The 56,035-nt window shown below is 69.0% G+C and carries 53 protein-coding genes (1 of these 53 running past the window's edge); 18 read left to right on the plus strand and 35 right to left on the minus strand.

The genetic code is table 11. The annotated features are described in order from the left end of the window. The 3 genes in view from nadE to V8246_RS13080 are tightly spaced (at most 21 nt apart) and all read right to left on the minus strand, a layout consistent with a single transcriptional unit that may run on beyond the window. A protein-coding gene (gene nadE / locus V8246_RS13070) for an NAD(+) synthase (RefSeq protein ID WP_336189583.1) crosses the window boundary here: on the minus strand, positions 1 to 230 show its start. Its footprint begins 751 nt before the window's first position; only the first 230 of its 981 coding nucleotides appear in the window; its start codon is at positions 228 to 230; its stop codon lies off the left edge, out of view. Continuing rightward, positions 227 to 1,738 carry a class I adenylate-forming enzyme family protein gene (locus tag V8246_RS13075; RefSeq protein WP_336189585.1) on the minus strand — a complete coding sequence of 504 codons (1,512 nt, stop codon included), beginning with the start codon at positions 1,736 to 1,738 and terminating at the stop codon, positions 227 to 229. Before V8246_RS13075 ends, nadE begins: the two co-directional genes overlap by 4 nt. A 21-nt stretch (positions 1,739 to 1,759) precedes the next feature. After that, positions 1,760 to 2,008 (minus strand): acyl carrier protein, encoded by a 249-nt coding sequence (locus V8246_RS13080; RefSeq protein ID WP_162110280.1) that lies wholly within the window; start codon positions 2,006 to 2,008, stop codon positions 1,760 to 1,762. A 143-nt stretch (positions 2,009 to 2,151) separates the two neighbouring features. Between V8246_RS13080 and V8246_RS13085 the strand changes: the two genes are divergently transcribed. Then, the gene (locus tag V8246_RS13085; protein WP_336189586.1) at positions 2,152 to 3,381 is read left to right on the plus strand and encodes a PQQ-dependent sugar dehydrogenase; all 1,230 of its coding nucleotides are present in this window, start codon (positions 2,152 to 2,154) and stop codon (positions 3,379 to 3,381) included. A gap of 10 nt (positions 3,382 to 3,391) precedes the next feature. Here V8246_RS13085 and V8246_RS13090 read toward each other — a convergent pair whose 3' ends face one another. From V8246_RS13090 to V8246_RS13100, 3 genes are read right to left on the minus strand one after another with little or no spacing between them, the layout of a single operon-like run. After that, a complete protein-coding gene (locus V8246_RS13090) occupies positions 3,392 to 4,336 on the minus strand; it encodes a class I SAM-dependent methyltransferase (protein WP_336189587.1) in 945 nt (314 codons plus the stop codon). Between the two features lie 33 nt (positions 4,337 to 4,369). After that, entirely contained in the window at positions 4,370 to 6,346 is a 1,977-nt protein-coding gene (gene asnB, locus V8246_RS13095; RefSeq protein ID WP_336189588.1) for an asparagine synthase (glutamine-hydrolyzing), read from the minus strand. Between the two features lie 31 nt (positions 6,347 to 6,377). Next, the gene (locus V8246_RS13100) at positions 6,378 to 7,568 is read right to left on the minus strand and encodes a glycosyltransferase (RefSeq protein ID WP_336189589.1); all 1,191 of its coding nucleotides are present in this window, start codon (positions 7,566 to 7,568) and stop codon (positions 6,378 to 6,380) included. Positions 7,569 to 7,663: 95 nt separating this feature from the next. Here V8246_RS13100 and V8246_RS13105 point away from each other — a divergent pair, with 95 nt between their 5' ends. From V8246_RS13105 to V8246_RS13115, 3 genes are all read left to right on the plus strand, one after another. Beyond that, complete coding sequence (locus V8246_RS13105; RefSeq protein WP_336189590.1) at positions 7,664 to 8,698, plus strand: acyltransferase; 1,035 nt, start codon at positions 7,664 to 7,666, stop codon at positions 8,696 to 8,698. Positions 8,699 to 8,846: 148 nt separating this feature from the next. Continuing rightward, a complete protein-coding gene (locus V8246_RS13110; protein WP_336189591.1) occupies positions 8,847 to 10,346 on the plus strand; it encodes an oligosaccharide flippase family protein in 1,500 nt (499 codons plus the stop codon). A gap of 1 nt (position 10,347) precedes the next feature. After that, positions 10,348 to 10,977 carry a hypothetical protein gene (locus tag V8246_RS13115; RefSeq protein WP_336189593.1) on the plus strand — a complete coding sequence of 210 codons (630 nt, stop codon included), beginning with the start codon at positions 10,348 to 10,350 and terminating at the stop codon, positions 10,975 to 10,977. Between the two features lie 10 nt (positions 10,978 to 10,987). Here the strand turns inward: V8246_RS13115 and V8246_RS13120 are convergent, their stop codons facing one another. From V8246_RS13120 to V8246_RS13145, 6 genes are read right to left on the minus strand one after another with little or no spacing between them, the layout of a single operon-like run. After that, positions 10,988 to 12,085: a GNAT family N-acetyltransferase gene (locus V8246_RS13120; RefSeq protein WP_336189594.1), complete on the minus strand. Its 1,098-nt coding sequence runs from the start codon at positions 12,083 to 12,085 to the stop codon at positions 10,988 to 10,990. After that, positions 12,082 to 13,224 carry a GNAT family N-acetyltransferase gene (locus V8246_RS13125; protein ID WP_336189595.1) on the minus strand — a complete coding sequence of 381 codons (1,143 nt, stop codon included), beginning with the start codon at positions 13,222 to 13,224 and terminating at the stop codon, positions 12,082 to 12,084. Before V8246_RS13125 ends, V8246_RS13120 begins: the two co-directional genes overlap by 4 nt. Continuing rightward, positions 13,208 to 15,268: an NAD-dependent epimerase/dehydratase family protein gene (locus V8246_RS13130; protein ID WP_336189597.1), complete on the minus strand. Its 2,061-nt coding sequence runs from the start codon at positions 15,266 to 15,268 to the stop codon at positions 13,208 to 13,210. Before V8246_RS13130 ends, V8246_RS13125 begins: the two co-directional genes overlap by 17 nt. A 27-nt stretch (positions 15,269 to 15,295) precedes the next feature. After that, a complete protein-coding gene (locus tag V8246_RS13135; protein WP_336189598.1) occupies positions 15,296 to 16,471 on the minus strand; it encodes a glycosyltransferase in 1,176 nt (391 codons plus the stop codon). Then, a complete protein-coding gene (locus V8246_RS13140) occupies positions 16,464 to 17,075 on the minus strand; it encodes a class I SAM-dependent methyltransferase (protein ID WP_336189599.1) in 612 nt (203 codons plus the stop codon). Before V8246_RS13140 ends, V8246_RS13135 begins: the two co-directional genes overlap by 8 nt. A 27-nt stretch (positions 17,076 to 17,102) precedes the next feature. Continuing rightward, complete coding sequence (locus V8246_RS13145) at positions 17,103 to 17,777, minus strand: J domain-containing protein (protein WP_336189600.1); 675 nt, start codon at positions 17,775 to 17,777, stop codon at positions 17,103 to 17,105. 186 nt (positions 17,778 to 17,963) lie between these two features. Here V8246_RS13145 and V8246_RS13150 point away from each other — a divergent pair, with 186 nt between their 5' ends. The 9 genes from V8246_RS13150 (at position 17,964) to V8246_RS13190 (ending at position 28,074) form a co-directional block, all read left to right on the plus strand. Next, a complete protein-coding gene (locus V8246_RS13150; protein WP_336189601.1) occupies positions 17,964 to 19,031 on the plus strand; it encodes a polysaccharide deacetylase family protein in 1,068 nt (355 codons plus the stop codon). 21 nt (positions 19,032 to 19,052) lie between these two features. Next, complete coding sequence (locus tag V8246_RS13155) at positions 19,053 to 20,348, plus strand: O-antigen ligase family protein (RefSeq protein WP_336189602.1); 1,296 nt, start codon at positions 19,053 to 19,055, stop codon at positions 20,346 to 20,348. Next, positions 20,345 to 21,895, plus strand: coding sequence for an oligosaccharide flippase family protein (locus tag V8246_RS13160; protein WP_336189604.1), 1,551 nt, complete (start codon positions 20,345 to 20,347; stop codon positions 21,893 to 21,895). The genes V8246_RS13155 and V8246_RS13160 overlap by 4 nt, the downstream gene beginning before the upstream one ends. After that, positions 21,892 to 23,241 carry a phenylacetate--CoA ligase family protein gene (locus V8246_RS13165; RefSeq protein ID WP_336189605.1) on the plus strand — a complete coding sequence of 450 codons (1,350 nt, stop codon included), beginning with the start codon at positions 21,892 to 21,894 and terminating at the stop codon, positions 23,239 to 23,241. Before V8246_RS13160 ends, V8246_RS13165 begins: the two co-directional genes overlap by 4 nt. A gap of 7 nt (positions 23,242 to 23,248) precedes the next feature. After that, positions 23,249 to 24,397 (plus strand): glycosyltransferase, encoded by a 1,149-nt coding sequence (locus V8246_RS13170; protein WP_336189606.1) that lies wholly within the window; start codon positions 23,249 to 23,251, stop codon positions 24,395 to 24,397. A gap of 31 nt (positions 24,398 to 24,428) precedes the next feature. After that, positions 24,429 to 25,070 carry a polysaccharide deacetylase family protein gene (locus tag V8246_RS13175; RefSeq protein WP_336189607.1) on the plus strand — a complete coding sequence of 214 codons (642 nt, stop codon included), beginning with the start codon at positions 24,429 to 24,431 and terminating at the stop codon, positions 25,068 to 25,070. A gap of 91 nt (positions 25,071 to 25,161) precedes the next feature. After that, entirely contained in the window at positions 25,162 to 26,361 is a 1,200-nt protein-coding gene (locus V8246_RS13180; RefSeq protein WP_336189608.1) for a hypothetical protein, read from the plus strand. Then, positions 26,358 to 27,149, plus strand: a complete 792-nt coding sequence (locus tag V8246_RS13185; protein WP_336189609.1) for a glycosyltransferase family 2 protein — start codon at positions 26,358 to 26,360, stop codon at positions 27,147 to 27,149. The genes V8246_RS13180 and V8246_RS13185 overlap by 4 nt, the downstream gene beginning before the upstream one ends. 19 nt (positions 27,150 to 27,168) lie before the next feature. Then, positions 27,169 to 28,074: a glycosyltransferase family A protein gene (locus tag V8246_RS13190; RefSeq protein WP_336189610.1), complete on the plus strand. Its 906-nt coding sequence runs from the start codon at positions 27,169 to 27,171 to the stop codon at positions 28,072 to 28,074. A gap of 9 nt (positions 28,075 to 28,083) precedes the next feature. Here V8246_RS13190 and V8246_RS13195 read toward each other — a convergent pair whose 3' ends face one another. The 8 genes from V8246_RS13195 to V8246_RS13230 form a co-directional block, all read right to left on the minus strand. Next, positions 28,084 to 30,108: a heparinase II/III family protein gene (locus V8246_RS13195; protein ID WP_336189612.1), complete on the minus strand. Its 2,025-nt coding sequence runs from the start codon at positions 30,106 to 30,108 to the stop codon at positions 28,084 to 28,086. A 259-nt stretch (positions 30,109 to 30,367) separates the two neighbouring features. Then, positions 30,368 to 32,221: a hypothetical protein gene (locus V8246_RS13200; protein WP_336189613.1), complete on the minus strand. Its 1,854-nt coding sequence runs from the start codon at positions 32,219 to 32,221 to the stop codon at positions 30,368 to 30,370. Between the two features lie 10 nt (positions 32,222 to 32,231). After that, positions 32,232 to 33,533 carry an outer membrane beta-barrel protein gene (locus V8246_RS13205; protein WP_336189614.1) on the minus strand — a complete coding sequence of 434 codons (1,302 nt, stop codon included), beginning with the start codon at positions 33,531 to 33,533 and terminating at the stop codon, positions 32,232 to 32,234. A 20-nt stretch (positions 33,534 to 33,553) separates the two neighbouring features. Further along, positions 33,554 to 34,321 carry a polysaccharide biosynthesis protein gene (locus V8246_RS13210; protein WP_162110902.1) on the minus strand — a complete coding sequence of 256 codons (768 nt, stop codon included), beginning with the start codon at positions 34,319 to 34,321 and terminating at the stop codon, positions 33,554 to 33,556. Positions 34,322 to 34,331: 10 nt separating this feature from the next. After that, a complete protein-coding gene (locus V8246_RS13215) occupies positions 34,332 to 35,921 on the minus strand; it encodes an XrtA system polysaccharide chain length determinant (RefSeq protein WP_336189615.1) in 1,590 nt (529 codons plus the stop codon). Then, positions 35,921 to 36,541, minus strand: a complete 621-nt coding sequence (locus tag V8246_RS13220) for an XrtA/PEP-CTERM system exopolysaccharide export protein (RefSeq protein WP_313222137.1) — start codon at positions 36,539 to 36,541, stop codon at positions 35,921 to 35,923. Before V8246_RS13220 ends, V8246_RS13215 begins: the two co-directional genes overlap by 1 nt. A 96-nt stretch (positions 36,542 to 36,637) precedes the next feature. Then, positions 36,638 to 37,645 carry an NAD-dependent epimerase gene (locus V8246_RS13225; RefSeq protein WP_336189616.1) on the minus strand — a complete coding sequence of 336 codons (1,008 nt, stop codon included), beginning with the start codon at positions 37,643 to 37,645 and terminating at the stop codon, positions 36,638 to 36,640. A 25-nt stretch (positions 37,646 to 37,670) separates the two neighbouring features. Further along, positions 37,671 to 38,960 carry a nucleotide sugar dehydrogenase gene (locus V8246_RS13230; RefSeq protein ID WP_336189617.1) on the minus strand — a complete coding sequence of 430 codons (1,290 nt, stop codon included), beginning with the start codon at positions 38,958 to 38,960 and terminating at the stop codon, positions 37,671 to 37,673. A 215-nt stretch (positions 38,961 to 39,175) separates the two neighbouring features. Between V8246_RS13230 and galE the strand changes: the two genes are divergently transcribed. Then, positions 39,176 to 40,192 (plus strand): UDP-glucose 4-epimerase GalE, encoded by a 1,017-nt coding sequence (gene galE, locus V8246_RS13235; RefSeq protein ID WP_336189618.1) that lies wholly within the window; start codon positions 39,176 to 39,178, stop codon positions 40,190 to 40,192. A 114-nt stretch (positions 40,193 to 40,306) separates the two neighbouring features. Beyond that, entirely contained in the window at positions 40,307 to 41,362 is a 1,056-nt protein-coding gene (locus tag V8246_RS13240) for a diguanylate cyclase (RefSeq protein WP_336189619.1), read from the plus strand. 6 nt (positions 41,363 to 41,368) lie between these two features. Here the strand turns inward: V8246_RS13240 and V8246_RS13245 are convergent, their stop codons facing one another. The 6 genes from V8246_RS13245 to V8246_RS13270 form a co-directional block, all read right to left on the minus strand. Beyond that, entirely contained in the window at positions 41,369 to 42,220 is an 852-nt protein-coding gene (locus V8246_RS13245) for an alpha/beta fold hydrolase (protein WP_336189620.1), read from the minus strand. Beyond that, positions 42,217 to 43,026, minus strand: coding sequence for a bifunctional hydroxymethylpyrimidine kinase/phosphomethylpyrimidine kinase (thiD, locus tag V8246_RS13250; protein ID WP_336189621.1), 810 nt, complete (start codon positions 43,024 to 43,026; stop codon positions 42,217 to 42,219). The genes V8246_RS13245 and thiD overlap by 4 nt, the downstream gene beginning before the upstream one ends. A gap of 35 nt (positions 43,027 to 43,061) precedes the next feature. Beyond that, the gene (locus V8246_RS13255; RefSeq protein WP_336189622.1) at positions 43,062 to 43,739 is read right to left on the minus strand and encodes a YoaK family protein; all 678 of its coding nucleotides are present in this window, start codon (positions 43,737 to 43,739) and stop codon (positions 43,062 to 43,064) included. 21 nt (positions 43,740 to 43,760) lie between these two features. Continuing rightward, on the minus strand, positions 43,761 to 45,158 hold the full coding sequence (locus tag V8246_RS13260; protein WP_162110893.1) for a PhoH family protein: 1,398 nt from the start codon (positions 45,156 to 45,158) through the stop codon (positions 43,761 to 43,763). A 115-nt stretch (positions 45,159 to 45,273) separates the two neighbouring features. Then, positions 45,274 to 45,753 carry a peroxiredoxin gene (locus V8246_RS13265; RefSeq protein WP_336189623.1) on the minus strand — a complete coding sequence of 160 codons (480 nt, stop codon included), beginning with the start codon at positions 45,751 to 45,753 and terminating at the stop codon, positions 45,274 to 45,276. Between the two features lie 133 nt (positions 45,754 to 45,886). Next, positions 45,887 to 46,447, minus strand: coding sequence for a glycine cleavage system protein R (locus V8246_RS13270; protein ID WP_056881142.1), 561 nt, complete (start codon positions 46,445 to 46,447; stop codon positions 45,887 to 45,889). A 180-nt stretch (positions 46,448 to 46,627) separates the two neighbouring features. Here V8246_RS13270 and dapA point away from each other — a divergent pair, with 180 nt between their 5' ends. Together dapA and V8246_RS13280 are read left to right on the plus strand one after the other, a co-directional pair. Then, complete coding sequence (gene dapA / locus V8246_RS13275; RefSeq protein ID WP_336189624.1) at positions 46,628 to 47,536, plus strand: 4-hydroxy-tetrahydrodipicolinate synthase; 909 nt, start codon at positions 46,628 to 46,630, stop codon at positions 47,534 to 47,536. Positions 47,537 to 47,551: 15 nt separating this feature from the next. After that, positions 47,552 to 48,049, plus strand: coding sequence for a hypothetical protein (locus tag V8246_RS13280; RefSeq protein WP_336189625.1), 498 nt, complete (start codon positions 47,552 to 47,554; stop codon positions 48,047 to 48,049). Between the two features lie 70 nt (positions 48,050 to 48,119). On the opposite strand, the gene fdxA is transcribed toward V8246_RS13280, so the two are convergent. After that, positions 48,120 to 48,443 carry a ferredoxin FdxA gene (gene fdxA, locus V8246_RS13285; RefSeq protein WP_162110889.1) on the minus strand — a complete coding sequence of 108 codons (324 nt, stop codon included), beginning with the start codon at positions 48,441 to 48,443 and terminating at the stop codon, positions 48,120 to 48,122. 300 nt (positions 48,444 to 48,743) lie between these two features. On the opposite strand from fdxA, the gene V8246_RS13290 reads away from it, so the two are divergent. After that, on the plus strand, positions 48,744 to 49,451 hold the full coding sequence (locus V8246_RS13290; protein WP_336189626.1) for a pirin family protein: 708 nt from the start codon (positions 48,744 to 48,746) through the stop codon (positions 49,449 to 49,451). Between the two features lie 61 nt (positions 49,452 to 49,512). Here the strand turns inward: V8246_RS13290 and V8246_RS13295 are convergent, their stop codons facing one another. From V8246_RS13295 to V8246_RS13330, 8 genes are all read right to left on the minus strand, one after another. Continuing rightward, positions 49,513 to 49,671, minus strand: a complete 159-nt coding sequence (locus V8246_RS13295) for a DUF1427 family protein (RefSeq protein ID WP_336189628.1) — start codon at positions 49,669 to 49,671, stop codon at positions 49,513 to 49,515. Further along, the gene (locus V8246_RS13300) at positions 49,668 to 49,898 is read right to left on the minus strand and encodes a XapX domain-containing protein (protein WP_336189629.1); all 231 of its coding nucleotides are present in this window, start codon (positions 49,896 to 49,898) and stop codon (positions 49,668 to 49,670) included. Before V8246_RS13300 ends, V8246_RS13295 begins: the two co-directional genes overlap by 4 nt. Next, positions 49,895 to 51,529, minus strand: coding sequence for an MFS transporter (locus V8246_RS13305; protein ID WP_336189630.1), 1,635 nt, complete (start codon positions 51,527 to 51,529; stop codon positions 49,895 to 49,897). Before V8246_RS13305 ends, V8246_RS13300 begins: the two co-directional genes overlap by 4 nt. Positions 51,530 to 51,531: 2 nt before the next feature. Beyond that, a complete protein-coding gene (locus V8246_RS13310; protein ID WP_336189865.1) occupies positions 51,532 to 53,388 on the minus strand; it encodes an amidohydrolase in 1,857 nt (618 codons plus the stop codon). Between the two features lie 88 nt (positions 53,389 to 53,476). Continuing rightward, positions 53,477 to 53,902: a DoxX family protein gene (locus tag V8246_RS13315; RefSeq protein ID WP_336189631.1), complete on the minus strand. Its 426-nt coding sequence runs from the start codon at positions 53,900 to 53,902 to the stop codon at positions 53,477 to 53,479. Between the two features lie 35 nt (positions 53,903 to 53,937). Beyond that, the gene (locus tag V8246_RS13320) at positions 53,938 to 54,594 is read right to left on the minus strand and encodes a hydrolase (RefSeq protein ID WP_336189632.1); all 657 of its coding nucleotides are present in this window, start codon (positions 54,592 to 54,594) and stop codon (positions 53,938 to 53,940) included. Between the two features lie 89 nt (positions 54,595 to 54,683). After that, entirely contained in the window at positions 54,684 to 55,283 is a 600-nt protein-coding gene (gene wrbA, locus V8246_RS13325) for an NAD(P)H:quinone oxidoreductase (RefSeq protein ID WP_336189633.1), read from the minus strand. Between the two features lie 52 nt (positions 55,284 to 55,335). Next, positions 55,336 to 55,800 carry an AraC family transcriptional regulator gene (locus tag V8246_RS13330; RefSeq protein ID WP_336189634.1) on the minus strand — a complete coding sequence of 155 codons (465 nt, stop codon included), beginning with the start codon at positions 55,798 to 55,800 and terminating at the stop codon, positions 55,336 to 55,338. Positions 55,801 to 56,035 lie beyond the last annotated feature (235 nt).

A 56,035-nucleotide genomic window follows, 5' to 3' on the forward strand; every position in this document is an offset into this window, starting at 1 on the left:
CTGTCGTCGGAGGAGTCCTGTTCGGGCAGGATCAGCGTGAAGACGCGCTCGGGGCCCAGGGCGCGGACAGCCAGCGCGCAGCTGACGGAACTGTCGATGCCGCCGGAGATCGCGACCACCAGGCCGCGGCGGTGCAGCTGGCGCGCGGTGATCTCGCGCAGGCGCGCACAGATGCGGTCGGCTTCGCTCTGGTAATCGATGTCGAGGACGTGGTGATCGAGCTGGCTCATGGGCTTGCGGTCTGCTCCGTCAGTTGGATGCGTCGGACCTTGCCGGACGCGGTGCGCGGCAGAGTGTCGACGAAGGTGATGTGCCGGGGGATCTTGTAGGCGGCCAGGCGTGCGCGGCAGTGCGCCTTGATGCGGTCTTCGGCACGCGGGACCGGTGCGTCGACCACCACGAATGCCTTGATGACCTGTCCGAGCGTGGCGTCGTCGATGCCGACCACCGCGACTTCGCGGATGCCGGGCAGCTCGGCGATGACTTCCTCGACATCGGTCGGGTGCACGCGGTGCGCACCGGTCTTGATCATGTCGCTGCGGCGACCCTGCAGGAACAGGAAGCCCTCCGCATCGAGCTGGCCCATGTCGCCGGTACGCAGCCAGCCGTCGCGCAGCGCGCTGGCCGTAGCCTCCGCATTGCGCCAGTAGCCCAGCATGATGCCGGGGCCGCGCACGCAGACTTCGCCGCTCTGGCCCGGATCGGCCGGACTGCCGTCGTCCCGGAAGATGCACCATTGCGTGTCCTGCACCGGAATGCCGACCGAACCGCGCTTCTCGTCCAGGCGTTCGGGCGGCAGCCAGCTGATGCGCGAGGTCGCCTCGGTCTGTCCGTACATCAGGAACAGGCGCGCGTCTGGCAGCGCCTGGCGGACGCGGTCGGCCACGGCCGGCGGCATCGCGCCACCGGCCTGGGTCAGATAGCGCAGCGAGGACAGGTCGTGGCCGCCACGCTCCAGCAGGTCCAGCAGCAGGATGTAGGTCGACGGCACGCCGGAGAAGCCGGTGGCGCGGTGGCGTTGCAGCGCTTCCAGCACCTGCAGCGGGAACACCAGGCCGGGGCCGAGCACGACACGGGCGCCGGTCGCCAGGTGCGTGTGCAGGACGGAGGCCCCGTATGCGTAGTAGAACGGCAGCACGCTGACGATCAGGTCGTCCTGCGCCAGGCTCAGGTAGGCCACGATGGCGCGCGTGTTGGCGGCCAGGTTCGCGTGGCTGAGCATCACGCCTTTGGGGTCGCCTGTCGTGCCCGAGGTGTACAGCAGCTGCGCCAGGGTGTCGTCGGCATCGGGTTCGGGCCACGCATCCACGCCGTCCGCCACCGGAAGCGCCTCAGCAGGCTCCAGTGCGATCGCGCATGGCATGGGCACGCCCGTTCCGTCCCACTGCGCCAACACCTGCTCGACATCGCGGTGTCCGCTCTCGTGCAGGACGAAGCGCGCCTCGCAGTGGCGCAGCCAGGGCAGGAAATCGCGCGTGCGCGCCTGCGCATTCAGCGGCACCGCCACGCCGCCCGCCAGCCAGATGCCGTACACCGCGACCGCAGCCTCGATCCGGTTGGGCAGCACCAGCGCCACGCGGTCGCCGGCGTGCAGGCCGGCCTGGCGCAGATGGTGGGCGAAGCCGGAAGCCATCTGCCGGAAGCTGCCGTAGTCGATGCTGCGCTCGCCATCGACCATCGCGATGCGGCGGGGCGCATCGCGGGCGATCCGGGCGAGCTGGGCGGTCAGGCGCTCCATGGCGTGCGCGGAGGCGTCGGCTCAGCCGGCCAGCTTGCGCGAGACGAAGGCGTCGACGGTCTCGATGGTGTCGAAGTTGGCGGGCGTCATTTCCTCGGCGGCGATCTGCAGCTTGAACGCATCCTCGAGGAAGAAGACGAGTTCGTGGATGCCCGTGGAATCGATGATGCCACCCTGGATCAACGAGTCCTGGTCGCCTACGGCGGCCGGGTCGTCCGAGAACAGGAAGTTCTGCAGGATGAACGTCTTGATCTGTTGCTTCTGCGGCATGGTGGTCCCCTGAGATTCGCCGTGTGTTGCTGACTACATGAACGCGGGACCGGCCCTTCACCGGCCACCTGACATGCCGCGGATACGTGCCTGCCCGGTGCTACCATCGCCGCCGGTCATCCGCACACCGACAGGAGTCCGCCATGCGTTATTCGCTGTGCCTGCTGGTCATCGCACTGGCTGCGTGCCGCCCGTCCGAACCCGTCGCCGCACCCGCCGAGCCGCCGCGTTCGGTGCAGGATCCCGCGCCGGAGGCGTACGCATCGGAAAAGCAGGCGTTCGTGGTGGCCGAGCAGGTGGTCGGGCTGGACCATCCCTGGTCGTTCGCCTTCCTGCCCGATGGGGGCGTGCTGATCACCGAGCGTGCCGGACGATTGCGCCGGGTCGCGCCCGATGGGGCCGTGTCGGCGCCGATCACGGGCCTGCCCGACATCTTCGTGGACGGGCAGGCCGGCCTGCTGGACGTGGCGCTGTCGCCCTCATACGCGCAGGACGGATGGCTCTACCTGGCCTTCGCAGAACCCAATTTCCGCGGCAACAAGGCGGGCACGGCGGTGGTACGCGGCAAGCTGCGCGGTGACGCGCTGGTCGAGTCGAGCGTGGTGTACACGCAGGAGCCCAAGCTCTCGCACGGCACGCATGTCGGGGCGCGTCTGGTGTTCGACGACCAGGGCCATCTGTTCATCACTCAGGGCGACAACCGCGTGGGCGCGGCCACCGCGCAGGAGCTGGACAAGCTGTCGGGCAAGATCGTGCGCATCCACGCCGACGGCAAGGTGCCGGCGGACAATCCGTTCGTGTCCCGGGCGGGTGCGCGGGGCGAGATCTGGTCGTACGGCCACCGCAACGTGCAGGGTGCGGCCCTGCATCCGGTGACGCGCCAGCTGTGGGCGACCGAGCACGGGCCCATGGGCGGCGACGAGCTGAACATCCCCAAGGCCGGCCTGAATTACGGCTGGCCGGTCATCACGCACGGCATCGACTACAGCGGTCGCCCGGTGCCGGGGTCGCAGGGCACGGCGGCACCCGGCATGGAGCAGCCGCACCATGTGTGGGCGAAATCGCCGGGACTCAGCGGCATGGCCTTCTACACCGGCGATGCGCTGCCGGGCTGGAAGGGCAACCTGTTCCTGGGCGCACTGGCGGCGAAGGCGTTGATAAGGCTGGAACTGGACGGCGACCGCGTCGTGCATGAAGAGCGCCTGCTGACGGACCGCAATCAGCGCATCCGCGATGTGCGTCAGGGGCCGGACGGCGCGCTCTATGTACTGGTCGATGCGCCTGCGCCAGACGGCAAGTTGCTGCGCATCGCACCCGCACCGGTGCCCGAAGCGGCGTCGGCGCCGACCGCACCGGCGGCCGGCGCGCCGTAGCGCACGGTCCTCAGCCGACGGTCGTCGAGGCCGGCTTGCGCGCGATGAAGTCCACGCTGGTGATGCAGAGCTGTTCGGCAGGAATGTCCGCGAACTGGGGATGCACCGGCATGGCGGCCAGTTGCTTCATCCGCTCTTCGCGGGTGGTACGGGTGTCGAGATCGATGTCGAAGCCGTGCCGCCGCGCGCCATCGACGAACCAGTGCGCACGCAGGCGGTTCTGGTAGAGGAAGGCGTTGTTCCAGCGCTCCCATTCGCGGTCCGAATAGCGCAGGTAGTGCAACTGGTGGATGCTCCGGTCCACGTAGGCGTAGTGGTCGCCGCAGTTCACCGAATGGAACATGATGCCGTGCGGCGCAAGGATGCGCATCGCCTCGGCATACATCGCATCGATGACGTCCGGTGGCACGTGTTCCAGCACGCTGTTGGAGAACACCACGTCCACTTCGCCATCCGCCAGCGCCGTGCGGGTGGCGTCGGCCGGGGCGCGATAGTCGATCACGCCGCCGCTGGCCATGCCCAGGTCGGCGCCGGTGCGCAGGCGTTCGACCAGAACGCGGTGGCGCTGCTCGACCTCCGCCAGCGGCACGCCTGCCGCGGTGGCGATGCGCGGCAGGAAACGGCCAAGGACGTCCGCGCACTGCAGGGTCAGGTCCGTCCGTAGATGGGGGTTCAGGTCGTAGGTCGTCACGCGGCCCGCACCTGCCAGGTAGCAGGCGAACGGAAAGGTGGGATACCAGCCGGTGCCGATCTCGAAGGCGCGTACACCGGGCAGCGCGATGCCGGCATCACGCAAGTGGCCGACCATGATTTCCCAGTCGTCCACCTTGCTGGCCAGTTCGCCGTCGAAATCGCGCAGGCCGCCGAAGCGCCGCTGCAGGTGGAAATGCAGCGCATGCCCGCCGGGCAACGCGCCGAGAACCTTCTGGATGATGCCCTTGACCCGCCAATCCATGCCTTGATCCCTCGAAGTGCGACGCGGGCGCGCTTACGCGACCACGTCGGCCGGTTGCGCCGCCGGTGCCAGGCGCGCTTCCACCGTCTGCCGATGCACCAGCATCGTCGACAGCACGCCCATGAAGGCCTGGTTGTCGCCGAAGCCGGTCGCGCGCCCCTGCCGGCATTTCTCCACCAGGCGCCCCACCGCCGCGGCGTCGAAGTAGCCGGCCTCGCGGATTGCATCCGGCGACAGCAGATCGGCCACGTAGTCCAGCGGCTTGCCGTCGAAGAAGAAGCTCTGGCTGTCCGGCGCGCGATAGGGCTGCTTGGTCCGCTGCACGATGTCCGCAGGCAGCAGGCCCGCCAGCGCGCGCCGCAGCAAGTACTTCTCCGTCATGCCGCGGATCTTGAAGCTGGGCGGCAGGCGGTTGGCGAATTCGATGACGCGATGGTCCAGGTATGGGAAGCGACCCTCGATCGAGTTGGCCATCGCCACGCGGTCGCCCTGCGCGGAAAGCAGGTAGCCGGCCAGCAGCGACTTCGCTTCCACGTACTGGTCGCGGGCCAGGTCGCTCCAGCGCGCCATGTCCGCCGGCAGCGTCTGTTCGTAGGCATCCAGTGCATCCCAGCGCGTAGCGGTCGCACGCAGCTCCGGCGACAGGAAGGCGAGCGCGCGCTGCGACGTGGTCCAGCGCGGCACGTGCGCGAAGATCGGCCGGTGCAGGTGTTCCATGCCCTGGCCGAAGAAGGACTGCGCAAACGCCGGGTTGCTGACGGGCGAGTTCTGCAGGTAGCCGTACAGCTTCTGCAGCAGGCGCGGACGCATGCGAGAGTCGGGTTGGCGTGCCCAGAAGCGGCGGATCTTCGCTTCCTTGAACAGGTCGTAGCCGCCGAACACCTCGTCGGCGCCTTCGCCGGTCAGCACCACCTTGTAGCCGTGCCGGCGCACGCTGCCGGCCAGCAGCATCAGCGGGATCGGGCCGGTGCGCAGGACCGGCGTCTCGGTATGGCGGATCAGGCGCGGGAGCGCTTCGCCGATGTCGCGGCGCGTGCAGGTCAGGGTGGTGTGCTCGGTACCGAGGTGCCGCACCATCGCCTGCTGATGCACGCTCTCGTCGAACTCGCCGTCCTCGAACGCCACCGAGAACGTGCGTACCGGCGTATCGGTGAAGCCGCGGATCAGCGCGACGATGCCGGAGGAATCCAGGCCGCCGCTGAGGTACGCGCCCACCGGTACGTCCGCGCGCAGTTGCAGGCGCACGGCATCGACCAGCAGCTCGCGCAGCGTGTCCGTGGCCTGTTCCAGCGTCTGCGGATAGCGCGCGGGCGAGGTATCGCGCGCATCCGGGAACGTCCAGTCCCAGTAGCGGCGCAGGTGCTGACGCCCGTCGCGTTCCACCGACAGCACATGCCCCGGTGGCAGGCTCTGCACGCCCTGGTACAGCGTGTCCGGGTCGACCGGTGCCCAGTACGTCAGCGTCTGCATCAGCGCCTGCGGTTCCAGGTGGGCGCACTCGGGCAGCACGGCCAGCAGCGATTTCACCTCCGAGGCGAACCACAGGCGGCCACGCTGGCGCGTGTAGTACAGCGGACGAATGCCGGCACGGTCGCGCGCCAGTACGAGGCGCTGGCGCTCGCTGTCCCACAGGGCAATGGCGAACTGGCCGTTGAGGTGCTGGACGAAATCCTCGCCGTAGCGGTCGTACAGATGCACGATCACTTCGGTATCGGACTGGGTGTAGAACTGATGGCCCTTGGCTTCCAGCATCTGCCGCAGTTCGACGAAGTTGAAGATCTCGCCGTTGAAGACGGTCCACACCGTGCGGCGCGGGTTGTGGATGGGCTGGTCGCCGGTGGACAGGTCGATGATCGACAGTCGCGCATGCGCCAGGCCGATGCTGGGTGCGGCGTGGAAGCCGAAGCCGTCCGGCCCGCGATGCGCCAGTGGATGGATCATCCGCTCCAGCCAGGGCCGCGCCTCGGGGGAGACCACATTCGGACCCATGAAACCCGCGATTCCACACATGTATCGCTTCCCCTGTCCTTAGTAAGAATCGTCAGGCCGAGTCGGCCGCATACGCGGCGCGCGCCGGACCCGGGCTTTCGGCGAGCGCTTCTTCGCAGGCCCGCAGCGTGTCGCGTGCCACCTGCTCCCAGTCGCGCGAGAAGCGGCGCGCGAGTGCGGCCTCGTCCCAGTCCTGCGCCAGGGCTTTCGCCAGCGCGTCCGCCAGTGCGTCCGCGTCGCGCGCCGGGACCAGCAGGCCGCTGGCCGCGTCGACCACCTCGGGGATGCCGCCGACCGGCGTGGCCACCACGGGCCGGCCGCAGGCCAGCGCTTCCACCAGCACATTGGGATGGCCTTCGGAATAGCTGGGCAGCGTGACCAGGTCCGAGGCGACCATCCAGCGCGCGACCTCGGCCGGCGCCTGGCTGCCCGCCAGCTGCAACGGCAGCGCGGGTTCGGCGGCCAGGGTCGCGGCGAGTTCGGTGTACAGCGGGCCATCGCCGACGAACACCACCCGCGCCTGCGGCCGGGTGGCGGCCAGGCGACGCGTGGCGTGCAGCAGTTCGCGCAGGCCCTTCTCGGGTACCAGCCGGCCCACGTAGAGCACCACCTCGGCGTCCTGCGGCAGGCCCAGCGCCGCGCGCGCGGCCTGGCGGTCGCCGGGGTGGAACAGGGCGGCATCGCAGCCGTTGGGAATGGCGCGGATGCGTTCCGGGTCGGCGCCGTAGCGGTCGACAGCGACGCGTCCCAGATCCTCGCTGACCACCAGCAGGCGACGCGCGGCCTGCACCACCGGACGGGTCAGGCGACGGCTGACGGCATCGCGCACGCGCAGGTCGGAACCGCGCGCGCCGGCGACGAACGGCACGCCCGCCTCGCGCGCGGCGCGCAGGGCGCCATAGCCGTCGGGATACAGCCAGTAGGCCAGCACCACGTCGGGTGCGAATGCGCGGACGGGCCTGGACAGGGCGCGCGCGCACAGGTGGCCATTGAAGGGACGGCTGACTGCCGGCAATGCAGGGTAGGTGACGTAGTCCGCGTCGCACCCCGGCGCCACGGCGTCCTGTTCCGCGGGCCGGTACAGATAGCTGCGTGGCCGCGCCCAGCCAGGATAGGTGGCGATGGGACTGAGCACCTTCACCTGCGCCAGCCGCGACAGCTCGCGCACCGTCTGGTAGACCGGGCGTCCGCGATGGGGCTCCCCGGCGATCGGGAACTGGGAGGTGACGATCAGGATGCGCATGCGGGAGGGATGTGACGGGAAGGGGAGCGAAGCTGTCCGCCGTGTGGCGCGGTTGGCGTTGTAGGAGCCGAAGCATGCCGAGGCAGGGGGACAGGATGGGTCACGAAACGTCTACGCCCTCGCGGATGGTGGAACTGGATGCCCTGCGCGGCATCGCCGCCGTCGCCGTGCTGGGCTACCACTTCACAACGCGGTATCAGGAACAGATCGGCCATGTCGATGGCCCGCCAGCCAACCTGTGGATCGGCAACTACGGGGTGTACCTGTTCTTCCTGATCAGCGGATTCGTGATCTTCATGACGCTGGAGCGCACGCGCACGGCTGCGGATTTCGTGGTGTCGCGTTTCTCGCGGCTGTTTCCCGGCTACTGGGCGGCCCTGCTGATCACCAGTGCCGTCGTCTACAGCGTGGGCCTGCCGTTCCAGCGGCTGCCCGCCGGACAATGGTTGCTGAACTTCACCATGGTGCAGGAGATCCTGGGGGCCGAGCCCCTGGACGGCTCCTACTGGACGCTGCAGATCGAGCTGTTCTTCTACGTGCAGATGCTGTTCTGGTTCGTGGTGGGGCAGTTGCGGCGCATCCACTGGATCATCGGCGGCTGGCTGGCGCTGGCCGTCGTGGAAGGACTGTGCGAGAAGCACCACTGGCACTTCTCCTACTGGGTGCGCGAACTGATGATCCTGCGTTACATCCCGTTCTTCGCCCTCGGCATCCTGTTCTACCGCTTGCACCGCTACCCGGCGGAGTGGAGACTGAACCTGACGATGCTGCTGTGCGCGCTGCTGGCCATCGCCGTCGGCGAGCGCCCGATCTTCCTGCCGGTGGCGCTGGTGTGCTGCGCGATCTTCGCATTGTTCGTGCGTGGGCACCTGAAGTTCCTCGACTCGCGCTTCTTCGTGTTCCTGGGATCGATCTCCTACGCGCTGTACCTGGTGCACCAGGCGATCGGTTTCGTGGTGATCCACCATCTGGAGCGGCACGGCGTCCCGGCGTGGCTGGCATGCGGGATCGCTGCGCTGGCCGCGCTGGCGCTGGCCACGCTGCTCCACCTGATGATCGAGCGCCCCGCGATGCAGCGGATCCGCGATGCATGGAGGGCGTCGCGGATGCAGGCGCTGTCGCCGCGATGACATCCGTCAGCGACCCGCTCCGCCGGCCCCCCCCACGGCCGGGATCCGTACGGACCGGCGCGTCCGCGTTCGCGGCGCTGGACCTGCCCACCTGCGTCTTCGTGTGCGGATGCGCCGCCTCGTGCGGCGCGAGCGGAGCCGACGCGGGATGACGGTGGCCGGGCAGGGGGGCGCACGCGGGCTGGGCAGGATCGCTTCCTCGGCGGCGTACGGGATCGTGGGCGGGCTGCTGGGACGTGCCGTGGGCCTGGTCGGCACGCTGCTGATCGCGCGCCACCTGACGCCGGACATCGTGGCGGAAGTCACCGTGGCCACGGTGGTGGCGCTGACGGGCAACTGGATCGCGGCATGGGGATGCGGGCAGTACGTGGTGGTCCGTGGCGGGGAAGGGCAGGACGCCGTCTTCGCCGCCACCCTGGTCTACCTGCTGGCCGGCGCGGCGATGATCGCGCTGCTGTGGTGGGCCAGTCCCTGGCTCGCGTCGTGGATGCAAGCGCCACGGGTCGCCGATTACCTGCCCGGCGCCCTGCTCGGCATCGGCATCCGGCGCCTGGGGGCGATCCCCGACAAGCTGCTCGCCCGCGACATGCGCTTTGGCCGGATCGCGCTGGGCACTGCGCTGGGAGATGTCGTCTACGCCGGAGTGGCGGTATCGCTGGTCAGTACCACGTCGCTGGGAGGGCAGGCGATGATCATCGCCTTCATCGCGCAATCCTGCGTGATCGCGGCATCGACCCTCACGGCAGTACCCTGGCGCGACTGGTTGTGGCCGGTGCGCGTGACGAAGGCACGACTGCGCGACCTGCTGCGTTTCGGCGCACCGGTGACCGGCGAGATCGTGCTGAGCGAGGGCGCCCGCTACTGGGACAAGCCGTTGATGCTGAGGTTGCTGGGCGCGCATGATGCGGGCAGCTACGGCATGGCCTTCAATCTGGCGCAGTTGCCCGCGGTGTACGTGGGGGGGCATGTCGGCGCGGTGATGATGCCCGCCGTGGTCCGTGCGCGGCCGGACGAGCGACCGGCCCTGATGGTGCGCACGCTGGCGTTGGCCGCGCTGCTCCTGTTCCCGATGGCGGCTGGGCTCGCCGTCTGCGCGCCGACGCTGGTGGCGACCTTGTTGCCGGCCACGTGGAGTCAGGTGGCGCCCCTATTGAGCGTGCTGGCCATCGTCTCGCTGCCGGCGGCGGGCAGCTTCATCCTGTCCTCTTTCCTGGCAGCGCACGCGCGCAACCATCGCCTGATGTGGATCGAAGCGGCGACGGTGGTCTGCCTGGTGGGGATGCTGTGGGCGTTGTCGGGTGCGGGCGTGGTGGCCGCTTCGCTGGCGGTGGGCGTGGCGGCGCTGCTGCAATGGGGACTGACCGTGCAGGCCTGTCGCCAGGACGGCCTGCGCCTGCAGGGGCTGGTGCGACCGCTCCTGCGCATCGCGTCCGCATGTGGCGTGATGGTGCTCGCCGTGCTGGCGTGGCGGTACGCGATGGGCGACCGGCTTCAGGCCGGTCTGCGGCTGCCCGCGGAGATCGCGGTGGGGGTGGTTGTGTATGGTGGCGTCCTGTGGGCGGGCGCGCGCGATCTGGTCGTTGATGCGTTCGACGCCTTGGGGCTGTCGCGCTTCCTGCCGCAACGCGCGATCAGGGAAGGGGGATGACGTGATCGGATTCGATGCCATTGCACTGTTGCGCAGGCCTGCGGCGACCGAGCGCACACGGGTGCTGGACGAGGGACAGCAGTTCATCGAACTGCGCAGGACCGACCTTGACCGTCTGGTGGCGGCGTACCGGGCCAACGGGATGTCGGGGCGTCCGGAGCGCCTGCAGCGGCGCTTCGACCACGGCATGCGGTGTTTCGGCATCGACGAGCGCGGCGAGTTGATCGCATGGTTCTGGGCGCTGCACGGCGTGCCGCGGTACTTCGACGAACTGGCCTGGCAGATCCCCCTGTCGACCACGCAGGTCTGGCTGCGCGATGCGTTCGTCGTGCCCCGGCGGCGCGGCCGTCGCCTGCTGATCGCGATGATGGGCGCGGGCATCGACGTGGAAGCCACCCCGGCGGAGTACTTCTCCGACGTCAGCGTCTCCAACCTGCCCTCGTTGCGCGCGCACCGCTCGCTGGGGTTCGAGCGCTTCGCCACGGTCAGGTGCCTGCGTATCGGCGCCCGCGCGTTCTGGCGGAGCGTGCCGCCCGAGGGGCTGCCCACACCGACCGGACTCAGGCCGGAGGCGTCGCGGCTCGTGCTGTCGCCGGAGGAACTGGCCTGGCATCGCGCGCAGATGGCGTGAGCGCGCGGCGTCAGTCGTCGTGGCCCAGTCGGTAGGCGAGGGGGCGCAGCGGGCGGGCGGCCAGGATCGCCGCGCGATGGAGCGCACCGGCATGCAGGATGCCCGACACCATCGGTTGCCGATCCGGCAGCAGCTCCGCCAGGTAGGACGAGGCCTGTGACTGGCTGTCGAATACGCGCAGTGCCGGCCAGTGCGTGTCGAGCGCCTGCAGCAGGTGCCATTCGTTGAGCTTGCCGGGACTGCAGGCGGCGAACGCGGGATCCCAACCGGTCTTGAATCCCCCCAACACGCGCCCGCACAGCAGGTTGCTGCTGCTGGCGACCACCCGGTCGCCGCACAGCGTTTCCACGAAGACCAGATGGCCGCCGCCGGCAAGGCGCGCCGTCATTTCCAGGAAGAAGCCGCGTTCGGCGGCGGAGGCCTGCATCGAACTGCCGCCGGCTCCCTTCCAGCCGGCGTGCTCCAGCGCCAGGTGGCGTGCGGCGGCGTCGGCGTCGGCCTGCGCACCCTGCAGGATCCGCAGGCCGACCTCGCCGCGCTCCTGCAGGCGTCGCAGCCTGCGTCGCAGGTCCTTCGCCACGCCCGCACCTACCCGCGCGGCCGCCGGTACGTCGTCCGGGTGCCGGCGCAGCACCGGGCGCAGTGACGCGGCGGTCTGCATCCAGTGCAGGCCCGCGGCGCCCCGCAGCGCCTTCCACACGTCGCTGTCCGCGGCGACGCAGTGCCAGCGGATCGTGCGCTCCCGCCAGCTGCCGCGGCGCATCAGGCCGGCGATCGCCTCGGCGACCGCAGGGGCTTCGCCGCTGCGATGCAGGATGCCGGACTGGAAGGCGTGCGGATGCCGGTAGGCGCGCCAGTGGGGCAGTGGCACGAACAGGTCCGGGGCGCGTCGTTGCAGGCAGGTCAGCGCAAGCAGCTCGCCACCACGCTCCACGGTCAGCACCACCGGCGGATCGTCCGGCGTCAGCCAGCGCGCCGCGGCCTGCACCATGCCGGGCAGCAGGGCGGGGATGCCGGCAGGCGCATCGCACGCCAGCGACTCCCACGCGGCGATGTCGGAGGGCGCCAGTGCGTCCAGCGGGCGCAGGCGTGTCCGCAGCCCGTTCACGGCAGCGCGTCCTGGCCTCGTCGGCGCCGGAAAAGGTCGACGATGCGCGCACGCCAGCCCACCCGGTCGATGCTCAGCCACGCCATGCTGCCTTCGGCCATCGCCAGCGAGCGCTTGTACTCGGCCTGGCCGGCCATCAGCTCGTAGCGGTCGAAGCCATTGCCCAGGAATTCGTTGATGGCGGTGGCGACCAGCAGCAGGCCGGGGCTGCCGGTACGTCCCACTCGCCGGTAGTCGATCCCGGCCTGGTAGAAGTACGCGGTCCCGCGCCACACCAGATGGTAGAGGTAGCCGACCACGACGTCTCCGGCCTCCAGGCGCATCAGGTGCACACCGGCGTCCTGGGCGGAAGTCCGGATCAGCGCGCGGTGGAAGGCCACGATCCGCGGGTCGCCGAAGGCGCCTTTTTCGCCGGCGTCTTCGTCCCAGTGGGCCTGGTGCAGGCGGACCAGGGCATCGAAGAAGGCCAGCCGTTCGTCGGTGCCCATCGCGACCGCGCAGGCCAGCGGTCCGCACGTGTCCACGAGACGCCGCGCGGTGCGGCGCAGGTGCGCACGGGTACGGCTGCCCGGGACGGCGACGACATAGTCGTTGCCATCGTGGCGCAGGCCCGCCAGGTCCACGTAGGGGGTGGGCCTGCGATTCACCTGCAGGCGCAGGCGGGGGGAACGGATCCGTTCCAGCGGAATGTCGTCCATGTCGATGCCGGGCAGATAGAGCGTCAGCCAGTGGCGCTCGTGCGTCTCGAAATGGGCGATGCAGGCGGCCAGGGCATCGTGCTCGCGTCCGGCGACCGACAGCAGGCCGTTGAACTCGATGGTGATGCTGTCCAGCGTGCGGTCGCCCACTTCGTGCAGGCGCACATGCTTGAGGCCCAGCGCGAAGCCGCGCCGTTGTTCGACGACGATGCCCAGCGCGATCGGTTGCCCGTCTTCGCTGACCGTCAGCAGGCGCGCGCGCGCGCGCGGGCACAGCGTGGCCAGCCAGGTGCCGATCCAGATCCAGCTCTGGAAGAAGCTGCAACGGCTGCGTGCCTCCAGCGCGCGCCAGCGCGCTTCCAGCACGTCCATGGCGGGCAGGTGCTCGACCCGCACGTCATGCCGTGTCGTGGGCGCGTCGTTCTCAGCCGAACGTCGCATCCAGTCCCTTCTCCACGCCGGTGCGGGGCGTCCAGCCCAAGTCCGTGCGCGCGGCGGTGGTGTCGAAGTTGGCCAGCGGGCGCAGCGAGCGCACGCGGTAACGCGTCAGCGGCACGTCGCGGCGCAGGACCTTGCCCAGCTGCTCCACGCCGAAGCCCAGCAGCATGAACATCCAGCGCGGCACACGCACGACCTTGATCTCGTCGCCCAGTTTGCGACGGCAGCGCGCCAGGTAGTCCTGTTGCGTGATGCGCGAGGTGTCCACCACGTTGAACACGCGCTGCGCGGGCAGCGGCGCCTCGGCGGCGCACAGCAGCGCATCCACCACGTCGTCCACGTAGACCAGCGGCAGCGCCTGCGCGCCGTCGCCCACCGCGACCCAGCGGCCGGCCAGCCCGATCACGCCGTTGGGCGTGACCTTCTCCGCGCCCGGACCGAAGATCTGGCCCGGGCGCACGATGACGGCGGGCAGGCCATGCGAGGCCACCGCATCCAGCACGCTGCGCTCGGCCGATAGCTTGGTCTGGGTGTAGGCGCCGCGCCACTCGGGATGCGGCTCCAGCGGCGAGGATTCGGTCATCACCGCACCCGGATCGCGGCCGGCGTGATCGAACACGCTCATCGAACTGACGTAGACCAGGCGCGCCGTCGATTCGGCCACGCACGCCTCGATCATGTTGCGCGTGCCCCAGACGGTGCCGGCTTCGAAATCGCGAGGACCGCCACGCATCGCGGCACCCACGTGGTAGACCAGCGGCACGCCCTTCACCGCGTGGCGGACGATGCGCGGATCGCCCAGGTCGCCCACCACGGTCTGGATACCGGCATCGTCCGCGTAGGCGGCCACCGGGCGGCGTACCAGCACGCGCACGGTCTTGCCCTGTTCGCGCAGGCGCGCCACCACCCGCCTGCCGAGGAAGCCGGCGGCACCGGTCACCAGCACGTCGGCCGGCGGCAGGTCGACGTAGCGCGACTCCAGCAGCGCGACGCGCTCGGCATCCGGTGCGGCGCACGCCGGCTCCAGCAGGCGCGCGATGCGCAGCGCATCCTCGCCGGTGAACGGGGGCGAGGCGTTGTCGCGGACCGCCTTGGCGAACTCGATCGCGCCGCGGCGGATGCCGGGCGAAGGCTTGAGCATGCCGGTGGCGAAGCGCACCACGTTCCACGGTACGCGGAACACGTCCTTCACCGCGCTGAAGAACGCGTTGGCGACGATGCCGATGAACTTCGGGCCCGGCAGCACGCGATGGATGCGGCAGGTCTGCAGGAAGCGGTCCACTTCGATCGTGCCGCGCGTGCCGCGGACGAACACGCGGTTCTCCATCGGGCGTGCATTCCACGACAGCAGCAGGCGGCCCACGCCGTCGCGGGCCTGCGCGTGCGCCTGCCATTCGTCGAAGTGCAGGTTCGGATCGGTGCCGCGGGCCTGGTAGTCCACGCGCAGGTCCCGCACCGGGCCGAGGAAGGCCTCGATGGTATAGAGGCCATGCACGCCCAGGTCGCGGAACGGGTAGGAGCCCTGGGTGACCGAAGCCGGCAGCGGTCCGCCGGCGTAGGGTGGGTACTCCGAATTGCGCACGATCTCCACCGAGACCACATCGCCGATGCGTCCATCGCGCACGGCCTGCAGTGCCTGCATCAGGACGGGGTCGAAAAGGTCGGAGTGGTTGACGCCGAGCTGGACCTTGCGAGTGCGCGCTGCGGCGATCATGGCCTCGCAGTCCTCGGTGGTATCGGCCATCGGCTTTTCGACCAGCACGTGGCAGCCCATCTCCATCGCCTGCAGCGCGATGGCGGCATGGAAGGCGGGCGGCGTCAGTACGTAGACGGCCTGCGGTTGCAGGTCGGTCAGCTCGTCCAGGCGCGCGGCGACGCGCTTGACGCCGAAGCGATCGGCCAGCGCTTGCGCGGCAGACAGCTGCGGATCGCAGATGCCGACCACGTCGACGAAATCCAACTGCTTTAGCGCGGCCAGGTGATGGGTGGCGACATACCCGGCGCCGACGAGGGCGACGCGCAGGCGGGTGGAGGCGGGTGGGGTCATGGGGAGAAGATCATCAGGATTGAGGTGTCATCGGCCATCGAGCGCGCGCGCGACCGTGGCCAGCACGTCATCGACGCGGCGGTCCCAGGTTTGCGCCGCGACGGCGGCCACGCGCGCTTCGGCGGCGGCCTCGCTGTCCTCGGCCAGCGCCTGGTCGAGCGCGGCGAGGAAGCCTTCGCGGTCCTCGGCGATACGGACCCACTGCGCGAACTTCGCGATCTCGGGGTTGTACGTGCTCACCACCGGCTTGCCGGTGGCCAGGTACTCGCGCAGCTTCAGCGGATTGGCGTTGGCGACCTGGCGGTTCATCCGGTACGGGATGATCGCGGCATCGAAGGCCTTCGCCCACGTCGGCAGCGTGGCATAAGGTTGCGGCCCGGCGAGGCGCACGTTGGGCAGTGCGCGCAGCGCCGATACGTCGGCAGCGGCATGGCCGACCAGCAGAAAGCTCCATTGCGGCCGCGCCTGCGCCAGCCAGGCGATCAGTTCGATGTCGATCCACTCGTGCAGCGAGCCGATGTAGCCGATCACCGGTGCGGCCAGCCCGCGCGCACCGTCGGCGACAGGCGTTTCCGGCGCGCGCGCGGTGAGGAACAGGTCCAGGTCCACGCCGTGCGGCGCATAGATGGTGGTCGGGTTGAGCGCCTGCTTGGCCGGCAGCAGAGCCGGCGGCGCGACGAACAGCTGGTCCGCCGCCCGGCTCAGCGCCTCGTCGCGACGGCCGATCAGTTCGGTGTCCACGCCGGGATGGGCGGCGTAATCGTCGATGCAGTAGTACACGCAGAAATCCTCGCCGAGACGATGCGCGAGGAACCCCGGGTGCGGCACCACGAACCACGAGAGGTACCGGCCGATGCCCGCCAGGCGCAGCGCGCGGCGCACGGCCCAGCGGCTGAAGACGCGATTGAAGGCATCCACGCCGGGAATGCGGCGGAACGGCAACTGTGGCACGGTGCAGTGCCACAGGCCGTCGCGTACCTGCACCGGTGGCCTGAGCGCGGCCGTCAACTTGCGCCACGCCCGCCTGAGGTCGCGCCCCGAGGTGGTGGGTGCGCGCATGCCGGGCGAATCCACGTACAGCACGGGCAGGCGCTGCGCCAGACGGGTGGCGACGTGATGGCTGCTGGTGCGGTTCTCCGCGTTCCAGTCGTTGCCGAAATACACCACGCCGCGCCCCTGCAGGGCGGTCGAGGGGTCACTCATCGCGCCACCAGCCGATCAGCCAGGCGGTGCCGCCATGATGGATCCAGGTCTTCTGCAGGCCGGGGATGGCCTCCACGTGGGGGCCCACGCGTCCGCAAGCCGGCGCGAAGAACGTCACCAGGCCGCAACGGCCCAGATGGCGCATGCGCGCGATGGTCGCGGCGGGGTCGCTCAGGTAGTAAAGCACCTCGCAGGCGGTGACCAGGTCGAAGCGGTGACGCTCCTCGCCCCAGGGCTGCTGGAACAGATCGACCGCGGCGAAATGGGCCTGGGGCAGGCGCACGCGGGCGCGCTCGATGGCGGCCGGACTGACATCCAGCCCGTACTGCTCATCGCTGAGCCGCGCCAGGTACTGCGTCTGGTGGGCTTCGCCGCAGCCGATCTCCAGTACCGAGCCCACGTGGCCGAAGGCCTGTTCGACGACCCTGTTGGTGGCCTCGAAGCGCGCGCGCTCCATGGGCGACTCCATGTTCCAGGGGTCCGGCATGCGGTAGGCCAGCTCCAGCCGCGCGTGGTTGTCGTTGCCACCGACCCCGCGCAATGCGTACTTCATCCACAGACGGCGCTGGGCTTTCCTCAGCAATCGGGCGGTATCGCTCCACATTCCGCTTTCCCCTTTCCCTGTTGTGCTTCAACTGCAATCCGACGCGCCACGCGGGCCTTCGGCCACCTGGTGCGCCGAATCCCGTCCTGTCTGCAGCGGGTGTGCCGGCGCGCTGTACCAGCCACTGACCTTGCCGCACTCGAAGTCGACCCACGACGGCCCGTACTGCCAGCGTGCGGGGTGCTCGACGGTAGGGTGCCCGAGGATGCGGCGTGCCTGCTCCGTATCCATGCCCAGCTCCAACTGCCTGGAGGGGCGTGGCATCCAGGCCGCGGCGGCGCTGTCGCCGGGTCCGGTCGGATCCAGGGTGGGAATGGAGGTGCGGTGCGCGCCCAGCCAGTACAGCAACGCCGCGACCAGCGCGCCGGCCAGCAGATAGCGCCGGCGTCCTCGCGGGGGCGATGGCGCTTCGGTATCCGCCATCCAGGCCGCATCGTGCCGGTGGGACGAGGCCGTGGCGTGCGGAGGCCGTGGGGGCACCGACGCACCAGGAAGACGGCCGTGCAGGCGATGGAAATCGAGGGTGGCTTCGTACATCCGGTTGAGGCGCTGCAGCCGCGGCAGGTCCGAGTCATCACCCTGCATGTCCGGGTGCAGGGCGGCCACGCGACGGCGGTAGGCCTGCTTGAATGCGTCCATGCCGCACTCGGCGTCCAGCCCCAGTTCTTCGTACATGCTGACGAAGTCGGTATCTTCCGACATTGGTGGCGCGCCCCTGTTTCGCCGTCGGCGCCTGTCCGGCGCGTGGTGTCCGCTTTACCTGCAATACGCGATCCGTGGGCCGATCCGGCCAGCCGCGGCACTGGCCGCGCCCGCGCCCTTTTCGCGTATACCCCTGCACAGGCAAGGTTGCCGAACATGCGGAAGATGATGACCAGGGGATCATCGGTGAGCGTCGCGGCGCGCGTAGGACGCCGCCAGTTGCTGGCACGCTGGTGCCATCGGCTGGGCGCGCTGCCATTGCTGAAGCGGGTGAGGCCGGCCGCGCGCGGTGAAGCGCGCGTGCTGGCGTACCACCGCGTGCTGGAGTCCGCCGAACCGCAGGACTTCAGCTTCGACCCCGAGCTGATCAGCGCGTCCGCCGAGGCGTTTCGCGAACAGATGCGCCATCTGAAGGCGCACTTCGTGCCGATGCGTTTCGACGAGGTGCTGGACCACCAGCAGCGGGGCGTGCCGCTGCCGGCCGGTGCGGTCCTGGTGACCTTCGACGACGGCTACGACGACAACTACCGGGTCGCGTTCCCGATCCTGCGCGAGCTGGGCATGTCGGCCATGTTCTTCGTCTCCACCGGGCACATCGACTCGGGCCGGCCGTATGCGTACGACTGGCTTGTGCACATGCTGTGCTCGGTCCCCGCGGGCGAGCGCCTGCACGTGCCCGAGCTGGACATCGACTGGCGCATCGAGGCGGCACTGCCGGAACGCCGGCGGCAGGCAGCCGACCTGCTGTACCGGGTGAAGCTGCTGGACGACGACATGCAGGCGGACCTCGTCTCGCGGCTGGAAGCGGACTGGGGCATCCTGCGCGCGGGCGGACACCCGGACTGCCGGCCGATGACCTGGGACCAGCTGCGCGAGATGCAGCGCGGCGGCATGGAGATCGGTTCGCATGGCGTGGACCACCGCATGCTGGCCAAGCTGTCGCCGGGGCGCATGGTGGACGAGGTGCGCGGGTCCAAGCAGGCGCTGGAGCGGGAGCTGGGCGTGCCGGCGCGGGTCATCTCGTACCCGGTGGGCGGGCCCGACGCCTTCAATCACGATACGGTGCAGGCGGTGCGCGAGGCGGGGTTCGACCTGGCGTGCAGCTACGTGGCCGGTGTAAGCCGTCCTGGCCCGCGCACGCAGTACGCGCTGCCACGGCTGCCGGTGGAGCGGCACATGGACATGCCGTGGTTCCAGGCGATGATGGCGATGCCGGAACTGTTCACCTACGCCTCGCGATTGCGAACGGGTTGAGGCAGGGGAGCGACAGGGGACATGTTCTATTTCTTGTTGGTGTACCTGGTGCTGGTGCTGATCCGGCCCCAGGACTATCCCGCGGTGGCCGAATCGCCCGGGCCGCCGCTGCAGTCGATCGCGCTGGTGCTGGCGGCCGGCCTGTGGATGTTCTCGCAGCGCAAGTCGTTCAACCAGCCGCAGTACCTGCTGATTCCGGCGTTCCTGCTGGTGGCCATGGTCTCCAAGGTGGTGAACGGCTGGGCGGGAGGCGCGCTGTTCGTGTTCTTCGTGTTCGCGCCGGTGCTGCTGGCCTACGTGCTGCTCGCCAACGCCGTGGACACGCGCGCGCGCCTGCAGGCGGCAATGGGGGTGTTCGTGATCTGCGCCTCGGTGCTGGCGGTGCACGGCATCGAGCAGGCCAGCACGGGCATCGGCTGGACGGGGGTGGAACTGTCGCAGGGCACGCGCATCCAGTACGTCGGCATCTTCAATGATCCCAACGACCTGGGCATGCTGTTCGTGATGTGCCTGCCGATGGCGTTCTACCTGAGCAGCCGCGGTGGCTGGCTGGGCCTGAAGCGCCTGTTCTGGTGGACGGCCATCGTGCTGCTGGTGTGGGGCTGCTACCTGACCAACTCGCGTGGCACGCTGCTGGCGCTGGTGGCCATGCTGGGCGTCTATGTGTGGCGCACCCGCGGCGTGGTGATGGCCGCCCTGATGGGCGTGGGGGCGCTGGGCGGACTGATGATGCTGCCCTCGCGCCTGCAGGAGATGGAAGTCTCCGAGGCGTCGGCCATGGGGCGCGTGGAGTCCTGGTACGAAGGCATCCAGATGTTCATCGGCAGTCCGGTGTTCGGCATCGGCGCCGGCGGCTACTCGGACCTGCACGAACTGACCGCACACAACTCCTTCGTCCTGGTGCTGGCCGAGACCGGCATCGTGGGCTTCACGATCTGGCTGGCCATCGTGGGCTATTGCTTCCGCATGATGCTGGCCATCGTGGACCGCGGCGACGATATCATCGAAGACGTTCCGCTGGAGGTGCCCGACGAGGTGGCCCTGCGCGACTGGAAGGCGGACAAGGCGCTGAGCCTGTGCCTGCTGCTGTCGCTGACTGGCTTCTTCACCGCGGCGTTCTTCCTCAGCCGCAGCTATGTGGTCATCCTGTACCTGCTGGTCGCGCTGGTCGTGGGCCACTACACGCGGATGCGGGCCACGTATCCCAGCCTGCCGGTGTTCTCCCTCGAGAAGGATCTCATCCGCTGGCCTTCCTACGCCGTAATCGGCGTTATTGGGCTGTACCTGACCGTGAAGGTCCTTCTGGCCCTGGCATGAACGATCGCTCGCGCACGCTCAGCAACACGTTCTTCTCCTCGGTGGGCATGTACACCGAGTACGTGCTGGGCATGCTCACGTCGATCATCATCGCCCGCCACCTGGGCCCCGACGGCTTCGGTACCTACAGCCTGGTGATCTGGCTGGTGGCGGTCGGCGTGGCCACCACCAACTCCGGCACGGCCAGTGCGGCCATCAAGTTCGTGGCCGAGCTGCGCGGCGCCGGCCACCTGGAACAGATCCCGTACGTGCTGAGCTACCTGCGCAAGGCGCAGCGCGTGTTCATGCTGTTCGTGCTGGCCGGAGGCGCGGCACTGTTCATCTTCGCGGGCGACCATGTCGCGCCCGGAATGAACCATGTGATGCTGCTCGGCTTCCTGGTGGTAGGCGTGGTCCTGCGCTCGTCCTACATGTTCAACATCGGCGTGGCGAAGGGGTTCGAGAACTTCCGGGCGACCGCGATCGTCGCGCTGGTCTCGACCCCGATCAACCTGCTGCTGGTGATCGCGGCGTGGCAGCTGGATGCGCCGGTGGAGTGGTTGCTGGCGGTGTTCTCACTGTCGGGCATCGTGTTCTACGTGGTGTCGCTGCGGCAGATCCGTCCCTTGCTGCCGCCGCGCCGCGCCGGCGTCGTGCTGCCCCCGGCGCTGCGCGCCAGGATGGGCCATCACATGCGCTGGACGGCGCTGACGGTGTCGGTGAGCTTCCTGGTGGCCAGCGAGGTGGAGGTGATGTTCCTCAACCTGTACGCCGACAGCCACGACGCGGGCCAGTTCAAGGTCGCCTACCAGCTGGCCGTGGGCGCGGCGGCGCTGGTGCCGGGCGTGTTCGGTGCGCTGCTGCTGCCGATGATGGCGGGCGCACTGAGCCAGGGCAGGGAGGTGGCCGCGCGGCGCTTCGTCGGCACCACCCACTACCTGGCCTTGCTGGCGACGCCGCTGATGGCGTTCGGCCTGGTGTTCGGGAACGACGTGATCCACCTGCTGTACGGACGCGAGTACTGGGCGGCCGGCCCGTTGTTCTCCGCGTGCCTGTTCGCGACCTGCGTGACGACCATGACGCAGGGGGCTTCCAGCCTGCTGGTCAGTGCGGACCGTCAGCGGAGCATCCTGGTGCTGGTGGTGATGTGCGGCGTGCTCAAACTGGCGCTGGACGCCGTGCTGATTGCCCATTACGCACTGGTGGGCGCGGTGGTCGCCTACCTGACCGTGGCCCTGGTCAACGCCACGGCCTACCTCTCGCTGGCGATCCGGATCAGCCATGCGCGGCCCGCCTGGGGCGCGCTGGGACGGGTGGCGCTGGCCGGCGCGCTGGCGGCCGTACTGGCCTGGCCGCTGCGCGGCCACCTCGTGCCTTGGGCGGCGGTGTCGTTGGGTGGCGTGCTGCTGGTGCTGTCGTATGCACTGTTCACGCTGGTACTGCGTTGCTGGAGTCGCGACGACATCGAGCATCTGCAGCTGTTGCATCGGCGGTTCGCCGCCGGCCGGCCGCGCGCAGGCGCACGGTTGCTTGCCTGGGCGCATGCACGCGCAGGGGAGAACGCATGATGGCCGGCCTGTACGAACCGCTGTTCCGCCACGTGCTGTTCCCCGCCTACGAGTCGGGGCTGCGCCGCCGCAAGACGCTGGCCTACCTGCGGGAGTACGAGCGGCAGCAGTGGCTGGATCCGGAGCAGATCGATGCGCTGCAGTGGCGAAAGCTGCAGGTTCTGCTGCGCCATTGCTGGGACCATGTGCCGTACTACCGGCAGACGTGGTCGGCGCTGGGCATCGCCTCGCCCGAGGACATCCGCGACCGTGCGCACTTCGCACGCCTGCCCGTGCTGGACAAGCCCACCATCCGGGCGAACTTCGACCGCCTGATCGCCGACACCCATCGCGCGGACCTTCTCTACAAGACCACGGGCGGCTCCACCGGAGAGCCCCTGAAGTTCGGCTATACCCGGGAAAGCTACGAGCGCCGGGTGGCGGTCATGTGGCGGGGGTATGGCTGGGCCGGCGCGCGCCTCGGGCAACGGACGCTGTATCTGTGGGGCACGCCGCTGGGCGCGCAGAAGCGCAAGGAACGCCTCTTCCACGGCGCGTTCAATCGCCGCATGCTCAACGCCTTCGACATGGACCGCGCGCGGATCGCCGAGTACGCCGATGCGATCGACCGTTTCCGTCCCGAGACCATCGTGTCCTACGTGGCGCCGATCGTGGAAATGGCGGACTGGCTGACCGCCAGCGGCCGGCGCGTGCATGCGCCCGCGCGTATCCTCGGTGCGGCCGAAGCCTTGCACGCGTCGCAGAAGCAGCGCATCGAGCAGGCCTTCGGTGCGCCGGCGTTCAACACCTATGGTTGTCGCGAGTTCATGCTGATCGCCGCCGAGTGCGAGCACCGCGACGGCCTGCACGTGAACGCCGACCACCTGGTAGTGGAGTTGGGGCACGGCGAAGGCGCTGGCGCGGATGGTCCGCGCGAGCTGGTCGTCAGCGATCTGCACAACTACGGCATGCCGCTGTTGCGCTACGTCAACGGCGACCTGGCCACGCCGGGGCACGGGCGTTGCGCCTGCGGGCGCGGGTTGCCGCGGCTGGCCAGCGTGGACGGGCGCAAGCTGGACGCCCTGCGCACCCCGGACGGCCGCTTCGTGCCTGGCGAGTACGTGGTGTACGCCTTTCTCTCTGCGACCGGCATCCGCCGCTACCAGGTGGTGCAGAAGCGCCTGGATGCGTTCGAGATCCTGGTCGTGCCGGACGAAGGGTTCGACCCGGGCGTCATCGAGCGGGTGCGCGGCGAATTGATGAAGGTGGTGGGCGACAGCGTGGCGCTGGAATTCCGCATGACGGACGAGATTCCGCTGACGCCCAGCGGGAAGCAACGTGTCACCGTGTCTGAGCTGGGGGGTTAGGAAAAGCGTGGAGATCGTGCATGTCGTCGAGAACCTGGATCGCGGTGGCCTTGAACGCACCGTGGTGGACCTGATCGCGAGCCAGCGCGATGCGGGCCATGAGTGCCGGGTGATTTGTCTGTTCAAGCTGGGGTTGCTGGCCAGGGAGCTGCTGGCCAATGGCGTACGCGTGGACGCCTGCGGAAAGCGTCCCGGGCTGGACCTGCGCGCGCTGCGGCGCGCGCGCGCACTGATCCGCCAGTCGCCCGATGCGGTGATCCACACCCATAACGCGATGGCGCATTACTACGCCGTGCTCGCCTCCGTCGGCCTGCCGGTGAAATGCAGGATCAACACACGCCACGGCATGGGGGGGCGCATCCGGAGCGGCCGGCAGGAATGGCTGTACCGGCAGAGCCTGCGCGGCACCGACTATGCGGTCGCCGTGTGCGAGGCGGCGCGCCAGCGCTTTGCCGCCGACGGTATGCGTCCGCGGCGCGCGTTGCTGTCGGTGCCCAACGGCATCCGCCTGGAGCGCTTCCGGCCCGCCGACGACGTGGCGCGCCAGTCGCTTGTCGCCGAATTGGGATTGCCGACCGGCAGCCGCATCATCGGTACCGTGGGCCGGCTGCAGCCGGTGAAGGACCACGCCCTGCTGCTGCGCGCGTTCGCGAAGGTGAGGGTGCAGGTGCCTGAGGCGGCGCTGGTGATCGTGGGCGACGGCCCCCTGCGTGCTGCGCTGGAGGCCCAGGCCGAGCAGGCGGGGCTGTCCGATGCGGTGCGCTTCATGGGCGACCGTCATGACGTGCCGCGGTTGTTGACCGGCATGGAGGTCTTCGCCTTGACCTCGACGAGCGAGGGGTATTCGGTCGCCTTGCTGGAAGCGTGCGCATCGTCGCTGCCGATCGTGGCGACCGACGTGGGGGGCAACCGCGAAATCGTCCGCCATGGCGTCAACGGAAGGCTGGTGCCGTCGGGCGACGCCGCCGCCATCGCGACCGCGCTGATCGCCCTGCTCCGCGGCGGCGAACAGGCCGCCGCCATGGGGCGGGCAGGTTACGCCTGGGCCCAGGCGGAAGCCTCGTTCCGCACCATGGCCGAGCGCTACCACGGCCTCTACGATGTCTCGTCCGACCTGTCCTCGGCGGCGATGGCGCTGCAAGGCCGCGTATCATGAACGCACCGCTTCATGCGTCGAACGCATCGCCATGAATCCGCGCCCGCGCCGACTGAGAGTGTTGCGCTTCCTGCCGAACGGCTGGCTGATGACGTCCGGCCCGACGGACGCGGCGCGCAGCCTGTATCTCACCTTCGACGATGGCCCCCATCCCGACCACACCCCCGCCCTGCTGGACCTGCTGGCGGAGCATGGTGCCAAGGCCAGCTTCTTCCTGGTCGGGCGCGAGGTGGAGCGCCACGATGCACTGGCGCGCCGCATCGCGTCGGAAGGGCATACGCTGGGCAACCATTCCTATTCGCACCCGCGCTTCGAAGCGCTGACGCTGGACGAGCAGCTGGAAGAGATCGAACGCACCCAGCGCCTGCTCACCGGCATCGATGGCCGCCCGCGGCATGCATTCCGGCCTCCGCGCGGCGTGCTGACGGCGGCGATGCTGGCCAGCCTGGTGCGTCGGCGCCAGCGCATCGACTACTGGTCCTACGACAGCCTGGACTACAGCCGCCGGCCGGTGCCGGACTTACTCGAGACGATCCGGCGCCATCCGCCGCGCGGTGGCGACATCGTCCTGATGCACGACGACAGCGAACACTCGCTGGAACTGCTGCGTGCGCTGGTCCCCGCGTGGATCGCACAGGGATTCTCGCTGCGCGCGTTGCCGCACCTCCGCTGAATGTCCTTCCTGTGGCCGGTGTGGTGCCCTCGCCGCGTTCTCGATGGTGACGGGTGTATCGGCGCATGCCGACGGGACGAAGGGGAGGCGCGTGGACATTCTGGTGTGGGCGGCTGCGGCGGTGGTCGCGATCCTCGCGATGGCGGTGGTGGCGGTATGGGCGCTGCTGCGGTCGCGCAACATGGAGATATGGATCGGCAGTTACCTGCGCCGTCCACGGGTGACCGCCACGCCGGGCCCGGTGCACGTGATGTTCTGCTTCGTCGATCACTTCGAGCCCATGTGGCACGGCGCGGACGAAGCCACGCAGCGGCAGCGCGTCGATCGCTGGTGCCGCGACTATCGCGCGCTGGCGGCGCGGCACCGCGATGCGGATGGGCGTCCGCCTCAGCACAGCTTCTTCTACCCCGAGGAAGAGTACGTGCCGGAGTATCTCGACAAGCTGTCGGCGCTGTGCGCCGAAGGCTATGGCGAGATCGAGGTGCACCTGCACCACGACAACGACACCGAAGCCAACTTCCGCGAAGGCATGTCGCGCTTCTGCCGCGTGCTGCACGAGCGGCACGGTGCGCTGCCGCGCGATCCAGCGACGGGCGAACTGCGGTTCGGCTTCATCCACGGCAACTGGTGCCTGGACAACTCGCGGCCGGACGGACGCTGGTGCGGCCTGGACAACGAACTCATCCTGCTGCGCGAGCTGGGTTGCTATGCAGATTTCACGCTGCCGTCCGCGCCCAGCGATACGCAGACCCGCACGATCAACAGCATCTACTACGCGACCGACGACCCGGAGGCGCCGAAGTCGCACGATACCGGCGTGCCGGTGCGCGTAGGCGGGCAGGCCAGCGGCGACCTGATGCTGATCCAGGGGCCGCTGGGGCTGAACTGGAAGGACCGCCGCATGGGCCTGGTGCCGCGCATCGAGAACGCCGACGTCCGTGGCGGGCAGCCGCCGACCCCGCAGCGCGTGGATGCATGGGTGCGGGCTGGCGTGCACGTGCAGGGTCGCCCCGAGTGGGTGTTCGTGAAGATCCACACCCATGGCACCCAGGAAGGCGACATGGATACGCTGCTGGGTCCTCCGGTGGACGCGATGCACGACTATCTGGAGTCGGCGTACAACGATGGCCAGCGCTACGTGCTGCACTATGTGAGCGCGCGCGAGGCCTACAACATCGTGAAGGCTGCCGAGGCGGGCATGCAGGGCAATCCCGGCGACTACCGCGATTTCCACCTGCCGCCACCCCGCGCATCGTGGGCGGGTGGGCGTCAGGCGCAGGCCGCGGCATGAATCCCGTTGCGCCCTTGCCGGAACCGGATGCGACGCTGGTCAGCGTGGTGATGCCGGTCTACAACGCACAGGCGACCATGGCGCGTTCGATCGACTCGGTGCTCGCACAGACGCACCGGCAGCTGGAACTGATCCTGGTGGACGACGGCTCGCGCGACGGCTCGGCCGCGATCATGGACGCCTACGCCGCATGCGATGCGCGCGTGGTGGCGGTGCGCCAAGCCAACGGTGGCGTCGCCGCCGCGCGCAATCGCGGCCTGCTGGAAGCGCGCGGCACGCACGTAGCCTTCCTGGACAGCGACGACTGGTGGGAGCCGGAAAAACTGGCGCTGCAGCTGGCGCACATGGCGCGTACCGGCGCGCGTGTCTGCTACACCGCGTACCAGCGCGTGGCCGAGGACGGCCGCGCGCTGGGGCAGGTGGTGCCCCCCGAACGGGTGGACTACGCCGGCATGCTCTACAGCAACCGCATCGGCAACCTCACCGGCATCTACGCGCGCTCGCTGGGCGATGCCGCGTTCCAGAAGACGGGGCACGAAGATTACGTATTCTGGCTGGACCGGGTACGCCGTGCCGGTCACGCCGAACGGGTGCCGGAGACGCGTCCGCTGGCGTACTACCTGGTGCGGGGAGGCTCGGTATCGGCCAACAAGTTGCGCGCCGCCGGCTGGCAATGGCGCATCTACCGGAATGTGGAACGACTGACGCTGCCGCGGTCGGCGTGGTGCATGCTGCATTACGTGGCCCATGCGCTGCTCAAGCGGAACCCCCTTTCAAGGCCCGTCTGACGTGTCGTCTTCTTCCTCCATGAATTTCGGCGACTATGCCGTGGTGATTCCCGCCTACCGGGCCGCAGGTACGCTTGCGCATGCACTGGACAGCGTGATGGCCCAGACGCTGCCGCCACGCCAGGTGGTGGTGGTGGACGACGGCTCGCCTGATGGCGATGAGCTGGCGCGCATCGTCGCCGGCTACCGGGACAAGGCCACGCTGGTACGGCAAGCCAACGCGGGACCTGCGGCGGCGCGCAACGCCGGTGTGCGCGCCACATCGACGGCCTGGGTGGCGTTCCTGGACGCGGACGACAGTTGGCTGCCGCACAAGATGAGGGCGCAGATGGCGCTGGCGGCGGACCCGCGTGTCGGTCTGGTACATGGCGGGGCGCGCGAGGACCGCACGGCGCTGCCCGTGGACATGGATTTCGAGCTGCTGTGGCGGAGCAACCGGATCTGCACGTCGATGAGCGTGGTCAGGCGCGAGGCGTTCGATACGCTGGGCGGGTTCTTCGATGGGGGCGAACTGATCGGCGCGGAGGATTACAGCCTGTGGCTGCGCATCGCGCACGCCGGCTGGAAGGTGCGCGCCTGCCCCATGCTGGTGGGCCACTACACGCCGGCGCAGGGTAGCCTGACCAGCCGCATCGAGCGATGCGCGGCCGCGGAGATACTCAACGCACGGATGCTGGGCGACATGCTTTCGCTGCCCGCGGCGATGGTGCGCTGGAAGGTGCGGGCGATCCGCACCGATTTCGCGCGCCATCTGATCCACGCACGCAGGCTGCGCCCGGCGCGGCGGCTGCTGGCGCCGGCGCTGTGCGAGCGCCCCACGCTGGAGCGCATCGGCCTGATGTCGATCAGCTGCCTGCCGGTGCAGGTCCTCGACGCGCGCCGCCGCCTGCGGATGCGCGGGCGGCGGCGCGTGCGGATTCCCTGAAGCGCGGGATCAGATCTCGCTCAGTTCCACCACGTAACCCGTGGTGCCGCCCTGCACGTCGATGCGATAGCGCGCGCCGTCCTCGACGTACTTGCCGGTGCTGAAGTTGCTGTTGATGGTGGCGTTGGCCGGTTCCAGCACGCGCACGCGCAGGCGGCCGGCGGTGGCTTCGCGACTGTTCACCAGGGTGGGCGCGACCGGTACGTTCACCTGGAAGGTGGCCGTGGTGCCGCTGGTGATGGAGAACGTGTCGCGGACGGTCAGGCGGCGATTGGCGAAACTGAAATTGCGCCGCCAGTTCGTCACCGCGTCGGCGTTGCAGAACGCCGGTGTCAGGTTGGCATCGGCCGTGAATGCGCCGCCGCTCCCCGGCGTGACCGTGAGCGTCGAGGCGCGGGTGGTGGATTCGCACTGGCGCGCCACGGTGCCGTTGCGCACGAAGCGCACCAGGTTGTGCACGTCGGTGCCCTGATTGATGCCGCTATGGCTCCAGATGTTCGCGGTGACGGCCAGCCAGTCGCCGGAGAACAGGGTGAACGAGCCCTGGTCCTGATGGGCGTGGCTTTCGTTGTACGGTCCGGCGACGATCGCCACCCACATCGCGTCGCGCGTCCAACCCGTACGCGCAAACAGATGGCCGGTGCCGCGCGCGTGGTAGATCAGGTCCGTGGGCGGGGAGGCGGTGGTGCCCGCGGGCAGCAGGTCGTAACGGTAGTTGAACCCCGATCCCATGCGCGCGATCGAGATGTTGTTCAGCCACCAGGTCGCCTGGTTCTGGATCAGGGGATTGGTGTTGACCGAACGGGCCTCGAGCACGAGGCGGCGGTGGTAGTCGTACAGATCGGGCACCGAACTGCGTGCCTGGTCGCCGATGGGCGCGAAGCGGTCCATCGTCGGCACGGTGGCATGGATCCAGTACGGGATGCTGTCGGACGCATGGCTGCTGGCGTTGGCCAGGTCCATGCCCGTGGCGTCGCGCCAGATGCGGTACAGCGAGAACAGGCGCATGTGCGAGGTGCCGTAACCGGTCCCCTCGCTGCTGCCGCCGCCGGGCAGGCGCGCGAAATAGGCCTGCAGGGCCGCCAGCTTGTTGTCGCGCAGGAAGTTGAACCAGGTGCTGTTGCCGCTGGCCAGCGCCCAGTACATCGTCGCTTCGACGAAGCTGTAGTAATAGTTGTTGCCGGGATTGTTGATGGACCAGCCGGACCACGGATGGCTGCGGCCGCCCCATTGGGCGTTGTTGTAGTTCCAGACGTTCCACACCGCCTGTTCGGCGTAGGCGGACCAGCGCGTGCGCTGGCTGGCGGTGATGCTGCCCGCGCAGACGGTCATGGTGTAGGCCAGGTCCGAGATCATCGGCCCCACTTCCAGGTACGAGTCGCCTGCCACGGCGGGCCGGCCGCCACCGGCAATCGCCGCTTCCGCGGCGGTGACCTGCTCCTCGACCATCTGGATGGCCAGCGTGCAGTACCTGGCTTCGGGCGAGAGCTGGTACATCAGGGCGGCTTCGGCCGCGCTGAAGCCATAGCCGCGGTTGCCGGCGACGGCGGCATCGACCCATCCCTTGAAGCGCGTGTAGGCGGCCGAACTCTTGTCGACCGGCGGAACCGGCATGGGCAGGTTCACCAGGCGGGGGCGCGAGGAATTGGAACTGACCCGGCCGCCGCTGCTCAGCACCGGGCTGCTGTCGATGCCGTTGACCGGCAGACCGATGCCTGGGCTACCCCCCGACAGCGCGCTGCCGCTACCGCTCGGGAGTGGGACGCCGCCACGCTCGCGTGCCCGGCGTGCGGCTTTGACCGACGCCGTGGTGCGGGTCCAGAAGCGGATGACATGGTCGCGACCGGTGTCGCGCAGGGCCGCAACACCGTCTTCGGCGCGGTCCCAGGCGTCGGAGGCGAAGACCTGGGCGCGCTGGCCGAACAGGCCGCCCGCGGCGCTGGCAGCGGTCAGGGTGGTGAGTGCGGCGGTGCCCAGGATCAGGGCAAGCGGGAGCCGGCGGGTGGAGCGGGGGGAGGCGGACGGGCGCGACAAGGGGGTTCTCCTGGCAAGAAAACCGCGCACGAACACCATGGAAGACGACAGCCCTGAGGCTGGTGGCTACCCGCTGCAGCGCCCCCTCGCTACATGCGATCCGCGCAACGGCGGGCGGATCATAACGTGGGGCCTTCAGGCAAACGGACGCCCTGGGTCACAGAAATGCGTGGCGGTTCAGCCTGCGGCAGGGGAGTTCACGGGAGTGTGACGGCCCGCTCGTCGGCTCCGGCGGCGTGGGGTGGCGCCGGGGAGAGCCTTATTTTTCGCTGAGTTCGACGGAGTAACCGTTCTGGCCGCCGGCCACGTCCACCCGCCACCCGCGACGGAATTCCTGGGGGTCCTCGTCGCTCCACGCATGGACGCTCAAGGTCGCGGAGGCCGGTTCCAGCACGCGGATGCGCAGGCGGCCGGCGGTGGCTTCGTTGCCCTGGATCACGGGACGCTCGGGCACGTTGACCTGGAAGATGGCGCGGGTGCCTGCGCCCAGGCGGAAATCGTCCTTCACCCGCAGCGTGCGGCCGGCGAAGTCGATGCGCCGCTGCCAGGACTGCAGGGCAGGGTTGTCGCGATAGACCGGCGTCAGGTCGGCCACCGCCGTGACCCCGCCGTCCGCACGCGGCGTGACCGTCAACCGCGCGCGCGATTGCGGCGTTTCGCACTGGTGCACCACCACATCGCCACGGGGTGCCGCGCATTGCCGCGCCTCCGGGTCGGCGCGCTCGAACCGCACCACGTTGTGGACCGGCGTGCCCTGCTGGATGCCGCTGTGGCTCCAGATGTTCTCGGTCACCGCCAGCCAGTCGCGCGCGAACAGAGTGAAGCCGCCCTGTTCCTGGTGCGCATGGCTTTCGTTGTACGGCCCCGCCACGAAGGACAGCCACATGGCGTCCTTGCCCCAGTCGCTGCGCGCGAACAGATGCCCCGCGCCCTCGGCCAGGTAGACCAGCGCCGACGGCGGGGTGCCGCCGGTGCCGGCGGGCAGCAGGTCGTACCGGCTGTTGAAGCCCTGCGTCATCCTCGGCACGGAAATACTGTCCAGCCACCACGAGGCCATCGAACGCGCCTCCTCGTCCGTCGTCAGCTGGCGCGCCTCGAGCACCAGGCGGCGGTGGTAATCGAACAGTTCCGGCACGGAGTTGCGCGACTGGTCGCCGATCGGGGCGAAGCGGTCCAGGGTGGGGACCGTGGCATGCACCCAGTAGGGAATGCTGTCGCGCGCATGCGTGCTGGCGGCGGCGAGATCCTCGCCGGTGCTGTCCTTCCACAGGCGATACAGACCGAACAGGCGCATCTGCGCGGCGCCATAGCCCGTGCCTTCCCGGCTGCCGCCACCCGGCAGCCCGGTGTAGTAGGCCTTCAGCGGCGGCAGGCGGCGCGTGCGCAGGTCGTCCATCCAGGACCGGCTGCCGCTCACCAGTGCCCAGTACATCGTCGCCTCGATGAAACTGTAGTAGTAGTTGTTGCCGGGGTTGTCCACCGACCAGCCTGTCCACGCGTGCGCCCGCCCCCCCCATTGCGCGCGCGGATGGTTCCAGACGTTCCACACCGCCTGTTCCGCATAGGACGACCAGCGGCGCTTCTGCGTCGCGTCGATGGTGGTGCGGCAGGCGTGCAGGGTCATCGCGAGATCCGCGATGCGGGGACCGACTTCCAAATACGAATCGCCCGCGATCGCAGGACGCGCACCGGTCGCGATGGCGGCTTCGGCCTCGGCCACCTCCTTCTCCACCATCCGCACGGCGAGGTCGCAGTACTTGTCGCCGCCGCTGAGCAGGAACATCAAGGCGGCATCGCTGGCGCTGAAGGCGTAGCCGGGACTGCCCGCGACGGCCGCATCCACCCAGCTGCGGAAGCGGGCGTACGCGGGCGACTTGCGGTCGACGAAGGCCAGGTCGATCTTCAGCAGGTCGGCGCCGGACTGTTCCGGCGACGCGGGAGCGGACGCCGTCGGGGGTGCCGCAGCCGGCGGCGCGGCCGTCGGGGAGGGGGAGGTCGTTTCGGGGGCGTCGGCGGATCCGCAGTGTCCGATGGCCGCCGCGAGCAGGGCCAGGACGAGCAGGACCGCACTGGGAATGCCATGCGTCCGCAGGGTGGAAGGTTTGGCGCGCATGCCGGACCCCTCAGCGGTTGGAATAGGCGACGCTCAGATAGACGATGTTCTGCGAAACGTCCTGGCCCGCGTCGGTGCTGTCGCGCTTGTAGCGTTCGGCATGCAGGCGCGCGGTCCAGCGTGGCGCCCAGTGGTAGGCCAGGCTCGCGCCCACGCGCGAGGTCTCGTCCTCGCGGCCGAGCTGCGTGTAGTCCAGCCGTTCCCACGTGGCGTAGGTGCCCAGCGTCAGCGAGCGCCGCACCAGCCAGTGCAGGTCGAAGCGCGCGCCGCGGGTCTTCTGGTCGAACTCGTCCGAGTCCACATAGTCGCGCCTCTGCATGTACGGCGCGACCGACAGGTTCAGGCGGGTCCCGGTGAAGCGGTAGCCCAGGTCGATGCCGCGCACCTCGTAGGGCGAGGCGTTGACCACCGCGTCGCCGGTCAGCACGTTCTCGGGGATCGTGGCTTCGGACTGGATCCCGGTCAGGGCGTCCGTCGCGGTGTCGGAGAACTGGCTGGACAGGGCGATGTTCAGCTGCGAGCGCGGCGACAGGTTCCATTCGGCATCCGCGCGCATCAGGGGTTCAGAGCGCGACTCGCCCTGGCGATAGTCGATGCGCGAATAGCCGAGGTCGGCGCCCAGCTCGAAGTTGGCCAGCGTGCGCACGTAGCGCCCGTAGAGGTCGTAGCGGTTGTAGTCGCGCGCCACGATGTCGTCGTCGAAGTCGACGCGCTGCGCCTGCAGGTTGAGCGACACCCGGCTGGTCGGCGACAGTTCCTTGATCGTGCGGATCGCACCGGCCAGGCGCTGCGAGTTGAACTCGTCCGTGACTTCCGCATCGCTGAGCACATAGCGCAGCTCCGCCTGGCCGTGCAGCGAGGGCGTCCAGTTGAACAGCAGTGTGGGGCCGGCGGAGAACACGTTCACCTGCTGGCGGTTGCCGGGGCCGTCCGGGACCAGCGAATCGACCGGCTGCACCGTCAGGTTGTCTTCCACCAGGAAGAACAGGCGCTCCGGTATGGCCACCCAGTTGAGGCGGCCGGACAACGTGCCGTCGACGGTGTCGGCGAAGATGTCGTCTTCGTAGTCGCGGTACTCCGCGCGGCCATCGAGGTTCAGCTGCAGGGCGGAGACGTTCTCGGTGATGCTGAAGCCCAGACCCGCGCGCAGATAGCGCTGCGCGATCGGATCGACCGGCGCCATGGTCACGTTGCTGTTCCGCTCCATGCCCAGGTCCACGGTGTAGTCCACCCGGGCGGCGAGCGCGTGGCCCGGCAGCGTGGCCAGGACCGCGGCGGCGATGAGGGAGATGCGTAGTGGATGGGTGCGCATGCCGCTGCTCCTTGGCCGCCCTACGGGATTTCGTTGAACACCACGCCGGCCACCTTGTCGGCAGGAAAACTGCCGACGGCCTTCTCCAGCTTCTCCGGCGTGACCTTGCCGTAGCCGGCCACCAGCACCACCAGGTCGGCGAGTTCGGACAGGATGCGCGCGTCCGGCGAGCCCAGCACCGAGGGACTGTCCAGGATCAGGTAGCGATCCGGGTAGCGGCTGCGCAGCGAGTCCACCATCGCGCGCATGCGGAACGCACTGAAGGCTTCGCCCGTGGTCTCGCGCTGGCGGCCACTGGGAATCAGCCGCAGGCGCGGCACGCCGGTGCGGTAGATGATACGGCCCAGGTCGGCGTCGCTGTCGCCCAGGTAGTCCATCAGGCCGCCATGGCTGGCGTCCACGCCCAGGGCGGTGTGCTGCGAGGGATGCAGGGCATCGCAGTCGACCAGCAGAGCACTCTTGGCATCGTCGAAAGCGAACGCCGTGGCCAGGTTGCGGGCCACGAAGCTGCCGCCGCAGCCGTTGCTGACCGGCGCCACCAAGGTGACGAAATTGCGCTCGCCTCCCAGCGCCAGCAGGCGGGTACGCAGTTCGCGGAACGCATCGGCCTGCTCGCGGACGGAATCGTTGCGATGGATGACGCGCCGTTCTTCCAGTTCGCGCGGCGTCAAAGCGGTGGGTTCGTCCATCAACGCCAGCGAGCGCGAAGTGTCGGTGCGATGGGGAACACCATGCAGTCGTTCGTTGTCCGGGGTCACGGGCTTTTCCAGGGTGGCATAGGAGGTCATGGCGGCGGTCTCAGGCGGCAAGCTGCTTGAGGCCGAACGCCAGCCCGTACGCGAGGATGACCAGCGTCAGGATGCCGAAACTCATCGCGTTGCGGCTGAGTTCCTGTCGGCGGTCGCGCGGCGAATGGTAGGTCGGCACCACGGTGAGCAGGGGCCGGTCGGTGATGCGCTGCAGCTGCTGGGCCGAGCGGATGCGCGGATCGAAGCGGGCGCGCAGGAACAGCAGGCCCAGCGGGATACCCACCGCCATCAGCAGACCGCCGATGGCGAAGTGCATGAAGCGCAGGCCCGTCGGCCGCAACGGCATGGTGGCGGGATCCTGCACGCGCAGGGTCAGGCCACGCTCCTCGCGGTCCAGCTGCATGGAGACGCGCGCGTTCTCGCGCCGGCGCAGCAGGTCCTGGTAGATGTCGCGGTTGACTTCGTAGTCGCGGGTCAGCTCGGCCAGCGCGCTCTCCGAATCGGCGATGCGGCGGCTGCGGTTCAATTCTTCATTGAGCATGGACTCGGCGATCGCCATGCGCGAGGCGGTCGCGGCCACTTCGCGCCGGGTCTGCGCCTGCTGGCTGCGCAGTTCCTGGTAGAGCGGGTTCATCTGCGCCTCGTCGAAGGGGCTGGCACCCTGCGGCGCGGCGGCGCGGCGGGTCTGCTCGTTGGCCATGGCCTGCTGCAGGTCGGCCATCTGGTGGCGCACGCGCACCACGTCCGGATGCTGCTCGGTGTAGTTCAGCAGCAGGCGGTCCAGCTGGCCCTGCAGCTCGAGCAACTGCGCGCGATACAGGCTTTCGCGCGTCTGCACCGCGGTCACCGCCGACTCGCCGGACAGCTGCGAGGCGATCGCGTTCTCGCGCGAACGCTGCTCCAGCAGCGCCATGCGCGTCTGTTCCACCGTCGTGCGCAGCGAGCTGATGCGCGTGTTGGCGTCGGTGGCGCTGCCGGGCTGGGCGTCGGTGTTGTCCGAACGGTACTGGCGCAGGCGTTCCTCGGCCTCCAGCAGCTTGGCGTGGTAGTCCTGCACCTGCTTGTCGATGAACTCGTAGGCCTCGCGGCTCTCGCGTTCCTTGGCCGCCAGGCTCTCCTTGATGAACATGTCGCCCAGGCGTTCGGTGACCTCATAGGTGCGCTTGGCGTCGCTGTCGCGGTAGGTGATCTGGATCAGGTTCGGGCGCGGGCTGGTGATCGCGATGCGGCCCTTGATCTGCTCCATCAGGCGGTCCTGCTCGATGGCGCTGGGCTTGTCGTCCAGCCAGCCGCCGGTCTTCAGCGCATCTTCCAGCACCTTGCGGCTGTAGATCACCTGGCGCGCGATGCCGGCGCGGTCGACGACCTCGGTGGCCACGGCGCGGCCTTCCAGCAGGGGCTGGATGATGTCGCTCTCCTGCGCCAGGATCGTGGTGGAGGCGGTGTAGTTCTTCGGCAGCACCAGCAGGCCCACCACCAGGGTCAGCAGCGCCACGGCGGCGAAGATGCCGACCAGCGCGACCCGATGGCGACGCGCCTCGCGGATCAGGATGGGCACCAGGTCGTTGGGAGAAAGCGCAGCGGAAGGTGCCGCCGGCGCGGAATAGCCGCGCCGCGCGGGAAGGTTGCTCTGGCTCATCAGAAGGTACGCTCGGGGACCGTGATGACGTCGCCGGGCGACACGGTGTAGTTGGTGCTCAGGTCGCCGCGGTTGAGGATGCGGTCCAGCCGCACCGCGTAGGTCTGCGTCTGCTCGGCGTTCTTGCGGTGCAGGTCGGAGCGGTCGGCGGCGGCGAATTCGGTGATGCCGCCGGCGGCCAGGACGGCATCCAGGACCGTCATGCCGGGACGGTACGGCAGCGAGACCGGTTGCCGCACGGCGCCGGTGACGCGGACGCGGGACAGGTATTCATGGCTGCGCAGGTCGGTCAGGATGACCGCCACCTGCGGGTCTCGCACGTAGGTGGCCAGCCGCTCCTGGATGTCCTTGGCGACCTCGCCGGGGGTACGGCCGCCTGCGGCCACATCGCCCACCAGCGGCACGGAGATCATGCCGTCGGGGCGGACCGGCACGGTGATGCCGAGCTCCGGATTGCGCCACACCGACACCTGCACGATGTCGTCCACGCCGATGTGGTACGCATCGGTGCCCAGCGTGGTGGTGGCCGGTGGCGGTGCTTCGCTGCCGGACGACGTGGCGCATGCGGCCAGCAGCAGGGACAGGACGGTGACGGCAAGGCCGGCAAAGGCGCGTTTCATCGGAGGATCCCCTGGAGTTGCTCGATGCCGGTAACAACGGCGGCAACGGCGGGATCCGGCCATCCCCGGATGCCTGCGAGGCACCCGGTGCGCGACTCAGACCGCGTAGAACGCGCGGTACCACTCGACGAAGCGGCGCACGCCCGTTTCGATGGGCGTGGCCGGCGAGTAGCCGGTATCGCGGCGCAGGGCTTCGACGTCGGCCTCGGTATCGGGCACGTCGCCCGGTTGCAGGGGTAGCAGGCGCTTTTCCGCCTTGCGGCCCAGGCAGTCCTCCAGCACCTCGATGTAGCGCAGCAGCTGCACGGGCTGGTGGTTGCCGATGTTGTACACGCGGTAGGGCGCCAGCGAACTGGCCGGCGTGGGCGCCAGCGGATCGTAGGCCGGATCGGGTCCCGGCACGCGGTCCAGGGTGCGGATCACACCCTCAACGATGTCGTCGATGTAGGTGAAGTCGCGGGTGTGATGACCGTGATTGAACACGTCGATGGGCTCGCCCGCGAGGATCTTCTTCGTGAACAGGAACAGCGCCATGTCCGGCCGGCCCCACGGGCCGTACACGGTGAAGAAGCGCAGCCCGGTGGTGGGCAGGCCGAACAGGTGGCTGTACGTGTGCGCCATCAGCTCGTTGGCCTTCTTGCTGGCGGCGTACAGGCTGACCGGATGGTCCACGCTGTCTTCCACTGCGAACGGCAGCTTGCGGTTGGCGCCGTAGACCGAACTGGACGAGGCGTAGACCAGGTGCTCGATGCCGCGGTGCCGGCACGCCTCCAGGATGTTCAGGAAGCCGACGATGTTGCTGTCGATGTAGGCGTGCGGATTCTCCAGCGAGTACCGCACGCCGGCCTGCGCGGCCAGGTTGACCACGCGCTGCGGCCTGAAGTCGTCGAATGCGGCCTCCAGCGCCGCGCGGTCCTCCAGCGAGGCGCGCACTAAGCTGAAACCGTCCTGCGGCATCAGCCGGGCGAGCCGGGCCTCCTTCAGCGCGGGGTCGTAATACGCGTTCAGGTTGTCGTAGCCCAGCACTTCATCGCCCCGTGCGAGCAGGCGCTCGCTCAGGTGGGAGCCGATGAAGCCGGCGGCGCCGGTGACCAGTACGCGCATCAGGTACTCCTGGAGGAGGAAGGAATCACAGGCAGTCGTCGACCGCGTGTCGGGGCAGGGTGCGCTTCACGTCGAAGACCACCGCGCCCGGCTTGCCGAACCCGCGGATGCCGTCGGCGCCGCGTTCGCTGAACTGCCGGTGCGCCACCGCGAGGATGACCGCATCGTACTGGCCCGCCTGGGGTTCCGCCACCAGATCCAACCCGTACTCGTGTTTCGCCTCGTCGGCGCTAACCCATGGATCGTGAACGTCGACCTGCGCGTTGTAGCTGCGCAGCTCGGCCACGATGTCGACCACGCGCGTATTGCGCACGTCGGGGCAGTTCTCCTTGAACGCCAGTCCCAGCACCAGCACCTTCGCGCCTGCGGTAGGCAGGTTGCGGCGCGCCATCAGCTTGGCCACGCGGCGCGCCACGTGGCTGCCCATGCCGTCGTTGATGCGGCGCCCGGCCAGGATCACGTCGGGGTGGTAGCCGATCTGCTGCGCCTTGTGGGTCAGGTAGTACGGGTCCACGCCGATGCAGTGGCCGCCGACCAGGCCCGGGCGGAAGGGCAGGAAATTCCACTTGGTGCCCGCGGCTTCCAGCACCTCGTGGGTATCGATGCCCAGGCGGTGGAAGATCAGCGCCAGTTCGTTGATCAGGGCGATGTTGACGTCGCGCTGGGTGTTCTCGATGACCTTGGCCGCTTCGGCCACCCGGATGCTGCTGGCCTTGTGCGTGCCGGCGGTGATGATGCTGCCGTACAGCGCGTCCACGAAATCGGCCACCTCCGGCGTGGAGCCGGAGGTGACTTTCATGATGGTTTCCAGTCGGTGCTGCTTGTCGCCCGGATTGATACGCTCCGGGCTGTAGCCGGCGTAGAAATCCTGGTTGAAGCGCAGACCGGATTCGCGTTCGATGATCGGCACGCACGCTTCTTCGGTGGCGCCGGGATACACGGTCGATTCGAAGATCGCCACGCCGCCCTTGCCGATGGCGCGGCCTACCGTGCGGCTGGCCGACTCCAGCGGGCGCAGGTCCGGGCGCTTGTAGTCGTCGATGGGCGTGGGCACGGTGACGATGAAGACGTTGCAGCCGGCCAGCGCCGCCGGGTCGTCGCTGAAGTCGAGCAGTGGGGTGTCGCGCAGCTCATCGGCGGACACTTCCAGGGTGTGGTCCCGGTGTTGGCGCAGCTCGGACACGCGCGTGGCATTGATGTCGAAGCCGAGCGTGGGGAACTTGCGGCCGAACGCGACCGCCAGCGGCAGCCCGACGTACCCCAGTCCGATCACGGCGATCCTGGCCTGGTCCAGGGTGGGCAATGGAGCATTCATCGATGTGGGGTTCCCCTGTGTGTCGCGTGTCGAAGAGTCTATACGCAGGCATGGCCCGGACGTTCCCGTTCCCGACCTGGCATCGAGCCGATCAACGTGCAAAGCATGCGCCTCAGGACACCGGATGCGGATTGGCCTGATCCCGCCACGACCTGCGTAACAGCGGATGATCGCCCGCCCGGATGGCGGGGCGACCTGCGACCGGGGGAGTCGAGATGCGGATCCTGCTGTGCGGCGGCGCCGGTTACATCGGCGCGCACACTTACGTGGTGCTCGTGGAACGCGGCCACGATGTCGTGGTGGCCGACAATTTCAGCAACAGCTCGCCGGGCGTGCTGGCCCGCCTACGGCAGATCACCGGGCGTCCAGTGCCTTTCCAGCCGCTGGACCTGCGGGACCGGGATGCGGTGACGGGATTCTTCGCCCACCAGGCCTTCGATGCCGTGGTGCACTTCGCGGCGCTGAAATCGGTGGGCGAGTCGTGCGAACGCCCGCTGGACTATTTCCACAACAACATCGGCGGCACGTTGAACCTGCTTCACGGCATGCGCGAGGCCGGCGTCGACCGACTGGTGTTCAGTTCGTCGGCCACCGTCTACGGCGATCCGGAACGCGTGCCCGTGCGCGAGGATGCGCGCCTGCAGGTGACCAATCCCTATGGGCGCACGAAGCTGGTGATGGAAGAGCTGATCGGCGACCTGTGCCGCAGCGATGCCGGGTTCCACGCCGCCAACCTGCGCTATTTCAACCCGGTGGGCGCCCACGCGTCCGGGCTGATCGGCGAGGATCCTACCGGCATCCCCAACAACCTGATGCCGTACATCTGCCAGGTGGCGGTGGGGCGGCGCGACCGCCTGAGCGTGTACGGGGCCGACTGGCCTACCGTCGATGGCACCGGCGTGCGCGACTACATCCACGTGATGGACCTGGCGCGCGCGCATGCCGATGCGTTGGATTTCCTGGTGCGCGAACGCCGCAGCCTCACGGTCAACCTGGGCACGGGGCAGGGGGTCAGCGTGCTGCAGCTGGTGGAGGCGTTCGCCCAGGCTGCGGCGCGCAGGATTCCGTACCAGGTGGTGGCGCGGCGTCCCGGCGACGTGGCCGAGGTCTACGCCGACCCCTCACTGGCCGAGCGTACACTGGGATGGCGCGCCGAACTGGGCATCGAGGCCATGTGCCGCGACGCCTGGCGCTGGCAGTCGCAGAACCCGCAGGGCTACCCCATGGCATGAGGGTTCACCGGTATGGAGGGCGGCGCCGGCAGGTACCGCGACGCCACGCCGCGGGCTGGCGGCGCGCGTGCGATTGGCCGAGAATCGCGGCATCCCTTTCCGCCTGGATCCGCCTTGCCCCTGGACGCTGCGCTCCACCTGGCGGAACAGAACCGCTCGCGCTACGGCCGGCGCATGTACCTCATGCGTGCGGTGGGGCTGGGGCTGGGGGCGATCTGCGTGGCGGCGGTTCTTTACGAGCACGGCGCGTCCCCCGCGCTGTGGGGCCTGCTGGCGGCCAACGGGTTCGTCTGGCCGCACCTGGCCTATCTGCGGGTCAGGGCGAGCCGCGAGGATCCGCTGCAGGCGGAGTGCCAGAACCTGACCTTCGACGCCGCGATGGGCGGCTTCTGGATTGCGGCGATGCAGTTCGATGCGCTGCCCAGCGTGCTGCTGGCGGTGATGCTGACGATGGACAAGGTGATCATCGGGGGCGGTCGCTTCGCCCGCAGGACGCTGGGCGCGATGGCGGCCACCTGCCTGGCCGCGAGCGCGGCCTGGGGGTTCGCGTTCGATCCCCGCACCAGCTATCGGGTGGTGCTGGCCTGCCTGCCTTTCCTGGCCGTCTACCCCATGGCGATCGGCGTGGCCACCCACGCGCTGTCGCGCACGGCGCGCCAGCAGAAGGCGCTGCTGGAAAAGATGGCGCGCTTCGACGCGGCCACCGGCTTGATGAACCGCCAGCAATGGCTGCATGCGGCCACCCACGAGCTGAAGCGTTTCCAGCGGTCCGGACGCGCGGCGGTGCTGGTGCTGATCGACATCGACCGCTTCAAGGACGTCAATGACGGTTACGGCCACACGATAGGCGACGAAGTGGTGGAGGAATTCGCGCGTCTGCTGAAAGCCTGCCTGCGCGACGTGGATACGCCCGGGCGCTATGGCGGCGACGAGTTCGGCGTGGTCATGCCCGACACGCGCTGGGAAGAGGCCATCGTGGCGGCGGAACGGCTGCGCCGGCAGGTCGCGGCCTGCGCCTTCTCCACACGCAGCCTGCGTTGCACGGTCAGCATCGGCCTGTCCGAGTGCCATCCGGGCATCGCCTCGGTGTCGGACTGGGTCAACAGCGCCGATGGTGCGCTGTACCGGGCCAAGGCGCGCGGACGCGACTGCATCGTCGTGGGGTGTTGAGCCGGCTCAGGACAGCAGCGCGTCGACCACGGCCTGCGGCTGCTTCATCCACGCGAAGTGGTCCGCGCGCGTGCCCAGCGTCGCGTGATGCAGCGTGTGGACGCGGGTCGGGGCGTGGGGCATCTTCGCCATCAGGGCGCGCAACGAGCTTTCCGGCGCCAGCCAGTCGTCGTCGAACAGCACGCCGTCGATCGGCGTGCGGACCCGGCGCAGCCCCGCTTCCAGATCGACCGGCCAGCCGGCGGCGCGATACCGGCCGCTGAGTCCCACGCGGGCCCAGTCGGCGATGAGGCTGCGGGCTTCATCCCCGCCGAAGCCCAGCCGCCGCCCAGGCAAGGCACCGCAAGCGCGCGCCAGCCAGGGCGCGAACCGGTAGAAGAACGGCAATGCATAGCCGCGTGGCGTGGGAAACGTGCGCCAGTAGGGCGTGCCGCTGCCGACCAGCCAGAGCCCGGCGAAGGCGTCGGGATGCTGGCCCACGTGGCAGGCGGCCAATTGTCCGCCCAGGCTGTGGCCGCCGATGCGGTGAGGGAGGTCCGGCAGCCGGGCCTGCAACGCCGCGTGGCTGAGGGGCAGGTCCGTGCCCAGTAATTCGTGGTAGCCCCAGTCGTGACGCCGTCCGGCACGCAGCGAGCTGCTGCCGTTGCCGCGCCATTCGTGCACGAACACCGCCATGCCTCGCCTGGCGAGCAACGCCGCGAAAGGCAGATAGTGGCGCGCCGCGACGCCCAGCGCCGGGATCCACAACAGGGCGGAGGAGGCCTGGGAGGGAATGCAGGCGATCAGCGTGCAGGCATGGCCGTCCTGTGCCTGCAGGGCGATGTCTTCCTGCACGACATCCCGTTCGATGACATTCATGCGCGCGGCGCGGCTCCGATATGGTCGAGGACCAGGATGTCGCTGCGTCCGGGCCGGTAGCCGCCGCGCAATGCGGCGTGCACGTAATCCGACGCGGCCAGGCACGCCTCCTTCATCGGCATGCCCTGCGCACGGCGCGCGGCGATGGCCGATGCGAGCGTACAGCCGGTGCCATGCGCTTCCAATGGCAGGCGCGGATGCGACGTCTCGGCAAGACCGCTCTCGTCGCAGTACAGGTCCACCACATCCGTATCGCCGGGCAGGTGTCCGCCCTTGAGGAACACGGCCCGCGCGCCCAGCGCCAGCAGATCGCGCGCGGCCTGGCGCATGGCGGCCGCGTCGGCGATGGTGCGGCCCAACAGCAGCTCGGCCTCGGGGAGGTTGGGCGTCACCACGTGCGCCAGCGGCAGCAAGTGCGAGCGCATCGCCTGCAGGGCGCTGTCTTCCAGCAGTTTGGCGCCGCTGGTGGCGACCATCACCGGATCGACGATGACGGCGGCAGGGCGATGCGCGTGCAGGGCCTCGGCCACCACGCCGATCACCTCGGCCGTGGCCAGCATGCCCAGCTTCACCGCGCGGATGTCGAAATCGGCGAAGCAGGCGTCCAGCTGCGCGCGCAGGAAATCCATCGGAGGCACGTTCACCGCGGTCACGCCGCGCGTGTGCTGCGCGGTGAGTGCGGCGATGGCGGACAGCCCGTGCACGCGGTGCGCGGCAAAGGTCTTGAGGTCGGCCTGGATGCCGGCGCCGCCGCCGGAATCGGAGCCGGCGATGGTCAGGGCGGAAACCACGGAAGGCGAAGTCATGCGTGGATTGTGCCATCCGCGCGCCGGGCCGCGCGTCAGGGTGGCGTCTGCCTTGCCTGCACCCACTGCCGGTACAGCACGTACCCGATCCCGGTACTGCCCGTCAGCAGGGCCGGGGCGAGCAACGCGTCGTAACCCCAGTGGCGATAGAACCACGCCCCCAGTACGCCACCGCCCAGGAAGCCGCTGATGATCAGGCCGCTAAGGGTCAGCCGGCGCATCGGCAATGGCATGCCGCGCAGCAGGTGCCCCAGGCCGATGCCCAAGTCGGTGAACATGCCGCTGAGGTGCGTGGTGCGCACCGCCGCGCCGCTGTAGGTGGTGACCATCGCGTTCTGCAGCCCGCAGGCCATCGCGGCCAACAGCGCGCCCCATATCTGCTGTTGCTTGAACAGGGGAATCGCGAGCAGCAGCAGCACCGCCTCCAGCGCCAGCGCCACCCCGTAGCGGCGTCCCAGTTTCAGCGTCTGGTCCTGGATCACCAGCCCACTCAGCATCGCGCCCACGCAGAAGGCGATCAGCACGCCCCACAGGTGCACGATCGCGCGCAGGTCGCCCTGCGCGAGCGCGGCCCCGAGCAGGCTGGTGGTGCCGGTCAGGTGGCTGACCGCCTGGTGCTCGAAACCCAGGTAGCCGATGACGTTGACCATGCCCGCCACGCAGGCCAGCGCGACGGCACCGATCCAGACCCAGCGGGGGAGGTGAAGGCCCATGGCGTCGGCGAACGCGTCCGCTTACAGCACTTCCGATGCGTAGTCCGCCAGGCGCGAGCGCTCGCCACGCCGCAGCGTGATGTGCGCGCTGTGCGCCCAGTTCTTGAAGCGGTCCACCGCGTAGGTCAGGCCGGATGTCGTCTCCGTCAGGTAGGGCGTATCGATCTGCTCCACGTTGCCCAGGCAGACGATCTTGGTGCCCGGGCCCGCGCGGGTGATCAGCGTCTTCATCTGCTTGGGGGTGAGGTTCTGCGCTTCGTCCAGGATCAGGTAGCGGCTCAGGAACGTGCGTCCGCGCATGAAGTTCATCGAACGGATCTTGATGCGCGAGGCGAGCAGGTCGTTGGTGGCCGCGCGCCCCCAGGCGCCGCCCTCCTGGTTGTGCGTCAGCACTTCCAGGTTGTCGGTCAGCGCACCCATCCACGGGGTCATCTTTTCCTCTTCCGTACCGGGGAGGAAGCCGATGTCCTCGCCCACGCTGACGGTGGCGCGGGTCATGATGATCTCGCGGTAGCGCTGCTGGTCCATCGTCTGCGCCAGGCCGGCCGCCAGCGCGAGCAGGGTCTTGCCGGTGCCGGCGGTGCCGAGCAGGGTGACGAAGTCGACTTCCGGGTCCATCAGCGCGTTGAGCGCGAAGTTCTGTTCGCGGTTGCGCGCATTGATGCCCCACACCGCGTGCTGGCTGTGGCGGAAGTCGTCCACGATCTGCAGCGTGGCCTTGTCGCCCTCCACCCGCGCCACGCGGAACTCCGATTCGTCGTCGCCCGGCAGGTAGAGGTACTGGTTGGGATACCAGCCGGCGTCTTCGGCCATCGTCACCTCGTAGTACGTGCGGCCCTTGTCTGTCCACGACCGCAGGTCCTTGCCGTGGCGCTGCCAGAAGTCCGCCGGCAGGGCGGTCGCCCCGGTGTACAGCAGGCTGAAGTCGTCCAGCGCGCGGTCGTTCTCGTAGTCTTCCGACACGATGCCGGCGATGGCCGCCTTGATGCGCAGGTTGATGTCCTTGGAGACGAACACCACCGGAATCTCCGGCTCCTGCTCCTTCAGCGCCAGGATCGCACCGAGGATGGCATTGTCGGGGATCACCGCGCCGAAGCTCTTCCCGGCCTCGAAGTGGCTGGTCTGGAAGCGCAGCAGCCCCGCGCTCTGCGAGCCGCGCAGCTGCAGGCCGTTGGGCTGCACCAGCGGGATGCCGGCGGCCAGGTTGTCCAGTCCCGATGCCTGGACCAGTTCGTTGAGGAAGCGGCTGACCTGCCGCGCGTTGCGGCTCGCTTCCGAGGTGCCCTTCTTGCCGTTGTCCAGTTCCTCGATCACCTGCATCGGCAGGTAGACATCGTGTTCCTCGAACTTGAACAGCGCGGTGGGGTCGTGCATCAGCACGTTGGTGTCCAACACATAGATACGCTTGCTACGGGTCATTCGGGCAACCTCATCGAGGAAGATGTGTGAACACGGGCGACTTTTCCGCGGACAGCAGCGAACCACCATGACCCGCCGCGGCGCGGGATGGTGGGTGAAGGGGAAGGGGATTCGGTCACTGGGCCTGGTGGGCCTTCAGGGCGTCCAGCACGGCCTGGGCGTGGCCGGGAACCTTCACGCCGCGCCATGCCTGCGCGATGCGGCCGTCGGGCGAGATCAGGAAGGTGCTGCGCACCACGCCCAGCACCTTGCGGCCGTACATGTTCTTTTCGTGGATCACATCGAAGGCTTTGCACAGCGCTTCGTCGGCGTCGCTCACCAGCGGGAATTTGAAACCCTGCTTCGCGCAGAAGTTGTCGTGCGACTTCACCGAGTCGCGCGAGACGCCGAGCACCGTGGCGTTGAGCTTCTTGAACTTCGGCAGCAGCGCGTTGAAGTCCAGGCCCTCGGTGGTGCAGCCCGGCGTGCTGTCCTTCGGGTAGAAGTACAGCACCAGCCAGGCGCCGGCGTAGTCGGCGAGGGTGGCGGCGTCGCCGCCGGACAGCGCCAGCGGCAGTTTGAGGACGGCCTTGCTCAGTGCGGTGGTTGCGCTCATCGAATCTCGCGGGTACCTATTGCCTGCCTTCCAGTGCCGCCACGCGCTTGTCCAGCGCCTTGATCTGGTTCTGCTGGCCGATGATGACTCCCAGTGCCAGGAAGAACAATACGTATTCCACGGGCGCCCCCTTTCAGAACTTCATCGGATCCATGATCGCGTCCAGGTTCAGGTGGTCGCAGAATTCGAGGAAATCGTCGCGCAGCGCGGCGATGTGCATGTTGGCCGGCACCCCGATGGTGACCTGTGCCGAGAACATCTCCGCACCCGTCTGCATGGCGCGGTAGCGCGTGCTCTGCAGGTTCTCGATGGTGATGCCCTGGCGGTCGAAGAAGTCGGCCAGCTGGAACAGGATGCCCGGCTTGTCGGCCGCCACCACTTCCACGATGTACGGCAGCAGGTTGGACTGCACCACCTTCGGCCCGGTGCGGTAGAACACCAGCTTCAGGCCCTCGTCGCGCTCCAGGCGCGACAGCATGGCCTCCAGCTTGGCCACCGCGTCCCAGGAACCCGTGGCCAGCGCCGTGACGGACACGTCGCGGCCCACGGTGGCCAGCCGGGCGTCCACCAGATTGCAGCCGCTGTCGGCGATCCGGCGCGTCACCGACAGGAGCGGCGATTCCGGATGCGTCGTGTAGGCGGTGATCAGCAGGTGGTTTTCGGTCGGCGAAGGCCGGGGCGTGGAATCGGTCAAAGGAGCTTCCGGCGTTGCGGTGAGGCTGAATGGCGGCCGGGCGAACGCCTGGCGACGCGGGCAGCATACTTGCCCGCCCTTTGAGCCCGCAAGTAACATGCGGCGGACATCGAAGGCGGTCCGGGATGATGGCGCCTGTGCGCGCCGCCGGGGCGCCGGATCCCCACCGAGAGCCTGACCTTGCATCTTTCCGGCAGCATCACCGCACTGGCCACGCCGTTCCTGGCGTCGGGCGAACTCGACCTGCAAGCCTGGCGCGCGCTGCTCCAGCAGCAGATCGACGGCGGCACGCAGGGCGTGGTGGTGGCGGGCTCCACCGGCGAGGCCGCGGCCCTGTCCGACGAGGAATACGACACCCTGCTGCGCATCGCGGTGGAGGAGGTGCGCGGGCGCATCCCGGTACTCGCCGGTACCGGCCAGATGAACACCGCCAGGACCATCGCCGCCACCCGACGCGCCGAGGCCGGCGGTGCGCAGTTTGCGCTGGTGGTGACGCCTCCCTATGTGCGTCCGACCCAGGCGGGCCTGCTGGCGCATTACCGCGCCGTCGCCGACCAGGGTGGTCTGCCGGTGGTGCTCTACAACGTGCCGGGCCGGACCGGCTGCGACCTGCTGCCCGAAACCGTGGCGGAGCTCGTGGACCACCCCGGCATCGTCGGCATCAAGGAAGCGCGCGCCGAGCCCGAGCGCATGGCGGCGCTGCTCGCGTTGCGGCGCGACGGCTTTGCCGTACTCAGCGGCGACGACCCGACCGCGTCGCGTGCCATGCTGGCGGGCGCAGACGGCCTGATCTCGGTGGGTTCCAACGCCCTGCCGCGCACCTTCCGCCGGCTGTGCGACCTGGCCCGTGCGGGCCGGGCCGATGCCGTGGCCGCGCTCGATGCGCAGTTGCAGGAGATTTACGGCTTCTTGGGCGTGGAGTCCAATCCCATCCCGGTAAAGGCGCTGCTACAGCGGGCGGGCTTCGGCCAGGGCCTGCGCCTGCCGCTGCTGCCGCTGTCCGCCCCCCATACCGCTACCGCCGACCGCCTCGCCACGCTGGTGCAGGCGCTCGAAGCACAATCCAGCCGCGACGATCTCGCGGCCTGAACCCAGGAGAACTCCATGCGTCATTCGTCTTCCCTCGTGCGTCCGCTGGCCCTGGTGCTGCTGGTCGTGTCCGTCGCCGGCTGCTCATGGTTCAAGAAGGGCGCCAAGGGCGATTACGCACTGGCGCCGGAAGCGCGTCCGCTGGAGGTTCCGCCGGATCTCAACCTGCCCAACACCAGCGGCGCGATGCAGGTGCCGAATGTGGGTCCGGCCGCGTCGTCTGCGGGCGCCACGGCGAATGCGGCGGGCGGCTTTACCGTCGGGGGCAGCCGCGATGAAGCGTTCACCCGCGTGGGTGAGGCGCTGGCCGGTATCGAGGGGGTGGCCATCGCCAGCCGCGCGCAGTTGCTGGGCACGTACGACGTCAGCTACGAAGGCGCCAGCTTCCTGGTGCGCGTCAGTGCCGTCGATGCCGGCGCCTATGTGTCGGCAGTCGATCCGCGCGGCCTGCCGGCCACCGGCGCGGCGCCGACCAAACTGCTGGCGGCGCTGAAGGCGAAGCTGGGCGGCTGATCCGCCCGCTTCACTGGAACAAGAAAGGGCGCCTTCGGCGCCCTTTTTTCTTGCCGTCCGTGGAGGCGGATCAGCGTTCGAGCAGCGGCAGCTTGCCCGGCTTGCCTTCCCATTCCTTCGCGTCGGGCAACGGATCCTTGCGTGTGGTGATCACCGGCCATGCGCGCGACAGTTCCGCGTTCAATGCCACGTAGCCCTCCTGGCCCGCCGGCACGTCGTCCTCGGGATAGATGGCGTTGATGGGGCATTCGGGTTCGCACAGCGTGCAGTCGATGCATTCGTCCGGGTCGATCACCAGGAAGTTCGGGCCTTCATGGAAACAGTCCACCGGGCAGACCTCCACGCAGTCGGTGTACTTGCACTTGATGCAGTTTTCGGTGACGACGAAGGGCATGAAGACGCGGCTCTAACGGAAACCGCGCAAGTTTAATGCACGCGGCAGGCGATGGCGCATCGAATGTCCGTTCGACCGGTGCCCGCGTGCCTGCAGTGCGACGCCGTGTCGCAGCCTGCGGTGGGCGTAGGCGGCGCACGCATGTCCGCGATCTTGTGCGGCCCTGCCGCTACGCTTGCCGCGCGGGGGCCAGGCTTGTTTTAGTCAAAAATGGAACAATCAATAAGTTTATTTGATATTTATTCCATATGTGTTGATATTCATGCTGTGCACCACACCCAACATCCAAGGAGCTCCGCCATGATCACCCTTCGCCCTGCCCATGAGCGCGGCCATGCCCACCATGGCTGGCTGGACTCCTGGCACAGCTTCTCCTTTGCGAACTACTTCGACGACAAGCACGTCCACTGGGGGCCGCTGCGCGTCATCAACGAGGATCGTGTGGCCGCCGGCCGCGGCTTCGGCGAGCATGGCCACCGCGACATGGAGATCATCAGCTACGTGCTGGAGGGCGCGCTGGGCCACAAGGATTCGATGGGCAACAGTTCCAGCATCGTGCCTGGCGACGTGCAGCGCATGAGCGCGGGCACCGGCGTGCAGCATTCGGAGTTCAACTACAGCGAAACCGGCACCACGCATTTCCTGCAGATCTGGATCATCCCCGATCGCCAGGGCGTGAAGCCCTCGTATGAAGAGAGGTCGTTCCCCGCCACCGACAAGCAGGGCCGCCTGCGCCTGGTCGTCAGTCCCGATGGTGCCGACGGCTCGGTCAGCATCCACCAGGATGCCCGCATGTACGCGGGCCTGTTCGATGGCAGCGAGAAGGCGGAACTGCGCCTGGCGGACGGCCGGCTTGGCTACGTGCACATCGCGCGCGGCGAAGCGACCGTCAACGGGCGGGCCCTGAAGGCCGGCGACGCGCTGCTGTACCGGGACGAGCCGCTGGTCAGCATTGAACGTGGCATCGGCGCCGAGGTGCTGGTGTTCGACCTGCCGACACTGCAGTAAGCGCGATGGCGTGACGAAGCGAAGGGTGCGCGGGTCGCACCCTTCTTCGTATCCGACGCGCTCAGCCGAGCAGCCGGTCCGCTACCAGGAAACCCGCCGTCATCGCCACCACCAGCAGGGCACCCTGCAGGCGCGGCGGCGCGGGCACCGGGATGTCGAGCCAGCGGCAGGCGATACCGATGGCGAGGGCGAGCATGATGCCCACCAGTGCCGTGATCATGGCCTGTTGCTCCGCACGCCGTGGCCGGTCGGCCCGCCGCAGTCGCGTCGATGCCGCGCTTCACGCCGGACCAGCGCGCGGTCGGCCAGCATGTAACCGCTGGTCATCGCTACGACCAGCAACGCGCCGACCAGTACCGGCGGTGCCGGCACCGGTACGCCGAACGCACGACAGCCGAAACCGATGGCGAAGCCAAGCAGCAGGCCGGCGATGAATTTTCCGTTCAAGCAAGGCCTCCTTGGGCGGGAGGAGCGGAGGGCGGGGCCACGCCCGGCGCGCCGCCGATGAAATGCCGTACCAGGGGTCGCTGCGCGGGGTCGGCCAGCGTCTCCAGCAAGGCGTCCTGGATGGCTCGCTCGTCCTCCGTCACACGTTCGTGCTGGCGCAGGTGTTCGCGCCACGAAGCATCGACGAAATACTCCAGGTACACACCGGGTTGCGTACTGTCCTCGGCCACGCCCCATTGCAGCGCGCCGTTGCGGCGGCGCGCGCGTCCGAGCGGTTGCATGCGCTGCAGGAAGGTCGCGCGCCGCGCGGGGTCGATGCGGTATTCGACCGTCACCAGCACCGGGCCGCGCTCGTCCTCCAGCCCGGGGCTGACGATCGGTTGCGGCCAGTGCCCCGATGGCGTGACGTTCACCCGCGCCGCCTCGCCCAGCCGGAACCGCAGGCCGAACAGCGCGGCCAGGGCGGTGCCCACCGCCGCGGCGGCGAGCGCGGCAGGCGTTCCGAAGGCCTGTGCCGCCGCGCCCCAACCCAGGCTGCCGACGGCCATGCCGGCGGAGAACACCACGATGTACAGCGAAAGCGCGCGCGCCCGTACCCAGGCCGGCACCGCGGTCTGCGCGGCGATCTGCAGCGAGGACAGCACGGCGATCCACGCGAAGCCTGCCACCAGCGCGACCATGTAAAGCAGGGGGATCCAGCGCAGCAGCGCGACGCCCAGCGTGCACCCTGCGTAGGCCAGCGTCGCCACCAGCGCCAGCCGGTCGGGATCCAGACGGGTGCGCAGGCCCGGCAGCACCACCGCCCCGGCGATCGCGCCCGCGCCGATGCAGCCCAGCAGCAGGCCGTAGGTCCCCGCGCTGGCCTGCAGGTCCTGCTTCACCACGATGGGCAGCAGGGCCGTGAGGGCGCTGGCGAAGATGAAGAATCCCGCCGCCTTCACCAGCACCGCCTGCAGCACGCTGGCCTGCGTGGCATAGCGCAGGCCGGCTCGAAGCGCCACGCCGAAGGTTTCCGGCGGCAGTGCGGTGGCGACGGGAAGGCGGCGCCAGCGCCACAGCACCACGGCCACGCCGAGGAAGGTCAGCGCATTGACGGCGAACGCCCACGCGATGCCGGCCTGTGCCACGATCAGGCCGCCCAGCGCCGGTCCGATCGCGCGCGCGATGTTCATGCTCAGCGAGCCCAGCGCCACCGCGGGCCCGAGCATCGGCTTGGGCACCAGTTCCGGCGTGGTGGCCTGCTGCGCCGGCATCGCCATCGCTGCGCCGATGCCCAACGCAAACGTCAGCGTTACCAGTGTCCATGGGCCCAGCCGGTCCAGATGGGCAAGCACGGCGAGCGTGCTGGCGACCAGCAGCATCCACAGCTGCGCCAGGATCAGGTAGCGGCGCCGGTCCACGCTGTCGGCCAGCGTACCCGCGATGATCGCCAGCAGGACCACCGGCAACGTGGTCGCCGACTGCACCGCCGCGACCATCAGCGGCGAGTTCGTCGTCTCGGCCATGACCCAGGCGGCGGCGACGTCGTGGATCCAGGTGCCGATGTTGCCGACCAGGATGGCCAGCCAGAGCGCGCGGAACGTGGGTTGCCCCAGCGGGGACCACGGGCCGTGAGTCGCAGGCACGGACATGCTCAGAACGCGAAGCACGCGCACCCGAGCGCGCCCCAGAACGCCTGTAGGTCGCGCGTCGGCACGGCGTGGTGCGCCGCATGGCGGTGGCCCGCGTGGTCGTGCGCATGCACGCGGCATGCGGGGCCGTGCGCCTGCGCCAAGGCCGCGCGGGCCTGCGCCAGCGTGCCGCCCTGGTAGCCGCCGAAGCGGTTGACCGGTGACCAGTCCGGCATCGGCGCCGGCAACGCGGGCGCGTGCGGCGCGAACGGTCCCATACCGTGCACGATGCGGCCGCCGACCACCGTCAGCACGCTGGTGATATCCGGGATGTCGTCCTCGGCCACCGTGAAATAGTCGGCCGACAGCAGCGCGCAATCGGCGAACTGGCCCGGCGCCAGACGCCCCTTGCGTTCCTGCTCGGTAGAGAACCACGCACTGCCGTGCGTCCAAAGCTGCAGCGCTTCCTCGCGCTCCAGCCGGTTGTCGTCGCCGTACATCTGCAGTCCGCCCAGCGTGCGCCCGCTGACCAGCCAGTACAGCGCCACCCACGGGTTGTAGCTGGCGACGCGGGTGGCATCGGTGCCGGCGCCGACCGGCACGCCGGCCTGCAGCATCCGCCGGACGGGCGGTGTGTGCCGCAGCGCGTCCTTGCCGTAGCGTGCGGCGAAGAATTCGCCCTGGTAGGCCATGCGGTGCTGGATGGCGATGCCGCCGCCGAGCGCGCGCACGCGATCGATGTTGCGCGGCGAGATGGTTTCCGCGTGATCGACGATCCAGTGCAGGCCGTCGAACGGCACGTCGCGGTTCACCTGTTCGTACACGTCGAGCACACGGGTGATGCTCTCGTCGTAGGTGGCATGGATGCGGAACGGCCAGCGCTGTTCGGCGAGGAAGCGCACCACCTTCGCCAGCTCGCCTTCCAGTGTTGCCGGCAGGTCCGGGCGGGGCTCGCGGAAGTCTTCGAAGTCCGCCGCCGAGAACACCAGCATCTCGCCCGCGCCGTTGTGGCGCAGCAGGTCGTCGCCCTGGCCGGGCTTGACCATCGCAGACCAGCGCTGGAAGTCGGCCAGCTCCTCGCCCTTCTTCTGGGTGAACAGGTTGTAGGCGATGCGCACCGTCAGCTGCCCGTCGGCGTGCAGCTGCTCGATGATCCGGTAGTCCTCGGGATAGTTCTGGAAGCCGCCGCCGGCATCGATCACCGAGGTGATGCCCAGGCGGTTGAGCTCGCGCATGAAGTGCCGCGTGGAGTTGAGCTGGTACTCGGCCGGCAGCTTCGGTCCCATCGCCAGCGTGGCGTACAGGATCAGGGCGTTGGGTTTGGCCAGCAGCAGGCCGGTGGGATTGCCGGCGCGGTCGCGCTGGATCTCGCCGCCCGGCGGGTTCGGCGTGTCTTTGGTGTAGCCCACCGCGCGCAGGGCGGCGCGATTGAGCAGGGCGCGGTCGTACAGGTGCAGGATGAAGACCGGCGTGTCGGGTGCCACGGCGTTCAACTCATCCAACGTGGGCAGACGTTTTTCGGCGAACTGCGATTCGCTGAAGCCGCCGACCACGCGCACCCACTGGGGCGCCGGCGTGACGGCGACCTGCGCCCTCAGCATCGCCATCGCGTCGGCGAGCGAGCGCACGCCGTCCCAGCGCAGTTCCAGGTTGTAGTTCAGGCCGCCGCGGATCAGGTGGGTGTGGCTGTCGTTGAGACCGGGCACCAGACGGCGCCCGCCGGCATCGATGACGTGTGTGTCTTCGTCGGCATGCGCCATCACCTGGGCCTCGTCGCCGACCGCCAGCACGCGGCCATCGGCGAAGGCGATCGCGCTGGCGGAGGGCAGCGCCGTGTCGAGCGTGGTGATGCGCGCATTGCGCAGGATCAGGTCAGCCATGCGGGAATCTCCAGGACGGGCATCACGGGGCAGCGCCGCGAGCGTGGCGGCCGCCGCCATGGTCTTCAGCAGGTGGCGGCGCGTGTCGTCAACGGCCATGCGCCATCTCCTGGCGTCTCGCATCCATGGACAGCGTTCCGGGACCGGTCAGGGCGACGCTCAGGTTCGCCAGCAACCACAGCAGCGGGTACTCGATGCCGCCCTGCATCCAGAACCAGCCGTGCGAGAGGTTCAGCGCCACGGTGACGCCGAGGAAGGCCGCCGAACCCAGGGCCGCAATGCGCGTGAACGCACCGACGGCCACCATCAGGCCGAGGCCGGTCTGCAGTGCGGCGAGCAGCAGCGGCAACGGTGGCGCAGAGGGCAGGCCGAAGTGCTGGAGTTCGGCCGCGAATCCTGCGATACCAGGCCCGCCGAACCAGCCCAGCAACTTGCCCAGGCCATGCGGCAGCAGGAAGCCGCCGGCGGCGAGACGCAGCACCAGCAACCCGGCCGATGTCGTGCCTGTACGCATAATGGAAGCGCTGTGGGCGACCATCGTGCGCGCCGTCAGTGCCCGCCCTCGGAGGCGCCGAACATGCTCTTGGCGTACTGGATGCCCAGGCCGTAACCGCCGCCGTGCAGCTTGGCGATGCCGGTGGTGAGGTCGTAGGTCGCGCTGCGTGCCCAGTCGCGCTGAAGCTCCAGCAGGTACTGCACGCTGGTCAGCGGCCGGACGCCGGCCTGGATCATGCGCTGCATCGCGCGTTCGTGCGCTTCGTCGGTGACGTCGCCGCAGGCGTCGGCGATCACATACACCTCGAAGCCCTGGTCGAGCGCCGACAGTGCTGGCCCGACGATGCACACACTGGTCCACAGACCGCCGAGCACGATCCGGCTCTTGCCGGACGCATTCACCGCCGCGACCACGGCCGCATCCTCCCAGCAGTTCATGGTGGTGCGGTCGAGCACGTCCGCGTCCGGGAACGCTTCGGGGATTTCCGGGAATAGCGGGCCGGAGAAGGATTTCTCCGCCACGGTCGTCAGCAAGGTCGAGACGCCGAACCCGGCGGCGCCCTTGGCCACCAGTGCGACGTTGTTGCGCAGCATGGCCACATCGATGGAGTGCGTGGCGAAGGCCATCTGCGACTGGTGGTCGATCAGGACCAGGGTATGGTCGGCCGGCGTGAGCAGGGTCTTGCCGGCGGCGGGAGAGGCAGTGGGCATGTCGGGCTCCTGGCGTGAAGGAAGAATCTCGCCACTGTCGCGGACATGCGCGCACGCGGATTGCACCGGCGTGCGCGCTGATGCGCGCGTCAGCCGTGCAGCTTGATCGCGGTCTCGGCCACGCGCCGGCCCTGGTAGCGCGCGGCGTCCAGTTCGTTCCGGGTCGGCTGGCGCGATCCATCGCCACCGGCGATGGTGGTCGTGCCGTAGGGCGAGCCGCCGGTGACTTCGTCCAGTTTCATCTGGCCGGCGAAGCCGTAGTCCAGCCCCACGATCACCATGCCGAAATGCAGCAGGTTGGTGATGATGGAGAACAGCGTGGTTTCCTGGCCGCCATGCTGGGTGGCGGTCGAGGTAAACGCGGCGCCGACCTTGCCGTGCAGCGCGCCCTTGGCCCACAGGCCGCCGGCCTGGTCCAGGAAGTTGGCCATCTGCGACGCCATCCGCCCGAAGCGCGTGCCCGTGCCGACGATGATGGCGTCGTAGTCGGCGAGCTCGGCGATGGTCGCCACGGGTGCGGGCTGATCGAGTTTGTAGTGGGATTTTCTCGCCACGTCCTCTGGCACCAGCTCCGGCACGCGCTTGATATCGACGCTGGCGCCACCGTCGCGCACGCCCTCGGCCACGGCGTGGGCCATGGTTTCGATATGCCCGTAGGCGGAGTAGTAGAGGATCAGGACCTTGGCCATGGCAGGACTCCAGCGGGAAGGGGGACGTGCCGCACGCGGCGGACAGGCAGGGTTACGCGGAGCGGGTTACACGCGCGTGCAGGTGGCAGAATTCGCGCGGTGAATAGCCCGTCATCCGACGGAAGGTACGGGTGAAATGGCTCTGGTCGAAGAAGCCCAGCGACGCGGCCGTGGCCGAAATCTTTTGCGGGCCGCGGGCCAACTGTTCCTGCGCCAGCGCGATGCGTTTGGCCAGCACGAACTCCATCGGGCTGCGCCCCGTGCTGACGCGGAACAGGCGGGCGAAGTGGAAGCGGCTGATGCAGGCGGCGCTGGCGATGTCGGCCAGGGTGATCGTGTCGCCGATGTGGCGCTCGATGTAATCCAGTGCACGCCCCAGCGCCCGCGGACTCAGGCCCCGGGTGCTGGCCTGGACGTCATGTCCGTCGAGGCGTGCCGACCCGGAGGTGGCGGTGGGAATGAAGGGGAAGGGCGGCGCGACGGTCTGGCGCAGGAACAGGGACGGGGGAGCATCCACGGCGGTGTCCTCGGGCGACGATGACGGGAGGCGCCTGCCGCGGCAGGGCTGGAGGGCCGGGAAGGGCAGGCGGGTGCCATGGTGCGGGCCTCCGTGCCGCGCCAGTACCCCCATCAGGGCGGGCCGACGCTTACTCGAATGGGGGTAGGCAATCCCCGATGCGGCTCCCGCAGTTGCCCGTGCGGTGACCGCCCCCGTATCGTGATATGACACGTCCTCTACCCGGTGCCCGGCG

Origin of the sequence: Pseudoxanthomonas sp. F11, assembly GCF_037046485.1 — a bacterium.
In the GTDB taxonomy this organism is placed as follows: domain Bacteria; phylum Pseudomonadota; class Gammaproteobacteria; order Xanthomonadales; family Xanthomonadaceae; genus Pseudoxanthomonas_A.

What these genes read in the sequence shown, in the direction of transcription:
- V8246_RS13315 (WP_336189631.1), bottom strand. Translation starts at nt 53,902, where the DNA reads ATGCGTACAGGCACGACATCGGCCGGGTTGCTGGTGCTGCGTCTCGCC.
- V8246_RS13260 (WP_162110893.1), bottom strand. Translation starts at nt 45,158, where the DNA reads ATGACCCGTAGCAAGCGTATCTATGTGTTGGACACCAACGTGCTGATG.
- thiD (WP_336189621.1), bottom strand. Translation starts at nt 43,026, where the DNA reads ATGACTTCGCCTTCCGTGGTTTCCGCCCTGACCATCGCCGGCTCCGAT.
- V8246_RS13215 (WP_336189615.1), bottom strand. Translation starts at nt 35,921, where the DNA reads ATGAGCCAGAGCAACCTTCCCGCGCGGCGCGGCTATTCCGCGCCGGCG.
- fdxA (WP_162110889.1), bottom strand. Translation starts at nt 48,443, where the DNA reads ATGCCCTTCGTCGTCACCGAAAACTGCATCAAGTGCAAGTACACCGAC.
- V8246_RS13290 (WP_336189626.1), top strand. Translation starts at nt 48,744, where the DNA reads ATGATCACCCTTCGCCCTGCCCATGAGCGCGGCCATGCCCACCATGGC.
- V8246_RS13080 (WP_162110280.1), bottom strand. Translation starts at nt 2,008, where the DNA reads ATGCCGCAGAAGCAACAGATCAAGACGTTCATCCTGCAGAACTTCCTG.
- V8246_RS13245 (WP_336189620.1), bottom strand. Translation starts at nt 42,220, where the DNA reads ATGAATGTCATCGAACGGGATGTCGTGCAGGAAGACATCGCCCTGCAG.
- V8246_RS13075 (WP_336189585.1), bottom strand. Translation starts at nt 1,738, where the DNA reads ATGGAGCGCCTGACCGCCCAGCTCGCCCGGATCGCCCGCGATGCGCCC.
- V8246_RS13085 (WP_336189586.1), top strand. Translation starts at nt 2,152, where the DNA reads ATGCGTTATTCGCTGTGCCTGCTGGTCATCGCACTGGCTGCGTGCCGC.
- V8246_RS13190 (WP_336189610.1), top strand. Translation starts at nt 27,169, where the DNA reads ATGAATTTCGGCGACTATGCCGTGGTGATTCCCGCCTACCGGGCCGCA.
- V8246_RS13230 (WP_336189617.1), bottom strand. Translation starts at nt 38,960, where the DNA reads ATGAATGCTCCATTGCCCACCCTGGACCAGGCCAGGATCGCCGTGATC.
- V8246_RS13140 (WP_336189599.1), bottom strand. Translation starts at nt 17,075, where the DNA reads ATGTGGAGCGATACCGCCCGATTGCTGAGGAAAGCCCAGCGCCGTCTG.
- V8246_RS13295 (WP_336189628.1), bottom strand. Translation starts at nt 49,671, where the DNA reads ATGATCACGGCACTGGTGGGCATCATGCTCGCCCTCGCCATCGGTATC.
- galE (WP_336189618.1), top strand. Translation starts at nt 39,176, where the DNA reads ATGCGGATCCTGCTGTGCGGCGGCGCCGGTTACATCGGCGCGCACACT.
- V8246_RS13105 (WP_336189590.1), top strand. Translation starts at nt 7,664, where the DNA reads ATGGGTCACGAAACGTCTACGCCCTCGCGGATGGTGGAACTGGATGCC.
- V8246_RS13220 (WP_313222137.1), bottom strand. Translation starts at nt 36,541, where the DNA reads ATGAAACGCGCCTTTGCCGGCCTTGCCGTCACCGTCCTGTCCCTGCTG.
- V8246_RS13090 (WP_336189587.1), bottom strand. Translation starts at nt 4,336, where the DNA reads ATGGATTGGCGGGTCAAGGGCATCATCCAGAAGGTTCTCGGCGCGTTG.
- V8246_RS13130 (WP_336189597.1), bottom strand. Translation starts at nt 15,268, where the DNA reads ATGACCCCACCCGCCTCCACCCGCCTGCGCGTCGCCCTCGTCGGCGCC.
- wrbA (WP_336189633.1), bottom strand. Translation starts at nt 55,283, where the DNA reads ATGGCCAAGGTCCTGATCCTCTACTACTCCGCCTACGGGCATATCGAA.
- V8246_RS13200 (WP_336189613.1), bottom strand. Translation starts at nt 32,221, where the DNA reads ATGCGCGCCAAACCTTCCACCCTGCGGACGCATGGCATTCCCAGTGCG.
- V8246_RS13255 (WP_336189622.1), bottom strand. Translation starts at nt 43,739, where the DNA reads ATGGGCCTTCACCTCCCCCGCTGGGTCTGGATCGGTGCCGTCGCGCTG.
- V8246_RS13320 (WP_336189632.1), bottom strand. Translation starts at nt 54,594, where the DNA reads ATGCCCACTGCCTCTCCCGCCGCCGGCAAGACCCTGCTCACGCCGGCC.
- V8246_RS13265 (WP_336189623.1), bottom strand. Translation starts at nt 45,753, where the DNA reads ATGAGCGCAACCACCGCACTGAGCAAGGCCGTCCTCAAACTGCCGCTG.
- asnB (WP_336189588.1), bottom strand. Translation starts at nt 6,346, where the DNA reads ATGTGTGGAATCGCGGGTTTCATGGGTCCGAATGTGGTCTCCCCCGAG.
- V8246_RS13225 (WP_336189616.1), bottom strand. Translation starts at nt 37,645, where the DNA reads ATGCGCGTACTGGTCACCGGCGCCGCCGGCTTCATCGGCTCCCACCTG.
- V8246_RS13155 (WP_336189602.1), top strand. Translation starts at nt 19,053, where the DNA reads ATGTTCTATTTCTTGTTGGTGTACCTGGTGCTGGTGCTGATCCGGCCC.
- V8246_RS13165 (WP_336189605.1), top strand. Translation starts at nt 21,892, where the DNA reads ATGATGGCCGGCCTGTACGAACCGCTGTTCCGCCACGTGCTGTTCCCC.
- V8246_RS13205 (WP_336189614.1), bottom strand. Translation starts at nt 33,533, where the DNA reads ATGCGCACCCATCCACTACGCATCTCCCTCATCGCCGCCGCGGTCCTG.
- V8246_RS13135 (WP_336189598.1), bottom strand. Translation starts at nt 16,471, where the DNA reads ATGAGTGACCCCTCGACCGCCCTGCAGGGGCGCGGCGTGGTGTATTTC.
- V8246_RS13100 (WP_336189589.1), bottom strand. Translation starts at nt 7,568, where the DNA reads ATGCGCATCCTGATCGTCACCTCCCAGTTCCCGATCGCCGGGGAGCCC.
- V8246_RS13125 (WP_336189595.1), bottom strand. Translation starts at nt 13,224, where the DNA reads ATGCGACGTTCGGCTGAGAACGACGCGCCCACGACACGGCATGACGTG.
- V8246_RS13185 (WP_336189609.1), top strand. Translation starts at nt 26,358, where the DNA reads ATGAATCCCGTTGCGCCCTTGCCGGAACCGGATGCGACGCTGGTCAGC.
- V8246_RS13210 (WP_162110902.1), bottom strand. Translation starts at nt 34,321, where the DNA reads ATGACCTCCTATGCCACCCTGGAAAAGCCCGTGACCCCGGACAACGAA.
- V8246_RS13175 (WP_336189607.1), top strand. Translation starts at nt 24,429, where the DNA reads ATGAATCCGCGCCCGCGCCGACTGAGAGTGTTGCGCTTCCTGCCGAAC.
- V8246_RS13310 (WP_336189865.1), bottom strand. Translation starts at nt 53,388, where the DNA reads ATGGCTGACCTGATCCTGCGCAATGCGCGCATCACCACGCTCGACACG.
- V8246_RS13305 (WP_336189630.1), bottom strand. Translation starts at nt 51,529, where the DNA reads ATGTCCGTGCCTGCGACTCACGGCCCGTGGTCCCCGCTGGGGCAACCC.
- V8246_RS13160 (WP_336189604.1), top strand. Translation starts at nt 20,345, where the DNA reads ATGAACGATCGCTCGCGCACGCTCAGCAACACGTTCTTCTCCTCGGTG.
- V8246_RS13145 (WP_336189600.1), bottom strand. Translation starts at nt 17,777, where the DNA reads ATGTCGGAAGATACCGACTTCGTCAGCATGTACGAAGAACTGGGGCTG.
- V8246_RS13280 (WP_336189625.1), top strand. Translation starts at nt 47,552, where the DNA reads ATGCGTCATTCGTCTTCCCTCGTGCGTCCGCTGGCCCTGGTGCTGCTG.
- V8246_RS13110 (WP_336189591.1), top strand. Translation starts at nt 8,847, where the DNA reads ATGACGGTGGCCGGGCAGGGGGGCGCACGCGGGCTGGGCAGGATCGCT.